A 57,671-nucleotide genomic window follows, 5' to 3' on the forward strand; every position below is an offset into this window, starting at 1 on the left:
GTGCGATCGCCACTGCGCAGGGCCTTGTAGAATTCGACGGCAAGGCCAGGCACGAAATTGAAGACGGCGGAGGAATAGGTGGTGAAACCGGCGCCGAGATAGGCTTCGGCGAACAGTTCCGCCGTCGGCATGCCGCCGAGATAGGTCAGCCGGTCGCCCATGGTCGCGGTGATCTGACGGATCAGGCCGATATCGCCGGTGCCATCCTTGAAGCCGACGAGATTGGGGCACTCGTCGCAAAGGCGCTGGAGCGTCTCGCAGCTCAGGATCGAATTGTCTCTGTTATAGACCATGACGCCGATGCCGACCGACTGGCAAACGCGTTTGACATGGACGTACAAGCCTTCTTGCGGTGCATCGATCAGGTAATGCGGCAGAAGCAGAATGCCATCGGCGCCGGCTTTTTCAATCGAGCGGGCGAGCTCGACGGCCATGTCGGTGCCATAGCCGCACCCGGACACGATCGCCGTCTTGCCGGATGCTTCCTTCGCCGCCCGGACGATTTCGGGAACTTCATTGGGCGAAAGCGAGAAGAACTCGCCTGTGCCGCCAGCGGCAAACAGGACCGGGGCATCGAAGCCGGACAGCCATTCGACATGGCGGCGGTAGCTCTCGGGCTGAAATTTTCCCTCCGCATCGAAATGCGTGACAGGAAAGGACAACAGGCCCGCGCCCAGCGCGGCCTTGATCTCTTGCGGCGTCATACTTGAATTCCTCTTGATGCCTCCTCCGGCATGCTTGTCCTACATTGTCAGCAGACAGGTGTCAAGAAGTCATCATACAGGTTGGCGCTGTTCGCGCAAAAGCGCGCGGTAGCGGGCCTGGCTGCCGCGCAGATGGCGACGCATGGCCTCGCGTGCCGCCTCCTCGTCGCCGTTCGATATGGCCACGACGATGGCGTTGTGCTCGTTATCGATGAGGCGGATGTAGGCCGTCTGGTCGTGTTCCGAATCATCGTTGCGCAGGGCCGCGCGCGGAATGACGCCTTTGCCGATCATGGCAAGGAACTCGCGGAAGCGCGGATTGTTGGTGGCCTCGGCGATGGCGAGGTGCAGGGCAAAGTCCGCCTCGCTGGTCGAAGCGCCGGCATCCAGGCACGCGCGCACGGCATAGTGGCGGTCGAGAATAGCCTCCTCCTGGGCTGGCGAGCGGCGAAGCGCTGCAAGGCCTGCGGCCTCCACTTCGACCGCCGTGCGTAGTTCCAGAAGTTCAATCATCGAGGAAACGCGAGCAGGATCAAGGTTTTGAACCGAAAGCAGGGGAAGTGATGCGGTGGCGGTTGCCTCCAGCACGAAGACGCCTGCACCCTGCCGGGTTTCCACGAGCCTGTCGGAGCGCAGGGTGGCGATGGCCTCCCGCACGACGGTGCGGCTGACACCATGGGTTTCGCTCAACTGCGATTCGCTCGGCAGCTTGCTGCCGGGTGGAAACTGGCCGGATGTAATCGCCCGGCGCAGGTTTTCGCCCAGCCGCGCTGTCAGCGTGCCTGTTTCGTTTTTCGGCTTTTCGGTCTTGGCCTGAAGTCCCATGCGTGCATTTCCTCCCCGCCGACGCCGTGGAGCCCAAGTGAGGCTGCCTGTGGTCGTCTGTCAAGTTTTTGAGCCTGACTCGACCCTGTATATCCGACTTGTTGACGCAAATCCAGCAACCTGTATGATGGCTTTCATGTTTACGGCGTCGAAGGCGCTTGATGCTTCGGGAGGAATTGCGTGAAAAGACTTCTGGTAACCGGCGCCGCCGGCGGGTTGGGGCGTGCCATGCGGGCGCGCATGGGCAGGTTTGCCGAAACGGTGCGCTTGTCCGATATCGCTGATCTCGACGAGGCTGCGGCGAACGAGGAGCTTGTCACTTGCGATCTCGGTGATGCCGCTGCGGTGATGAAACTGGTCGAAGGCTGCGATGGCATCGTCCATCTGGGCGGTATCTCGGTCGAGGATAAGTTTTCGAAGATCCTCAATGCCAATCTGCTCGGCCTCTATAATCTCTATGAGGCCGCGCGCGCCCACGGCATGCCGCGCATTCTGTTTGCCAGCTCCAATCATACGGTCGGGTTTTACCGGCAAGACGAACATATCGACGTTACGGCGCCGATGCGGCCGGATGGTCTCTACGGCGTCTCCAAATGTTTCGGCGAAGCCTTGGCGCGCATGTATTTCGAGAAGTTCGGGCAGGAGACGGCGCTGGTGCGGATCGGCAGTTGCATGGAGCGGCCAAGCAATCACCGCATGCTCTCCACCTGGATGTCCTATGGCGATTTCGAGGCGATGATCGATTGCATCTTCCGCGCCCCCATGCTCGGCTGCCCTCTTATCTGGGGCATCTCCGACAATGACAGCCGCTGGTGGGACAATTCGCACGCCGCCTATCTCGGCTGGAAGCCCCGCGACAATGCCGAGAAGTTTCGTGCGGAGCTCGAAGCCACCGTCGGGCGCCCGCCGGCATCCTCGCCTCTGTCACTCTATCAGGGCGGCATGTTCACGAAAGACCCGATCTTTTCCGAGAAGGCGTGAGGCTGCCGATCAGGCAGGGATTTCGACGGTGAACGAGAACCGCGCCATGCCGCCGGGCGCGAGCATCTGGCTGGAGGGCCGCTCCATGATGTCGTTCGAGCGACCGATTTCGGCGGCCGTTCCGTGCCATGGTTCGACGCAGAGGAAGGGTGCGCCCGGCTTCGTCCAGAGCGCCAGGTTGGGCAGGTTTTCGAAAGTGAAGTGCAGCGCGGGTCCGCCGTCTGGTCCATAACGAAGGCCTGTTCCTGCTCCTTCTGAAAAGATCAGGGCGTCGTTTTCGAACATCTCAGGCCACAGAACCAACTGTCCGGCCTCGAAAGGCGAGGGCAGGTGGCCCGGTTTGATCAATCCGCCTTCCAGCTGCGCCAGCGGCGGCTCGCCGCCATTGTCGAGCGTGACCAGATGCTCTTTGCCTTCTGCGCCGGGAAGCGGCCAGACGAAGGCCGGGTGAAAGCCGATCCCGAAGGGCAGGCCGCGGCTGTCCGCGTTCGTTACCTCGGCTGCAACCGTCAACCGGTTGCCCTCAAGGGAATGCTCCACGACGAGGCGAAAATCGAAGGGGTAGATCGCCCGGGTCGCTTCCGAAGCGACGAGTTCGTGACGGCAGGCGGTTGCCGTTGAGGACGTCAGGACAAATTCGTTGCGCCGGGCAAAACCGTGCTGGCCCATGGGATAGTCCTGTCCGTCAATGCCGAGTTTGTCTCCGGGGGCCTTGCCGACGATCGGAAACAGCACGGGCGAGCGTCCGCCCCAGAAGGTGGCATCGCCACTCCACAACCAAGAGCGACCGTCCTTGCTGGTCAGCGCCTGCATTTCCGCGCCGAGCGAGCAGACATCGACGACAAGAGACTGGTTTTCTATCCGGACCGATGTCGGCATGGCGTATCTCCTTTGGTTCGGGCGGTATCAAATCACACCTTCGAGCCGGATGAAACAAGTCGTCCCGGTCGATGCGTTAGAAGGTCGGGGGCGTGCAGGCGCTGATGACTTCGCAGGGGACGGGCCCGACGCAGCGAAAACGGTGCGGCCTTCGGCTCTCGAAATAATAGGCGTCTCCGGCCCCGAGAATGCGACGCTCGTCATCCACGGTCACTTCCAAACGGCCGGAAAGCACCACGCCGCCTTCCTCGCCCTCATGCACGAGCGGAACCTTGCCGGTATCGGCGCCGGGCTGGTAACATTCTTTCAGAATCTGCAGGCTGCGGCCGAAGAGATTGTCGCCGACCTGGCGATAGGAAATCGGCCCCTTGCCGATTTCGGTCAGTTCCTCCGACGCATAGAATGCCTTGCGCGGTTTTTCCGGCTCGAAGGCGAAGAATTCAGCAAGCCCGATCGGGATACCGTCGAGGATACGTTTCAGCGCGCCGACCGAAGGATTGGAGGCGTTCGATTCGATCAGCGAGATCGTCGAATTGGTGACGCCCGTGCGCTTGGCAAGCTGGCGCTGCGAGAGGTTGTGCAGCATGCGCAGATGCCGAAGGCGGTTTCCGATATCGACCGACATGTCCGATCCGTTTCAGTTGTTCGAAATATCGCAAACATACACATATGGTAACATATTTTTCAATGACTTGAACCTGGATAGAAAAGGACTTGTTCGATCTTCGAAATCATGGCGGCTATGGCGCATCAAAAGGAGATGCCGATGAACGCCCATTCCAAACCGAACGCGCCGAGCCTTGACAGCTACTGGATGCCCTTTACCGCCAATCGCCAGTTCAAGGCGGCGCCGCGCATGATGGCAAGCGCCGATGGCATGCACTACACCACGACCGACGGCCGCAAGGTGCTGGACGGAACCGCCGGCCTCTGGTGCGTCAATGCCGGGCATGGCCGCCGGCAGATCGCCTCCGCCGTCGAGCGCCAGTTGATGCAACTGGATTATGCGCCATCCTTCCAGATGGGCCATCCGATCGCCTTTGATTTTGCCGAGCGCTTGGCCGAGATCGCGCCCGGTGGTCCGGATGCGAAACTTGATCGCATCTTCTTCACCGGATCCGGTTCGGAATCGGTCGATACCGCCTTGAAGATCGCCATTGCCTATCAGCGTTCGATCGGGCAGGGCACGCGCACCCGGCTGATCGGCCGCGAGCGCGGCTATCATGGCGTCGGTTTTGGCGGCATCTCGGTGGGCGGTCTCGTCAACAACCGTCGCGTTTTCCCGCAGATTCCGGCCGATCATCTGCGCCATACCCATGATCTGTCCCGCAATGCCTATGTCAAAGGCCAGCCGGAGCATGGTGCGGAACTCGCCGATGATCTCGAGCGCATGGTGGCCTTGCACGGCGCCGAGACCATCGCCGCCTGCATCGTCGAGCCGGTCGCCGGCTCCACCGGCGTGCTGGTTCCGCCGAAAGGCTATCTGGAGCGCTTGCGGACCATTTGCAGCAGGCATGGCATTCTTCTGATCTTCGACGAAGTCATCACCGGCTTCGGTCGTCTCGGCTCGCCGTTTGCCACCGATCATTTCGGCGTGACGCCGGATATCGTCACGACCGCCAAGGGCCTGACCAATGGCGTGATCCCGATGGGCGCCGTCTTTGCCAGCCGCACGGTCCACGATGCGCTGATGCACGGGCCGGAGGGACAGATCGAACTGTTCCACGGCTACACCTATTCCGGCCACCCGGCTGCCTGCGCTGCCGGCATCGCGACACTGGATATATATCGCAACGAGGGCCTGCTGACCCGGGCCGCCGAGCTTGAGGCCGACTGGGCGGATGCGATGCACGCGCTGAAGGGCTTGCCGAATGTCATCGATATCCGCACGATCGGCCTGATTGCCGGAATCGAGCTATCCTCGCGCGAAGGCGCGATCGGTGCGCGGGCCTATGACGTCTTTGTCGATTGTTTCGAAAAAGGCCTGCTGATCCGTGTCACCGGCGATATCATCGCCTTTTCACCGCCGCTGATCATCGAAAAGAGCCAGATAGGCGAGATTGTCTCGATGCTGGGCGATGCCCTGAAGTGCGCCGCCTGAGCGATCGTCCGAGAAAGTCCTGACGGCCGCTGCAGATTTGCGGCGGCCGTTCTTGTCTTGGGTGTGGCGGGCGGCGCGGCCTGTTCTCTGAGGTGTTTGAAAAAGTGCTCGGCCAACCTTTTAATGACTGAGACGCTCGACAGCCAGATTTCCGGCCGTGGTCAGGACGAGCACGCTTTCGGTGCGCACACGGCCCTCATCGACGAGATCAAGCTTTTCAAGGTCGGAAACAATCTTCTGTGAAATCCGCTTGTCGCCCACCAGCCAGCGGCTACCGGTCTTTCTCTGGCGTCGAAAGAAGGCGATGGCTTTCAGGGCATCCTGCTGTGTCCGCGTGAGCGTGTTGCGCGGATCCTGGGCGATTGCATTGTCGCTGATCGATACCATTGAGGACCTTCCTTTCAGAACGCAAATGCACGGACTCCATGTGGGGTTCCGTGTTTTCACATTCAAGCTGAAGGTTATGTCACGATGGTGTCAGGTGTTCTTCGAACCGATCTGATCTGCCGATCAATCAATCAGCTATCAAGCCGTCAAACACTTCCAGCATGGCTTCGCTAATCGCCTTGCCCAGCGCTGCCGCGGTCTGTGCCAGGGCTTCCTCATTCATGTCGCGGGCCGCCATCGCAAAGGCAGCACCTTCCGCCGTGACAATTTCCTGGGCGCGCTGGATGGTCCAGAGTGCGAAATCGCTCCGGCTTTCGATTTCAACGGTTTCCATGCGCAATCCCCTGTCTGTTTCCGGTCCCGGCTTATACGCGTTTTTGTGGGGCGGCAAACCCGGGATGCTGCAGATTGCCATCCAGTTCAGTCTCTCCATCGGCGTACAAACTTCCGAACCTGTGCATTTCGCGCATGGGTGCCCTGAGGTCTTGGCGCTGTTCGGGGCCGAGGCATGCGCCTATATTCGCATCATCAAACGACGACAGGGCCAAGTGCGGTTGCTGGCGTCAACAGACCTCACGAAAGGGGATCAACATGAACGTAGCACGCTCTTTCAACAACTGGCGCAAGTTCCGTCAGACTGTCAACGAACTCGACCGCATGTCGACCCGCGAACTGCGCGACCTCGGCATCGATCGCGCCGACATCCGCTCGGTTGCCCGCGCATCCATTGCACGTTGATTTTTCCGGCCCTTGAGCCGACCATTGAATGTCTTGAACGCCCGCTTTCCTCCAGCGGGCGTTTTGCTTTTTCGATGTTTTTCGTGTCGAGGGAAATGGGATTTTCCGTCATGCGAAAATTGCATATCTGCCCTGCAAATATCTGCCTATGAAATGAGCAGGAATCAGATATAGTCATACTTATCGAAGGGATGCACCTCCTCCCGCTGAACTTCGATTTGGCTTGCAGCTCACTCCTCCTCCCAGAGCTGCTTGCACAAGCAGCGGCGCTCCTCCTCCCAGTCGCTGCTTCGATATTGAAAGCCTGCCGCACCTCCTCCCGCGGCAGGCTTTTTTCGTTCTTGGCGTTCAGCAGATTTTCTGGAAGTTGCATGGCGGTTCCCCGCATGAAATAGTTTGCTGGATCGGCTTGCACGTTTATCGGCAGCGCGAACGGAGGATAGAATTTGTATAGCACGATCGTTTCACAGCCTTGCGCGCAGCGCTTTGCCCCAGTCGCTGATGTTTCCTGACAATAGTCAAGATGCCGCCGATGAAGAGGCCCCCAGCGATCTGCCGACCAAACGGATGTTGTCCTGGGCGCGCAATTCGACGATCTACCGTCTTGGTCGGCGTATGATGAGCGAGCGAGAACTTTCCGATGCCATCGCCCGGAAGGCTCGCACGAAGTTCGTTGATATCAGCGGCGCCCAGGTGCAGGCGGTTGCCGCTGCCTCCGTGGCTTTTGCCTATGAAATCGGTGGATTGAACGACACGACCTATGCCGAGGTTCGAACGCGGTCCGGCGTGCGCACTGGCAAGTCGAAAAAGGCGATTGCGCAAAAATTGTCGGTCAAAGGCATTTCGCGGGAAACTGCACAGGCGGCACTGGAGGAAAGCAACGATCTCGTTGCCGCTGTCGTCTTTGCCCGCAAGCGTGGCTTTGGCCCATTTCGTCGTATCGAACTCGACGAGAAGCGGAAAATCAAGGAACTGTCGGCCTTCGCCCGCAACGGCTTCGCCTTCGAGATCGGCAAGAAGGTTTTCGGCATGAACAGGGATGAGGCTGAAGAGATTGTCCATTCCGGAGCGATGCTATGAGACGACAACCGACCGTTGGACTTGCGCTTGCCTGAAAAACTTTGCGTCAACAAGCGCTGGCGCAGCCCGACCCGCTAGGGTTAGTGTGCTTGCCACGTAGATTCGACAGGACGGGCCGGGGAGCAGTGCCTGCCATGTCGCGTTGCGGATCAGACCAGTGGATAATCCAGAGAGGCTAAGGCAGGCGCATGGTTCAGAACGCGAAAATGTCTCAAATTCCGACGCTCAGCCTCCTGCAGCAGACCGATGCCCGGCATCATTTCCATCCCTTTTCCGACAATCACGAACTCGCCCAGATCGGCTCGCGCATCATCGACAGGGCAGAGGGTGTCTACATCTACGACATCGATGGCAATAAGATCCTCGATGGCATGTCGGGTCTGTGGAACGTGGCCGTCGGCTATGATCGCAAGGAAATCATCGACGCGATCACCAGGCAGTTGCACCAGCTGCCCTACTACAACACCTTCTTCAAGACTTCGCACATGCCGGCGATCGAGCTGTCGGAACTGCTGGCCGAGGTTTCGCCGCCGCAGTTCAATCGCGTCTTCTACACAAGCTCCGGCTCCGAAGCGAACGACACGATCATCCGCATGGTCCGTACCTATTGGGCGACGAAAGGCGCGCCCGAGCGGCAGGTGATCATCGGGCGCTGGAACGGCTATCATGGCTCGACCATCGGTGGTGCCAGTCTCGGGGGCATGAAATACATGCATGCACAGGGCGGCCTGCCGATCGCCGGCATCCACCACATCGCCCAGCCCTATTGGTATGGCGAAGGCGGCGACGAGGATCCGGAAGCCTTCGGCATCCGCATTGCCCGAGAGCTTGAAACGGCCATCCTGGAAATCGGCGTCGATAAGGTTGCCGCCTTTATCGGCGAACCCTTGCAGGGGCCGGCGGCGTCATCATTCCGCCGAAGAGCTACTGGCCGGAGATCCAGAGGATCTGCAATCAGTACGGCATCCTGTTGATCTCCGACGAGGTCATCTGCGGCTTTGGCCGCACGGGCAACTGGTTCGGCTGCCAGACTTTCGGTTTCGAGCCTGATCTCATCGCCTTCGCCAAGGCGGTCTCCTCCGGCTACCAGCCGATCGGCGGCGTGCTGGTCTCCGACAAGGTTGCCGACGTGCTCGACAGCATTGGCGACGATTTCAACCATGGCTATACGAATTCGGCCCATCCGGCCGGCTGTGCTGCGGCCATCGCCAATATCCGGATCATCCAGAACGAGAAACTGATCGAACGCATCCGAGATGATATCGGCCCCTATCTGCAAAAGCGCTGGGCCGAACTTGGCGATCATCCGCTGGTTGGCGAGGCACGCATGGTCGGTCTGATCGGCGCCTTGGAGCTTTCGCCCGACAAGGCCCGCCGCGCGCCGTTCGCCAAGGTCGGTTCCGCCGGAACGGTCTGCCGCGATATATCGTTTGCAAGCGGCCTGATCATGCGGGCGACACGCGATACGATGCTGCTGGCACCGCCCTTCATCATCAGCCATGACGAGGTGGATTTCATCATTAAAACAGCCCGTGACGTGCTTGACCGTACCGCGGTGGAACTGAAAGAGCGGGGTCTGGCATGACAATCGGCAGTTCGAGCACGGGTTACATCGATGCCTTCGCCATCGGTATTTCCGGCCAGCTCTATGGCAAGCGGGAGCCTGCCCGTGACAGCGCGCGGCTATTGCGCGATGGCCTCAACATGTCGGCCTGCGCGCTTCTGTTCGATGCGCGTGGAGTCAATCCGACGCCGGAGGGCATTGGTGGCTATGACGGCGATCCCGATGCCAGCGCCCGGGTGATCGGCGATCTCGTGCCGGTGCCGTGGGCGAAAGTGCCGACGCAGCAATGCCTGCTTGATCTGCGCCATGCCATGACCGGCGAGCGCTTCTGGTACGATCCGCGCAAGATCCTGCAGGATGTGGTCGATCGCCTGAATGCCGACGGGCTTTTCCCGGTCGTTGCCTGCGAGCTTGAATTCTACCTGACGGTTGCAAAACGCATGCCGGACGGTGGCGTTTCTCCAGCCAATCTGGCGCGCACCGGTGCGCCACCGCGCACGGAAGAAAACTTCAGCTTGTCGCTGGTCGAGGACTATGCCGATTTCATCGCCGATATAGCGGCTGCCTCGCAGGCGCAAGGCGTTCCCGTTGGCACGGCCATTTCGGAATACGGCATTGCCCAGTTCGAGATCAATCTCGAGCATGGGCCTGATCCGGTGCTGGCGGCCGATCAGGCTGTGCTGTTGCGACGTATCGTTCGCGGCGTTGCACGAGCGCGCGGTGATGATGCAACCTTCATGGCAAAGCCGTTTGTCGATCAGCCCGGCAGCGGCATGCACGTCCATGTCAGCCTCGTTGACAAGGACGGCAATAACCGCATGTCCGGTGACGACGCGCTTCTGGAGCCGGCGGTTGCCGGGCTGCAGCAAACATTGGCCGAGACCATGGCCTTCTACGCGCCGAATTTTTCGAGCTTCCGCCGCCTGAAGCCGAAGATGTTCGTGCCGATGGATACGAGCTGGGGCTACAACAATCGTTCGGTTGCCTTTCGCGTGCCGACCGGCTCCGACAAGTCGCGCCGCATCGAGCACCGCGTCGCCGGCGCCGATGCGAGCCCGCATCTGGTCGTCGCTGCGATCCTCGCCGGCATGCATGCTGGCATCAAGGGCAAATGGCAGCCGACGCCGCCGACAGAAGGTGTTTCAGAAGGCGACGGCAGCGACCTGCCGCGCAACCTGATTTCGGCCCTCGACCGCATGACCGGCGGGGCGGTGCTCAAGGAATATATCCCGCAACGCTTCCTCGATCTTTTCCGAGATAACCGGATGGGTGAATTCGAGGCCTTGTTCCATGCGCCGAGTGCCGTCGAGTACGATTTCTATCTCTGATTTGTCGTTCTGTTGACACCTAACGGCGTGGCCCCCTAAAACGGCGCTTCCATGAAGATCGCTTTCCATGCGCCGCTGAAATCACCCCATCATCCTGTTCCATCCGGCGACAGGCTGATGGCGCGTCTCGTGATCGCGGCCTTGCGCCAGTCAGGCCATGAGGTCGAAGTTGCTTCCGAGTTGCGGACCTTCTCGAAGGTGCCGTCCGCGGAGCAGGCTGCCGAGATGGAACAGGCTGCCGAGGCGGAACGGGAGCGTATTGCGCAACACTGGCAGATCGAGGGCAAGCCGGACGTCTGGTTCTGCTACCATCCCTACTATAAGGCGCCGGACCTGATCGGGCCGCACCTGGCGCGGCGGTTCGGCTTTGCCTATGTGACGGCCGAGGCCTCCTATTCTCCCCGGCGCAATATTGGCCCTTGGGCGAGGGCCCAGCAGAGCGTCGCGGACGCGGTCCGCGGGGCGGCGGTCAACATCTGTTTTACCCGGCGCGACCAGGATGGCTTGCTGGAGGCGCTGCCGGGGGCTCGCACGGCGATGCTGCCACCTTTCATCGAGGCGTCGGACTTCCTCGGTCGTGAGCCGAAACCGGAGCCCGGCCGTCTTGTGACGATCGCCATGATGCGTCCGGGCGACAAGATGGATAGCTACCGCATGCTGGCGGCTGCGCTGCATCTGTTGCCGGATCTTGACTGGCAGCTTTCGGTGATCGGTGACGGGCCGTGCCGTGCCGAGGTGGAGGCGCTGTTCGCCAACTTTCCAGATGACAGGATCGAGTGGCATGGCGAACAGGCACCAGCAGAGATCGGCGCATTGCTGTCGCGCGGTGCGCTCTATGTCTGGCCCGGCTGCGGCGAGGCTTACGGGCTTGCCTATCTCGAGGCGCAGGCGAGCGGTCTTCCGGTGATCGCCCAGCAGATTGCCGGCGTGCCGGAGGTCGTGATGCACGCACGAACCGGCCTTTTGACGCCGGCCGGTGATCTCGATGCCTATGCAGCTGCAATCCGGCGGTTGCTTCTTGAGGAAAAGGAGCGGCAGGGGATGGCGAAGGAAGCACGACGTTTCGTCGGCGCGGAGCGTGACCTCGCAACGGCGGCGGCCCGGTTGGATACCATCCTGCGCACCCATATCGAGGTTTGCCGATGACGAATGATGATCGCTGGGCGCCGCTTGTGGCAGAGCTTGATCGCTGGCAGGCCGCCGGGCGGGTGGTGACCTTCTGGCTGCGGGATGACGATGCCATCGAGCCGACGGCGGCGCTTGAGCAACTGCTCGAAAGCACACGACGCTATCAGGTTCCGGTGACGCTTGCCGTCATTCCGGCGGGGACGGGGCCTGCTTTGGCACGGCGTTTGATGGATGTGTCCCATGCTGCGGTGGCCGTTCATGGCTGGGCGCATGCCAATCATGCAACAGGCGATCGCAAGAAACAGGAGCTTGGTGGTCCAGACAGACAGCCGGAGGCGGTGATTGCCGAGCTTGCCACGGGTTATCGCCTGCTCGCCGATCTGTTCGGGCATCGCTTCATTCCCCTCCTAGTGCCGCCGTGGAACCGCATCGATGCCGGTTTGCTGCCGTCGCTCGGCGCGATCGGCTTTGCAGCCCTGTCCGTCTATGGAGTGGAAAAACCGGCGCCGATCAGGATGCTCAATACCCATGTCGACGTCATGGACTGGCATGGAACGCGGGGCGGCCGCGATCACGCCGTTCTTATCGCCGAGGTCCTGGGACGCTTACGGCACGTGTTCGATCATGGCGGAACGGTCGGCGTGCTCACCCATCACCTTGTCCACGATCGAACGGTCTGGAGTTTTCTGGATCAATTGTTTTGCGCGACCTACGGACACCCGGGATGTCGCTGGGCATCCGTCGAAGATATTCTTGCAGACGGCTGATTCCGTCTAAAGGTCGATGACTTGCCCATCGCGTGCAGGGAAGGCGCCGGGGAATTCGCGGGTCGCCATCTGTCCGATCGCATCGAGCTCCGGATCGGTGCGCAGCGGCGAGTGGTGGATAAAGGCGATGCGCTTGACGCCTGCCGCCTTGGCGAGCCGGATCGCATGCTGCCAGGAAGAATGCCCGTAGCCGACATGGCGGGCCATCTCGTCGTCGGTATAGGTGCAATCGTAGATGAACAGGTCAGCGTCCTGGATCAGCTCCAGCACGGCAGGGTCAAGAATGCCGGGCGTATGTTCGGTATCGGTAATCAGAGCTGCGGCCTGGCCGTTCCATTCGACCCTGTATCCGACCGCGCCGCCCGGATGGTTGAGTGCGCCGGTGCGAATCGTGACACCTGGATGGGGCGCGAGGGTGTCACCAGATCGGAAGTCGATGCAGCCGATGCTGGCGCGGCAGATATCCGGCTCGACCGGAAACCAGGGAGGACGCATGAATTCGCCGATTATCTGGCGCGTGCTCATCCGCCCCGCCATATGGCCGGACCAAAGCGCCACGGACGCATTCGGATCGAAAAGCGCGGGAAAATAGGGAAGGCCGATAATATGGTCGTAGTGACAGTGGGTGAAGAAGATATTGTATTCGGAGACGCCCTCGGTCTTCAAAACCTGACCGGCCGGCATTAGGCCGGATCCCGCATCGAAAAGCAGCCGGTGATCACCGCAGCGCATTTCGATACAGATCGTGTTGCCTCCATATTGCTGGAAGGCGGCGCCCGATACCGGCAGGCTGCCACGCACTCCCCAAAACCGTACCCGAAACACGTTTTTGTTCACTCTCTCACTTGCCTCTGACCAGCCCGCTTCAGGCGGCTTTTCGGATTTTTTCGGATGGTCAAAATTATCCCTGTTCTTTCAGGGCTTTAAGTTGCGTGTCTTGGTTCGTTTAGGCACGTCTGCCGCCTCATTTTTGCCATGTTAGCCAAACTGCCTTGGTTAGGCGAGGGTCGAATTCGCTTTTTCTTCCGTTCTGTGGTTCAGAAGGAAACAACACCGGAAATCATTGTCAAATCGCTTACGGAAACGCAAAAAGAATGCCGCCTTCGAATAGTCCCCGGATCGCCGTCGTTGCCGATGCCCATTTCCACGATCTTCGCGGAGATTACGGTCTTCCAGAGTGTGGGGAAAACGGCAGTTGCATGGCGGCGCGCATGCTGGCGGATACGGCGCGCTCGACGCGTGTCTTCAACGAAAGCGACGGCGCACTGCGTTTCACGCTGGATGACATCGCTGCACGCGGAATCCGGCATGTCGTGCTGCTCGGCGACTATTCCGATGATGGCCAGGTCGCAACCGTGGCTGGTGTCAGGCAGCTACTCGACGACTATGCCAGCCGTTTCGGCATGCGCTTTTATGCAACTGTCGGAAACCACGATATTTTTGGCGAGCATGGCCGCCATCGATCGAAGCGATTTCTGACCGCGACCGGCGGCTACAGAGTTGCTACCAGTGACTCCAATGTCACGGACACCCATGCACAAACGATCAATCTCACACCCAGCATGTATTGCGGGGGCTATCCTGAGGGGTTGCGGGCGCTGCCCAATGTCGGCTTTTTCGCCGTGCTGATGATCTACATTGGGAAACGCCTTTTGGGGAAGATGATGATCTTGAGGCAAGGCGCTACGAGGTGCGATCCCCGGACGGCAGGGTCGTGCGCCACCTTGTGGATGCCTCCTATCTGATCGAGCCTTTTCCGGGTGTCTGGCTGCTGATGATCGACGCCAATGTCTTCGAGCCGGTCTCAGGCATACCCGTTGGCACCAGCGGTGATCTTGCCGACAGTACCGGGGCGGGCTGGAACGCAATGCTTCGTCACAAGTCCTTCATGTTCGACTGGATGCGCAATGTCGCCGATCGGGCGAGCCGCTTTGGAAAATGCCTGCTCGCTTTTTCCCACTACCCTGCCGCCGATCCTCTTGATGATACGCTAGAAGACGAACTTGACTTGCTGGGGCCAACCAGTTTTTCGGATCGCATTCCCGTCTCGGCTGTAGCTGAAGCGCTGATGGATGCCGGCATCACCATTCACTTCAGCGGCCACCTGCATGTCAACGATACCGCTCGGGTGCGGCGGGGCGGCGCCTATCTGATCAATGTTGGAATGCCCTCGCTTGTCGCTTTTCCGTGCGCCTACAAGATCATCACTTCGGAGGACGGACATTTGCATGTCGAGACCATTGGCATCGGTAACATGCCGCTCGATCCGGCGATCCTTACGCTCTACCAGACCGAGGTGTCGCGCACGGGCCTCAAGACCGGAAATATGCTGAACGCGAGCGACTACGGGACATTTCTTTATGAGCACCTCGGCCATCTGGTCGGCCGCCGGTTCCTGAAGCGGGAATGGCCAAGAGACCTTGTCTCGCTTATTCAGGCGCTCAGTCTTTTGGACGTGGCGTATCTTGCGGGGGAGCCACAAGCTGTTGCGACCCGTGGGGCAATTTCGGCAGTAGAGCGGCTTCGGGCAACGCCTCAGGCACGGACCCGTCTGCAGGAGCGTTTTCAAGACGGCGCATCGCTGGGCGCCATGGAATCCGTATCGATGTTATCTTTTCTCGCCGACTGGTATCGCCTGCGTATGGCGAGCGAACTGGCGCTGGACTGGATTGATGAGGAGCGATTGGCTCTTTACGCGGCTGTATCCGAACTTTATCAGCAGAGCTCCTCGAAACAAGAGGGTGGCGTCCAGGCGCGGCTTGCCCTGTTGTTTCGCATGTATGGCAAGTTCGTATCCGGCCTGCCGTCCCGCAATTTCAGTGTCGATCTTTCCACTGGTTCCATTGTGTCAGCACAGCCGGAACGCCGATGACCGGTTACTCGGACTGACGCGCCCGGCTGCGGGCTGCCGTCAGTTCACTTGTGGTGTGGCTGAGCCGGTCGGCGAGCACGCGCATGACTTCGATTGTGATTTCAGGAAAATCCGTCAGCAGCTTTATGAAATGCTCCTTGCGGATGCGCAAAGCTTCAACTGAGGTCACTGCCCGGACCGTTGCGGTTCGTGCGACATCGCAGAGGATGGCGATTTCACCGACGATGGCGTTGTTCTCGACTTCCGCAATCTTGAACTGGCCGCTTGGGAATCGACGAGGATCTCGGCCCTGCCGGTCAGCACCACATAGGCCGCATCGCCGGAATCGCCCTGATGAAACAGGACTTCGCCGGCGCGATATCCCACGCGATCGGAGGTAAAGGCGAGCAGTTTCAGTTTTGTCGGCTCGACCCCGGCAAACAGCGGCACCCGCCGCAACATTTGAACTTCATCCTTGAGCAACATGACGTGCCTGTACCCCTAAATTCCCCGTGAGCGCTGATGCGCAAATCAGATATCCGGACAGCGTGTTTCTTGTTTCGGCGGCACGCTTAGCCCAGACATTCCCAGTTTATGATGACACCATGTCCTTAAATATACCGTTATTTTCGACAAGTGTCGCGTGTGTTCCATCTTCGACCAGCATGCCCCTGTCGAAGACCATGACTCGATCGAAAATGTGCGCCAGCCCAGCGTTGGACAGCACCCAGACGACCGCCGGATTGTGCCCGTTGCGTTTCACCAGGTTCAGCACCTCCCGCACGATTTCGTCCTGAAGACGGTGATCGAGACCCGGCAGCGGCCGGTTGAAGATATAATATTCCGAGCGGCGGACCAGGGCACGGGCCAGATTGAGTTTCTGCCGCTGAAAGGATGTCAGCCGCTTGCCGCCCGCGCCGACATTGAAGTCGAGGCCGATGGCCAGAACCTGTTCATGCAGGCCGAGCGTGTTCAGCAGGGTGCTGACGATGGCGCGGATGCGTTTGGAGCCATCGGCGTGTTTGTGACTGATGCGACCGAAAAGGACATTGTCCATCAGGCTGGCGGACGCCGTGTAGTGCTCAGGGTCATAGCGCTCGATCGCACCCTGCAGATCCTCCGGCAGGCCATCGTGGAATTCACGGCGCACATCGACAATCTTTGCCATCAGCTCATCGGTCAAAAGGCCGAAACGATGGCGAGGTTCGATATAGAGGAAGCTCAGGCGGATGATGCTGGACCGGTCTTCTTCCGAGGCCTGGTCCAGGCCCTTTCCTTTCAGCTTCTGCACCAATTGCTGGTAGAGCGGGATGTCGTCCGCAGTCATGAAGGTCAGTTGCTGGAAGAACGGATGATCCGGCGGCAAGTCTGAGAACAGTTCGACAGCGTTTTCCGCGATGCTGTAACCCATATCGAACAGCGCGCTGTCGAGGCCTGTGCGACCGACGACCGAGCGGAAATAGGCATTCTTCGAGATCGCCCGGCCGCGTAAGGTTGGCCCCGTCGCCGTACCGAACAGCAGGTTTTCGCCAACCGTGGCTTCGGTATTGTACGCCCCCGGCTCGAATGAGACGACGAGACTGGAAAGGTCCTCTTCCTCCAGTTCCTTTCTCAATGCATGACGCATCTCGACGATGCTTGCGGCAAGGTCTACGTGCTCGGCAGGATCAACCGTCGAGCGGAGCGCGAGATCGAGTATATCCGTCGAAAGCTGAACCGTATCGAGGACCGGCAGGATGGCCGCGAACAGATCTTCCTGATGGGTGGCGCTGGCGGCCTCGTAGTCGATCCAGTCGCTGTTGGTATCGAAATCCGGATTGCCGGCCATTTTGGCCTCGAGGACTTCCCACTTGCGCTGCGTAGCACCGGGACCTTCGTAGACAGCCGCTTTATAGGGCGCATGCTTCAGGCCGTAGAGCAGGTTGTCCCGAAGGCTTCCGTAAAAGAAGTAACTGTCCGACGAGGCGTAGGAGATGTTGCGGCCGGTCACCGATTCCGGCAGTTCGAGAAGGTCGTCGCCGCCCGCGACAATCTTGCCGCTTTCGGGCCATATCAACCGAGCAAAGGCTTCGGCAAGCGCATCGCCGCCTCCGGCAGCACCGCCCACGATAGCGATCGTCTCGCCAGGGTGGATCTGCAGGGACACGCGTTCCAAAAGCCTTGCGCCGCTGTCGTCCGCCAACGACAGGTTCACTGCCGCCAGTGGCGCCTTAAGAGCGGCCGGCCTTGCGACCGCCATTGTCTGAACCGTCGGTTCCAGGATCTTTTCAACTGTGAACTGTTCAACCACCTGAACATATTTCACCTGCACGTCCTGACGCGTCTGGTCCCAGTCGATCAGGTCCTTCAACGGACCAGGCAGGTCCTTGTAGGCACTGATCACGGCAACGAGCTGGCCGATGTCGAGCCGGCCCTGCAGCGCCAGATAGCCGCCGACGCAATAGAAGAGAAAGGGCGTCAACTGGGCGAGGAAGTTGTTGATGAACTTGACCAGGAATTTCCACTGGTAGAGGTCGTAGCGAATCTTGAAGATGCGGCCGAGCCGGTGAGCAATGTCGGCGCGCTCGTAGTTTGACGTATCATAGGCGTGGATCGCACCAATGCCTTCGACTATTTCGCTGACACGACCGGCAAGCTCGCGTGCGGTGATCTGTCGTTCGCGACCAAGGACCAGCAAACGGCGACGCATGCGCGGAATGATGACGCCTTGAACCGCGACCATGCCGGCAGCGATCATGCCGAGCCAGAAATTCTGCATGAAGATGAAGAACAGGGCTGTCAGCGCCTGACCGCCGAGCAGCGCCGGCGAAACGAAGGCGTCGCCGGTAAAACCACCGAGCGGCTCGACCTCGTCCTTCACCATGCTGGAAATTTCCGCACCCTTGACCCGTTTGAACTGGTTTGGCGGAAAGCGCAGAATGCGGTCGACGAGTTCAAAGCGGATACGGCGCAGCAGCCGCTCGCCCAGCCGGCCCTTATAGGTGTTGATGTAGAATTTGAAGAGACCGTTGATGACCACCAACAGCAGGAACACCAGGCTGAGGGCATACAGCGTCTGCATGCGCGTCAGTTCGACGCCGGGAAACAGCACGATATTGCCGATCCATGGAAGATCGAAATTGAGATCCATGAACAATTGGGTTGCGCCGGGTGTATCGAAGCCCGCGCCCTGGATCGGCCCGTTGACGATCTGCTTTGGCAGGTCGAAGGACAGGAAATAGGGAATCATCGAGACGGCGACGACAAGCAGGATCCAGAGCTGCTGAGCGCGTGTGTGGGTCCAGATGTAACGGGTGAGGCGTTTTTCCATGGATGAATTCAAAGTACCGTAGGATGTGGGTCCAGAACGTAGAAGCGCCGGTCCGCATAGGGCGTACCGGCAATCTCTTCATCGTGCAGGCGAAGATCGAACATGCAGCGTAAAGAAAGCGTCGGGCGATTGACGATATGCGGAACCTGAGACGCCGCCCGCTCCAACTCCGGCGCATAGTCTATGATCACCGTTTTGGCATTGTCGATGAGTGAGAACAAGAGTTTTCCAAGCGGGTCCCGGTTTCCGAAAGGCTTGAGCGAGTAACCAAGCAACACGAGGCCATAGCTTCCGGCGGTATAGGTGTATTCGATTTCCTGGAATTTTTTCGGCACATGCCGCACGGAGCAGGGGCGTCCGTTCAGCGCCTCTGCCTCAAAGGCCTGGGTCTTGGGATCGACGGAAAGGACGGAGAGAGGATTGTGCGTCAGGTATCCCGTGATCGGCTGTGCGTGCCCGCCGATTTCCAGAACGTGCGGGCAATCCCGGAGGAAATGCGCGGCGACGACCTGACGCATGGACGACCCGACACCGGCGAGATGCGGCAGGTTGCCGGCCGCTCCATCCTGCGGTGTCGCGGAACTTTCCGCCGGTTTGACCTGCATTCCTTGCGCTCCCGAAAACGGCAGACTACAACACGGCCATGATGAAAACCACCCGCCCGCAGGACGCAACCACAACAGATTGGCAGGATAGCGCATTTGATGTCGTGCGGGGGCTCTCTGCCTATACGGGCAGTTTCCTGATCGCCGGACTGGTGGGCGTGATGGCCCGGCATCCGGACGCCGACGTCGGCAATGCCTTCAATCATAAGCAGGTCGCCTGCAAGACCTGGGCACGCGATATGCTGTTCGAAAGTCTCGGCGGGGAATACGGACGCATCGTCGTGCTGGGCGGCTGGTACGGCGTGCTGGCCGGCATGCTGTTCGACGACAGCCGTTTTTCGATCGAGCGGATCGACAGCGTCGATATCGACGACAGCGTCGCCGCCGTGGCCAAAACGCTGAACGCTAGGGCCGGCGATCGATTCCAGGCACTAACGCAGGATATGTATGCGCTGGACTATGCGGGTCTCGATGCAGATCTCGTGATCAATACGAGCTGCGAGCATATTGCCAACCTGCGGGCCTGGCTTTCGCTGCTGCCTCCCGGAACCCGTGTCCTGCTCCAGTCCAACGATTATTTCAGTGAGCCGACGCATATCAACTGCGTGCCGTCGCTGGAGGCGTTTGTCGCCCAGGCCGGATTGAGCCAGCTGGATTATTCGGGATCGCTGCCGATGAAGAAATACACGCGTTTCATGCTGATCGGCACAGTTTAGAACAGTTCCCGCAGGATGGTTGCAGTGCGCTGTGCGCCGTTCAAATCGAGCGAATGCGTCCTTGTTTCCCTGTTTGAAAGCGCCCGCTCGATCGCCATGTGCATGCTCTCTGCCGTCAGATTGTCCTCTGTCAAAACCTGCGCCAGACCGAGCTTTTCCAACCGCAGGGCGCGCGTCGTCTGCTCCGTCTCGCCGCCTGCAGTAAATGGGATCAGCAGCGACTGGCAACCGGCGCGCAGAACGTCGCACACCGTGTTGTAGCCCGCCTGCGAGACCGAAAGCCGGGCGCCCGAAAGCAGGCTTGCAAAATCCCTGCGAAAGCGGAAGACGCTGACATGCGCCGGTGCCTGCGCCGTGACCGCATCGAAATCTGCCTGTGGGAGGTTCGGGCCTGATATCAGGCACCAGCGGCCACCGGTAATCGTGTTCGCCGCTCCAAGCGCCGCCCTGATCAAGTCGATCCCGACGGCGCCGCCCCCGGCAGAGACGACAACGTCGAACTGCTCGGCAGCAGGCGCGGGCGGCGGCGCGGCGACAAGACCTGTGTAGGAAACCTTATCGGCGATTTCGGATGCCAGCGGAAACGTGTCCTCCAACCGGGCAAAGGTGGGGTCGCCATGCACCAGAACACGATCGAAATGCTGCTTGATCAGGCCAACCGTCTCTTCGTCACGCCCCGGCTTGGCGCGTTCCTGCAGGATATCCCGCAGCGATGTTATCACGAGCGGCCTTGGGCTGGTCGTGGCGATGGCGTCAAGCAGCGGGACGAGTTCGAAGCGAACCTGCCGGCGGCCGAATGGGAAGGCTTCCAGCAGCACGATATCCGGCCGGCAGGCACGGAAGGCCGCCAGCAACAGATCGCGGCGCCTGTCCTTGAAAGCATCGTCCACTGGCTGGCCGTGTTCATCGACAAGGCCTGAGAAACCGGCGTCGCCCGAGAGAATGGCCGGCAGGGCGACATGGTGAACGCCCGGGCCGGGAAAACCGGCCACAGGTGATCCGCCCGTAACCACCGTCACCTCGAAGCCGTCGTCGGCAAGGGCTGCCGCGATGCGGCTCGCCCGTGCCAGATGGCCGATGCCGAGCAGGTGCTGGACGTAGAAGAAGACCCGAGGTTCTGGAGGTGGCGTCATGGTGCAGCCTGCCATTCCCCTTCGAAGAGGTTTTTGAGCTGGCGAATGCTGGCGTGATGATCGAAATCGCTGCGAACGCGTCGTTCGGCTGCGTCGCCGAGTCGGTGCCGCAGTGCCGGATTGCGAATGGCGGCTTCAAGCGCCCAAGCAAAGGCCTGCGGATCTTCGGGCGGCACGACAAAGCCGTTTTCACCATCGACGAGCAATTCCGGAACACCGGAAATGTTCGTGGAAATACAGACAAGGCGCTGGCTCGATGCTTCCACGAGAACGTTGGGCAGGCCGTCGCGATCTCCGTCGGCGGTGATCCGGCAGGGCAGGGCGAAGATGTCGGCCTCACGGTATCGGGCAAGCACATCCGTCTGGTCGAGCGCCCCGCGCCACGTGATCCTGTCGGACAGTCCGAGCGTTTCCGCCAGGATGCGCAATGTCTTCAGTTCACCACCGTCGCCGATATGGTCGAAGCGCCAGTGGAGATCGGCCGGCAGCAGGCTGAGCGCTCGCAGAAGGATGTCGAAACCCTTCTTTTCGACGGCGCGCCCGACGCTGACGATCTGTACCGGATCCAGCGGAGACGAACCGTCGCGCAATGTCCTGTCATCCGTGAACGGTGCGAAGCGCGCGAGGTCGAGCCCGTGGTAGCTGAGATGCACCTTGCTTTTACCATCGGCCAGCGTTTGCAAGTGGTCAAATCCGGTATGCGTGCATGTGACGGTCCAGCGCGTGCTGGCGAGCTTGCCGGCCAGTTCCCAGTCCGGCGAGGTCCAGATGTCCTTGGCATGCGCCGAACAGGTCCAGGGGATGCCGCTGATCAGGCTGGCATAGGCGGCGACCGAGGCGGGTGTGTGGATGAAATGTGCATGCAGCCAACCAGCGCCTTCCGGCCATTCGGCAGCCAGCACGGTAGCCTGGCCGAAGCGCCGGATGCGATTGCGGGTGCGGTCGCGGCGAAAATCGCCCAGCAGGGTACCAAGGCCGGACCAGAAGCCCGGTTTGCGCAGGCACGAGACCATAGCCCGCATCACCCGAAGCGGTTCTTCATGCAGGTATTCCGGCAGATAATGGACCGGCGCGCGGATTTCGTCATGCACCGGATGGCGCTTCTTGTCCGTTGGTCGCCGCAGTGCGACAAGAACGAGTTCGAAGCCCGCTCTTTCGAGCCCCAGCAGTTCCTGTGCGATGAATGTTTCCGAAAGACGCGGATAGCCTTTCAGCACCACGACGATTTTGCGGGCCTGCACCACGTGACTACCCTTTTACGACCGAAAGATGCTCGGTGTCGCGACGGCCGAGCCACTCGCCGACGATCTGCGAGATGTTCGACAGGCCCTCAAGCGTCATGCCCGCCGCGCTTTTCGACGGCGGGTCGCGCATCGGCAGGGCCTTGAGCGCTGCCGCCAGCCGCATCGGGTCGTTTGCCTCTTCGGGCAACAGCATGTCGATAAGGCCGAGTTCGGACGCCCGGCTTGCGCGGATCAGTTGCTCTTCGCGCGGCATGACGCGTGGCACGATCAGGGCCGGCTTGTCGAAGGAGAGGATTTCGCAATAGGTGTTGTAGCCGCCCATCGCGACCACCGCCGTGGCGCCGGCAATCAATTCTTCCATCCGGTTGTCGAATTCGATGACCTCGATATAGGGCACCTTTGCCCCTTGCGCATCAGCTTTTGCCGTTGCTTTGCAGGCATGTAGGGCCCGAGAACGATCAGCGCCCGATGGGTGAGCGTCGGGTCTTCCTGATAGGCGTCGATCACGTCGTGGATCAGATCGGAGCCATCGCCGCCACCGCCGGTCGTAACGAGGATATAATCGCCCTTCGGCTTGTGGTCAGCCTCTCCGTCCGGCGATGTGCTGCGCTGGAGAAAGCCGACGAAGTCCATCTTTGACCGAACAGAGGCCGGCACGTCCAGTCCGACCAGGGGATCATAGAAATCCGGCGGCCCGTAGACCCAGACGCTGTCGTAGAACTGGCCGATCTTGCGCATTACATCGTTGCGCTTCCACTCAGCATCAAGCAGATGCGGTGCATCCATGACCTCGCGCAGGCCAAGCACCAGCGTCGTACCCTGCTTCTTGAGAAAGGCCAGCGTTTCCTCGACCTCGCCGCCAAGCCCCATCGGCTCCTTGTCGACGATGAAGATGTCGGGCTGAAAGGTTTCCGCCGTGTGACGGATGATCGACTGGCGCATTTTCAGCGTCTCGTGCAGGTCGATATGCCGATCCATTGACGTATACTCGCCGTTGCGCAGCTTGATGACGCTCGGGATCTTCACGAAATCGACGCGGGCACGGTAATCGAATGCGCCGGCGATGGTTGCTCCTGATATAATCAGGATATTCAGGCCGCGATAATCCTCGACCAGCGAATGCGCAATCGTGCGACACCGGCGCAGGTGCCCCAGGCCGAACGTGTCATGGCTGTACATCAGAATGCGGGCGTCTTCGATCCGTCGCATCACGAGCCCAGCCCCTGTTTTCCCCCGCGAAGTCCATCTCCCACCGGTAAATCTTGGACATGGTTTATTCCACTTCACTTATAGGGATCGGCAGCGTCGCGCAGGCCGTCACCGAGAAAATTGAAGGCCAGAATCACGAGAATGACCGGAATAGTCGGAAACAGCAGCCAGGGATAGAAGGCAATGACACTGACGCTGCGCGCTTCGGTGAGCAGGATGCCCCAGCTGGTGATCGGCGGACGCAGACCAAGCCCCAGAAAGCTCAGCGCGGTTTCGCCCAGGATCATGCCGGGGATCGCCAGCGTTGCGGTGGCGATGAGGTGCGACATGAAGCCCGGAACCAGATGGCGCCCGATGATGCGGCCGCTTTTGGCGCCCATCAGTTGGGCCGCAAGGACATAATCCTCCTCGCGCAAGGCAAGCAGTTTCGAGCGCACCGCACGCGCAAGGCCGGTCCAGTCGAGCAGGCCGAGAATGGCGGTGATGCCGAGATAGATGACGATTGGGCTCCAGGTGACAGGCATGATCGCCGCCAGTGCCATCCACAGTGGAATACTAGGGATCGACTGCAACACCTCGATGATACGCTGGACGATGAGATCGAACGTGCCGCCATGATAACCGGCCAGGCCGCCGATGACGATGCCGAGCACGAAGCTCATGGTGATGCCGAGAAGGCCGATGGTGAGCGAGATGCGGGCACCGTAGAGGATGCGCGACAGCACGTCACGGCCGAGCCGATCGCTGCCGAGCAGGAAGAACTGGCCACCTTCCGCCGGACAGACGAGGTGCGTGCTGGCCTTGAACAGGCCCCAGAATTTATAGGCGTCGCCGCTGCAGAAGAAGCGGAGCGGCTGGATATCGCTGCGATCTTCCGTGTAGACACGGCGCAGCGTATCGATGTCGAGGCGCATGTCCCGGCCGTAAACGAAGGGCCCGACGAAGGTTCCCTCGTTGAACAGATGCACGGCCTGCGGTGGCGCATGGATGAAGTCGACATTGCGCGTATGCAGATTGTAGGGGGCCAGAAACTCGACGATCGCAATCATCGCATAAAGGATGAGGAGAAAGACGCCCGAGATGAGCGCAAGCTTGTGGCGCTTGAATTTCCACCACATCAGCCGCGTCTGGGACGCCTTGTTAACATAGGCCTGCTCTTCCGACATCACCTCGACGGAAAGCGGATCGAAGGGTGCTGTGGAGACAAAGTGCGGCAGCGTATCGCCGGTGTGCTGGGTCGGTGACGTCACTTGGTGCTCCCGCCTTGCAGCCTGATGCGCGGATCGAGAAAGGCGAGGGCGATATCCGAGACCAGCACACCGATGACGGTGAGGAATGCAAGGAACATCAGGAAGGAACCTGCGAGATACATATCCTGGCTCTGCAATGCCTTGATCAACATCGGGCCGGTGGTTTCGAGCGAGAGCACGATGGCGGTGATTTCAGCACCGGAGATGATTGCGGGCAGGATCGAGCCGATGTCCGAGATGAAGAAATTGAGCGACATGCGCAGCGGGTATTTGATCAGCGTGCGGAAAGGGTGGAGCCCCTTGGCGCGCGCGGTGACGACGTATTGCTTCTGCAACTCGTCAAGCAGGTTGGCGCGCAACCTACGGATCATGCCGGCCGTTCCGGCTGTTCCGACGATTAGCACCGGGATCCAGAGATGCTCCAAGATCGATTTCGCCTTGTCCCAGCTCATTGGTTCGGCCAGATATTTCTGGTCCATAAGGTGGCCGATCGAGGTGCCGAACCAGATGTTGGCGAAGTACATCAGGATCAGGGCGAACATGAAGTTCGGAATGGCAATGCCGATCAAACCGACGAAGGTCAGTCCGTAATCGCCCCAGCTGTATTGATGGGTTGCCGAATAGATGCCGATCGGGAAAGCGACAAGCCAAGTGAAGATGATTGTGACCAATGAAACCAGAACGGTCAGCCAGAGCCGATCGCCCACGACCTCGTTGACCGGCAACTGATATTCGAAGGAATAGCCGAAATCGCCCTGCATCATGCCACCGACCCAATGGAAGTAGCGCAGCACAGGCGGCTTGTCGAAGCCATATTGTCGACGCAACTCCTCGATTTCGGCCACATCGACGTTTTCGCCCTGGGCGCGCAGTTCGGCGATGTAGCTTTCGAAATAATCGCCCGGCGGTAGTTCGATAATGGTGAAGACAAGGGCCGATATAATGAGGAGAGTCGGGATCATGGCGGCGATGCGCCAGAGAATGTATCGCAGCATGATCAGCTTTCTCCGCTGCCGCTGTACCAGAAGGTATCCGGCATATAGACGCCGAGATAGCTGGTCGGGTCGAAACCGTAAAGTCCCTCCGCAGGGATGTTGTTCAGGCGCGCCGATCGCAGCACCGGCTGATGCACGCCGTTGACGATGCCGATTGAAAACACCTGTTGGGTATAGATGTCGAGCATCTGCGCCCATATGTCGGCGCGCTGACTGCTTTCCGTTGTGCGCCGCCAGGCCTTCAGTAGATCAACCAGTTTGGCCGCTTCCGGCAGTTCCGGCGCATGACCGTACTGGCCGAGCGAGAGATAGTGCATGCCCCAGACAGGCCACTGCATCTGGTCGTCGGCACTTGGCGCCAATTGGCCCGGGTTCATGTCCGCCGTTGGCACGCCGTTTTCAAGGCCGGACCACATCGACATCATGATGTCGCCGCCCATTGCCCGCGAGCGGAAGACATCGCGCTGCGAGGTGCGGATGAACAGCGAGACGCCAATCTTGCGCCAATGATCGGTGACCAGTTCGAGAATGTCGGTCTCGAGCGTGCTTTCGCCGGCGGTTTCAACGACGATCTGCGCCGTGCGGCCATCGGGCAAAAGCCGCATGCCGTCGTCGTCGCGGTCCGTCAGCCCCACCTCGTCCAGCAGGGCATTGGCCTTGTCCGGATCGTGAGCGCTCCAGGCGGCGGCATATTCGGGCTTGAAGAGCGGGCTTTCAGGCAGCACGGAATCCGCGCCTTCCTTGCCCAGGCCGTAGAAAGAGACCATGTTGATCTCGTGGCGATCGATGGCGATCGATAGCGCCCGGCGGACGCGCACGTCCCAGAAAAGCTTGCGCCAGACCTCGTCCTTGCAGTTGAGGTTGGGCAGAAGCGTCACACGGGAGCCTTGCGTGCGCTTCCACAGGCTGACCTTCACTGGATAGCGTTTTTCCGAATCCTTGAGGAAGGCGTAGTCGGCAAAGTCGATACCGGTTGCCTGCAGGTCGCTTTCACCGGCGCCGGTCTTGGCGGATATGATTTCCGAGGAACTGATGTTGAGGATGAACTGGTCGATGTAAGGCAGTTGCAGGCCGTTCTCGTCCACCCGGTGGAAGAACGGATTGCGTTCGAAGACGAATTGTTCGGCCGGCGGCGCCGTGCGGTTGCGCCAGGGATCGAGCGTCGGCAGTTCCGGGTTTTCCGGTCGATACTGACGCGACATCTTGATGTGCAGATCGGCCCACTTCTTGACCCGGTATTCGCGCATCAGCGCCGAAAGACGGATGTCGTCCTGATATTTGCGGTGGAACTGCCGCATATAGGCGTGTGGCAGAAGCAAAGTGAGTGGCGAGGCCGCGGCGAGGCTCGGCAGGAAATCCGGGTTCGGGCCATCCCAGGTGTAACGCACGGTGTATGTGTCGATGACTTCGAAACGGGGCGGCTTGCCATCGACCAGAAGTTCGCGCTGGACGCCTCCCGGCCGCAAATCCTCGTTGAGGATGACGTCTTCCCAGGTATAGCGGAAATCTTCCGCCGTCAGGTAACTGCCATCGGACCAGCGATGTTTCTCGCGGATCTTGAACGTGAAAACGCTCTCATCGACATGCTCGAAGCTTTCCAGGATATCCGCCTGAAGCGCCAATTTTTCGTCATAACCGACCAGACGGGCATAGCCGTAGATCGTCATCATACGGATGTCTTTCTGGCTGCCGATCAGCGTGCGCACTACGCCGCCATATCGACCGGGTTCGCGGCCCATGGCTGCCAGATTGACGATGCGGGGCGTTTTCGGCAGGCGGTCGGCCAGGTCCGGCAGGGCCGCGGCGCGCAGGAGGGGTTTGAGAAAATCCGGTTCGACGAAACCTGCGCGAGCAACGCCCGGAAGGAAGGCCGTGGCGAGCAGGCCGAGTGTGGTACGGCGCTTGATCATGGGACGAGCTCCCTTGCATCTGCATTGCGACGGGCAAGAACGAGATGGCCATTGCCGAGGTCGGCGGGCAGCAGAATCTCACCATCGTCACCCGAGAACTGGCGGCCCCAGCTGCGCTTGTCGGAGGCGCCGCTCGGATTGAGGGCGGCAAAATCCAGCGGTCGATCGAGATCCGGGAAGGGCACGGCTGCCAGAAGAGATTTGGTATAGGGATGCACGGGTGCGCGCATCAGCGTCTCACGCGGTGCGATCTCGACGATGCGCCCGCCGCACATCACGGCGATCCGGTCGGCCATATAATCGACCACGGCCAGATTGTGCGAGATGAACAGATAGGTCAGGCCCAATTCCTTCTGCAAATCCTTGAGCAGATTGAGGATCTGCGCCTGCACCGAAACATCGAGTGCCGAGACGGGCTCGTCGCAGATCAGAAGGTCCGGTCCCAGTGCCAGGGCCCTGGCGATCCCGATGCGCTGGCGCTGGCCGCCGGAAAAGCTGTGCGGATAGCGGTTGAGGAAGCGCTGGTCGAGGCCGATCGCCTGGATCAGCGCCTTGACCTTTTCCTGCCGTGCCTGCGCATTGCCGCGATTGTGGATCTCGAGCGGTTCGGCGAGAATATTCTGGATCGTCATGCGCGGCGAAAGCGAGGAAACAGGATCCTGGAATACCATCTGGACGCGGGTGCGCAAGGCTTTCAAGGCGGAGCCTTCCGCAGCCAAAACGTCGAGGTCGCCGTCGCTGCCGTGCAGAGTGATGGTGCCTGTGTCGGGCTTGACCGCCCGCATGAGGATCTTGCTGAGCGTGGTCTTGCCGCAGCCGCTTTCGCCGACAAGGCCCAGGCATTCGCCGCGGCGGATATCGAAGCTAACGTCATCGACGGCGAGCGTTTGCGCGGTGTCGCCCTTTTTGAACCAGCTGGATTTGCGGGTGGTAAACGTCTTGCCGACATTGCGGACGGATAGCAGAACCTCCGGCCCGGTTGCCACGGCTGCCTTTTTGCCCAGCAGATTTCCGGCGTTGACCGGTATCTCGCGCAGCGCCTTCAGCCGTTCGCCCGGTTTCATGTCGAAATGCGGAACCGCCGCCATCAAGCCCTTGAGGTATGGGTGGGACGGATTGCGGAAGATCGTTTCCACCGGCCCGGCCTCCATGATCTCGCCATGGTAGATGACGACCACTTCGTCGGCGACATTGGCGACGACGCCGAGGTCATGGGTGATCAGCAGCATCGCCATGTTCAGCTTGCCCTGCAGGTCGCGCAGCAATTGCAGGATCTGGGCCTGGATCGTCACGTCGAGCGCCGTCGTCGGCTCGTCGGCAATGAGAAGCGCCGGCCGACAGATGAGCGCCATGGCGATCATGGCGCGCTGGCGCATGCCGCCGGACAGTTCGAACGGGTACATGTCGAAGGCGCGGGACGGCTTGGCAAAACCGACCAGCCCCAGCATTTCTTCGCTGCGTTCGCGCCGCTCGCTTTTCGACGCATCGGTATGGATGCGTAGGACTTCGCTGATCTGGTTGCCGATCGTATGGAGCGGCGACAGCGAGGTCATCGGCTCCTGGAAGATCTTGCCCATGCGGTTGCCGCGGATTGCGCGGATCTGCGCGCCGTCACGCGGCATCTGCAGGAGATCGGCTGGTGTGTCGGAAATGGCCGGATCGCAAAACAGGATGCGGCCGCTGGCCGATGCGGTCTGGGGAAGAATACCCATGACAGCCTGGCTGATGACGGACTTGCCCGACCCGGATTCACCGACCAGAGCAGTAACCTTGCCGGGGCGCACACGCAGGCTGACATTGCGAACGGCGTCTAACTGCCCGCCGAGCATTGCGAACGAGATGTTCAGGTTCTCGATCCGCAGCAGGTCCGCGCCTGAGGTCATGCCAGCAGTTTTCCTTGTCTTCTTCGGTCGCCGCATTGAACATGCCGCGCTCGACGGAACGCTCGGCTTCAGGCTGACGAGACTATCCCAGCGAAATTCCCCTGTCCATGACCCGAAACGGGGAAACTTCAGGCACAAGACAACAGTCGGATCGAATTGCCAAGGCAGTTTCGGAGCCGTCATTTTACTCAAAGGCAGTCCAACCCTGCCGACGTGACTACTGCAGCAGCTTGTTCCAGGCCTCCGATCCTGTCGTCTTGCGGCTGTTGCGGTAAAGCAGCATGACCTGTTCGGCTTCCGAGCGCTTATCGTGGGACTGGTTCTGCGCCACCTCGGCATAGTCCAGTTTCATATTGCTTTCGCCCGGCAGAAGCACGGTGAACTTCTGACGGACACCGCGCAACTTTTCCTCGCCGAGCGTCGTCCAGTCGCCGCCGCAATAGGTGGCAAAGGCCTGGCTGGCAACGATCGGCTGAGTGTACTTCTTGGTCAGGCCCTGCAGCCGTTCCACCTCGTTGACGGCCGCGCCGAAGGCGGAGAAGGTCAGCCTGTCCTTCAGGCCGACATTGCCGAACATGACATTGCCGACATGCAGGCCGATGCCATAGCGGATTTCCCCAGTCCCTGTCGCTTCCGGTCGATGTTCAACTCCGTCATGCGGGCGGTTGCCTGGCGCACGGCGCCCATGGCGGCCAGCGCGGCCACCTGCGAAGGCTCGCGATGGCGGCCGCACGGGTAGACGGCGAGAAAGCCATCGCCGACGAAGCTCAGGATTTCGCCGCCCTGCCTGTTGAATGGCGTGGCGATGGCGTCGAAGAACTGGTTCAGCGTGTCGATGTAGACCTGCCGGCCTTCCTTCTCGGCAAGCATCGTCGATTGGCGCATGTCGGCCATGACCAGCGCGGCCCGGATGGTATCGCCGTCACCGCGGCGGATCTGGCCGGACAGCACGCGCTTGCCGGCATTGCCGCCGAGATAGGTGGTCAGCATGTTGTCGGCAAGCTTGCCGAGTACGGCCATCTTCGCGGCGACGGCAAGGCTATTCTGAATGCGCAGCAGCGCTTCGATGACATTGTCGCTGAAGCCGTCGGGTGCATCGGTGGCCCAGGAGCCCATCATGCCCTGGCCGGCCGATTCGCCGAAGGACTGCACGAAGGCGATGTAGTCGGTCACACCCAGGGCCTTGAAATCATCGAAGACCGGAAATTCCGACGGTGTCGCAGGATCGATCTGCCGGCGCATATGATCGAGATTATTGGTCAGCAGATAATAATAGGGGCTGTGCAGAAAGCGGTTCGTGTTTTCTGGGCTTGTGTCGGCACGGTAGCCCTCGACGGTCACGCCCTTGCCGCGCATCCAGGTAAAGCCCAGCGCGTCATAGAGCGGATGCAGCATGGAAAAGCTCAGATGCACGCGGTTCAGCGGCAGGCCCGACGCGGCCAGCCGCTCGCAAAAGCCCTGGACAAGGTTTTCAAGCGTTTCACCACTCAACGCCGCCTGCTGCAGCCAATGGGATACGCGATCGAGAAGGGTGGTCGAGACATGCGCCCGGTGTGTGTTCATCGCTGGTACTTGATCTTTCCTGCGCAATCCGGCGCCCCGCCGGCACGGCATATCCAGTCTCTTCTTGCGGTGGATTGGATGATATCACCGAGGGCCAATATAATGAGGCAGTGATTGCAAAACCAGATTTAAGACAAACAAAAGTGCGCGTGTATTTTTGGTCAAGGCGATCGTGTTCCGCCGGTGCTTGACACCCGGATGATTTACGCCCAACTCCGGTGCTGCCCATCCGAGCCCGCAGACAAGATGAGAAGACGAACGTGACCGCTCTTACCTCCCCGCATCAAACCCTCCTTGCCGGCATCGACGCCCGAACCGCGCGCGCCGGCGTGATCGGCCTTGGTTATGTCGGCCTGCCGCTTGCCATGACGATTGCGCGCAGCGGTTTTCCGGTGATCGGCTTCGATATCGATACGTCGAAGATGGTGGCGATCGAGGCTGGCCGGTCGTATATCGAGGCGGTCTCTGACGCGGTGCTTCGCGAACACACGGGCTCCGGTCGCTTTCAGGCAACGGCCGATTTTTCACGGCTGGCGGAATGCGACGTGATCATCATCTGTGTGCCAACGCCGCTGACGAAACACCGCGATCCTGACCTCTCCTTCATCGTCAAGACCTGCGGAAAGATTGCTGAAACGCTGCGGCCCGGCCAGTTGATCGTGCTCGAATCGACGACCTATCCGGGCACGACCGACGAGGTTGTGAAGCCGATCCTCGAAAAGGACGGACTGAAATCCGGGCAGGATTTCTTCCTCGGCTTTTCGCCTGAACGGGAAGACCCGGGCAACCGCGACTTCGAGACGTCGAGCATCCCGAAGGTGGTCGCCGGCGACGGGCCGGCCGCCGCCGACCTCATGGTGCGCTTCTATTCCGCGGCGGTGAAGACCGTGGTGCCGGTCTCTTCGAATGCCACCGCCGAAGCGGTAAAACTGACCGAGAACATTTTCCGTGCCGTCAACATCGCCCTGGTCAACGAGTTGAAGGTCGTCTACGACGCGATGGGTATCGATATCTGGGAGGTCATCGATGCGGCAAAGACCAAGCCTTTCGGCTACATGCCCTTCTATCCGGGGCCTGGTCTTGGCGGACACTGCATCCCGATCGATCCCTTCTACCTGACCTGGAAATCGCGTGAATTCGAGCTGCCGACCCGCTTCATCGAACTGGCCGGCGAGATCAATTCGGCCATGCCGCGCCATGTGGTCGGGCGGCTCGCCGAAGCGCTCGACCGCCACAGCGGCAAGGCGCTCAGCCGGTCGCGCGTGCTCGTCATCGGTCTTGCCTACAAAAAGAACGTCCCTGATACTCGGGAAAGCCCGTCGCTGAAGCTGATCGAACTAATCGAGGAGCGGGGTGGCACGACCGCCTATCACGATCCGCATATTGCGCAGATCCCGCCGACGCGGGAGTACATGATGCTCAAGGGGCGGTCTTCGGTTTCGCTGGATGAAGAGACGATCAAGGGCTTCGATGCCGTGCTGATCGCCACGGACCACGATGCTGTCGATTACGAAGCACTCGCCCGCTGGGCGCCGCTAATCATCGATACGCGCAACGCGTTTGCCCGCCGAAACCTGGAAAGCGACCGGATCGTCAAAGCCTGACCGTCAGGGTGTGACGGAGGACGCTTTCGGCAGGCCCGAAAGACTGCCTTTCAAGCGGCTGGCCGCAACGGCATATCCGCCGGCGGCGCCATCGATGAAGTGCATGTGCGTGCGGCTGAGCGGCGTCGGCACGATGCATGTCATCAGCGCGGAATCCTGCCGGTGAAGCCCGTAGCGACAGATCCCTGCTTGTGCTGCCTCCTCAAGCCGGGCCTCGATTCGCTGCAATTGCGCCTTGCTGACATCGATCGTCATTTTCAGGCCGTCGTCGAACTTCCGGAAATCCGTGTTCTGCGCCACGTCGCTGCGATAGACCTTCGGATCGAAGCGGCCGAGCGTTGCGCCGAAGCGGAACAGCATCACGGTGAGTAGGTATTGGGCGATGATGAAAAGCTTCTGCCGCAGCCGCTTTTCCTTCGGCGCTGCGGCCTTTGCTTCGGCTTCGAGACCGGGGCGTGACAGACCAAGTTGCGGGCCCTCCTGGGCGACCGGGTGGCCCCCGCGCTCCTGCGTTGCCGCAAGGGCCACGACATCGGTGATCAGGGTCTGAAAGGCGAGGCCGCTGCCGGCCGTGCTGGGCACAGCGATGATCGAGACGATCTCCCCATGGCGCGACCTGATCGGATTCCAGCGGCAGGAAAGGCCGCTGAGATCGGGCCTCGTGCCCGGCGCGGCGGGTGGCACCGCGTAGAGGCCTTCCTTCATCCGGGTTTCCGCCCAGCTTGCCCCGCCACCGGCAAACATGGCGTAGGACACGCCTTCGCTCACCTGAAATCGCGCCACGCGCACGTCCACCCCGGCGGCCCGGATATCGGAGACCGGCACCAGGGCGGCGCGCATCGTCATCTGCAACTCTTCCTTCACCCAGCTTTGCACGGCAGCCAGCGCTTCCTCTGCCTTGCCGCGCGCCGACGGCGGAATGGCGACGAGGGCGCCGTCGCCGCCGAAGACGAAGGGGAGGTCGTGCTGGCCAAGTGCATTGAGAATGGCGGAGATGACGCTTGCGCCGGCCATGTTGACGGACTTGTAGTTTCCGGCTTCGATCGCGCCGGTCGAATCGACGATATCCGCCGTTGCCAGCGCCCAGTCTTCCGGTAGCGGCTGATAGTTGTCACGGTCGGCCACGCCCTCGAATTCCACGAAGACGGGAAGCGTGCTGAAAAATGTATCGCTGGAAAATTCTGCCATGGCCAAGCCTAGCACAGTCGAAAGCGCGATGCGATTGAGGCGTCGGCATCGGCATTGACAAAATCTTGATGTCGGATGCGCGGTCAACGCCATCGACCGCACGAAGGATGCCGTGTTAAGCCGAACCCCTCGAATGCAACAGAAAACGGATTAACACCGATATGAGCCGCCTCGACAGCTTCATCCGCCGCCTGACCGCCCAGCGCGACATCCTCAATCATATCAGTGCAACGATGATGGATGGATTGGGAGACGGGCCGGTTCTCGAAATCGGCCTCGGCAACGGGCGCACCTACAGCCATCTGCGAAAGCATTTTCCCGGTCGACGCATCGTCGCCTTCGATCGGGCCATCGGGTCCCATGCGAGTTCGACGCCGGAGCCTGATGATCTGGTCATCGGTGAAATCCGCGAGACGGCGCAAGCCTTTGTCGGCGCAGAGGCGGCTCTGGTGCATGCCGATATCGGTACGGGTTATCCAGATAAAGATGCCGTGACGCTGACCTGGCTGCCGCAACTGGCGGCGGGCAGCTTGCGCAGCGGCGGCATTGCCGTCAGCGGCCTGCCGCTGGAGCATCCCGATCTAGAGCCGCAACCGCTGCCGGCCACGGTGCGCGAGGATCGCTATTTTCTCTACCGCAAACGCTGATCGTCAGGATGGCAGCAACAGCACGTCGTATTGCACGCGGTCGATCGGCATCTTGGCGACCTTAAGGGCGACCGGGTCGTCGTCTTCGGCAAAGACGAGGCAATCCGTGTAGAAGCCGGCGAGATAGCGGACGAATTCCGCCGATCCCTCTGGGCCGTAGAAGGCCGGTGAGAACTCCATGTAGAGCGGCACCTTGAGCGTCATCAGCGCTTCCATGGAACGGCAGGCGACCGGCTCGTACCCCTCGATGTCCATCCAGACAAGGCCGACGGAACTGGCCTCGATCCCTGCATCCGCCAGGATCGCGCTGACCGGGCGGACGGGCACGGAAATCTCCTTGTCGGATGGGCTTTGTCGCAGGGCGCTGCTTTTCCCGTGATTGTCCTGATGCTGGAAGAAGGCGATTTTGCCCTCGCTTTCGCCGGCTGCACAATGGACGAGGGTCACCATGCCATCGAGCCCGTTCTGCCGGATGTTGGTCTCCAGCAGTTCGAAGTTGCGCGGGTCCGGTTCGATGCTGACGATCCGGCTGTAAGCCTTGCTCAGGCCGAAATAGACCGTCTGGGTGCCGATATTGCCGCCGAGTTCCAGGAGCACGGTATCCGCGCGCCAGAGGCCTCGGGCTTTCAGGACGGCCAGCAACCGATCGACATGCTCCCGCTCGAAGTGGCCCTTCCGGAAGATTTTCCGGCCGATATAGTCATGCGGGGAAAAGGTCATGACGTGATCGCCGCAGTCTATGGTCATGGTCAAAAGCCGTGCCGGCAGGACGTTGACGAGCAATTCGCGGCCGTATCGCGTGTCGAAGAATCGTCGCGCAAGCCTGTTCCTGATCTTTCGGATCTGGCGTTTTACCCTTTTGACAGTCAGCATTCCGGATCCAGTCGTTTTCGACGTTTCTTCGTCTGCGCTACAGCATGGGTGCGCAAATTGGAATGATTTTTGGCTTTTCAAAGCCGATTTCCCGATTTTAAGCCCGTAAATTGATTTTTTCCGGCGGTTTCGCTGTTCTTTTCGCACTGCAAGAACAGACTGAATTCCTTGTCTTTATCGTTCATGTCACGGGAGACGGACCTGTTTCGTCAGCCGTCGTAAGGCCGTTCCCACGCTGGGGTACAGCCGCGGGGTGCTTGACAAAATTTTCAGCAGATGAAAATATTTTCACAGTCAGAAAAAATATCAAACTCTGAGGGTGGAGAACATGGCGATCACGGGTGGGGGCTCCCTAAGAGATGATGAGTCGAGCATGGCGACCCGTGCGGCGTGGCTGCACTACGCCGGCGGCCTGACGCAGGCGGAGGTTGCCAAGCGCCTCGGGCTGTCGTCGCTCAAGGCCCACAGGCTGATCATGAAGGCCAACCAGGACGGTCTGGTGAAGGTCTATATTGACGGCGAAGTCTCCGAATGCGTCGAACTCGAGCAGAAGCTTTCGACCCGCTACGGCCTCGATTACTGCGAGGTCGTGCCCGATTTCGATCCGGAGGACCTGCCGCTGAAGGCGCTCGGCATTTCCGGCGCGCAGTTCCTCAAGCGCGAGATCGAGCGGGAAGGGCATGTGCTGATCGGCATGGGCCATGGCCGCACGCTTGCTGCTTGCGTCGAATATCTGCCGCGCACGACAAACAACGATGTCCGCTTCGTCTCGCTGCTCGGCGGGCTCACGCGCAAGTTCTCCGCCAACCCGCACGACGTTATCCATCGGCTGGCGGAGCGTACCGGCGCGGAAGCCTATGTCATGCCGGTTCCGTTCTTTGCAAATACGATCGAGGACCGGGATGTGCTGTTCAGCCAGCGCGGCGTTCGCGAGGTGTTTGATCTCGCCAACAGCGCCGATCTGCTGCTCGTCGGCATCGGTACGGTTGAGCGCGAGGCGTCGCTGGTCGCCACCGGCATGATCGAGAAAAGTGAGATCGAGGAAATCAAGACCGGCGGCGGCGTCGGTGAATTGCTGGGTCATTTCTTCGACAGGAATGGCCAGCCGATCGAAACGGCGCTGTCGGATCGCACGTTTACTATGAAGCGCGAGGATTTGAAGAACCGCCGCATCGTGGCTGTCGCCGGAGGCAAGGTGAAGGCGCGGGCGATACGCTCGGTGCTGGAGAGCCGCTTCCTGAGCGGCCTGATCACCGATGAGCGCACGGCGCAGACCTTGATGAACGACGCCGATTGAAAGCGGCGCTGGGAATGGAGACCGGGGCGAACGACAGGACCGGGGAGGTCTCTGTCGCGTCCTTTTGGAGGAAATACCGGTCGGGTAGCCGGTAAGGCTCAACCGAGCTTGTTTTGCCCGCGAAGGAGGAGAAGACCAATGTACGAAAAGGAAAAGGATCTCATCGGTGCGTTTCTGCGCGGAGAGGTGGACCGCCGTGGAATGCTGAAGGGCCTTGGCGCCATGGGAATAACCGCCGGCACTGCCGGCACGCTGTTCAACATGATGTCGACCAATGCACATGCCGCTGACTTCGACTGGAAGGCCCATTCCGGCAAGTCGCTGAAGCTGCTTTTGAACAAGCACCCTTACGCCGATGCGATGATCGCCAACCTGCAGACGTTCAAGGATCTGACCGGCATCGAGGTCACCTACGACGTGTTCCCGGAAGATGTCTATTTCGACAAGGTGACGGCGGCGCTGTCGTCGGGGTCCACGGAATATGATGCGTTCATGACCGGCGCCTACATGACCTGGACCTATGGTCCGGCAGGCTGGATCACCGATCTTAACGAGTGGATCAAGGATCCGGCCAAGACCAATCCGAACTATGCCTGGGACGACTTCCTGCCGGGCGTGAAAAACTCCTGCGCGTGGAACGGCACACCGGGCGGCGTGCTCGGTTCGGAGGATGCCAAACAGTGGTGCATTCCTTGGGGCTACGAGCAGAACGACCTCACCTACAACAGGACAATGCTGGACAAGATCGGCGGCAAGGTTCCCGGAAATCTCGATGAACTGATCGAGACGGCCGGCAAGGCGTCCAAGGATCTGGGCGGACCGTACGGCATCGGCGTTCGTGGATCGCGTTCCTGGGCAACGATTCATCCGGGCTTTCTTTCCGGCTACGCCAACTATGGCCAGAAGGATCTGAACGTTTCGGCCGACGGCAAGCTTTCGGCGGCGATGAACACCGCGGAATCCAGGGCTTTCCATGCCAAATGGGTGCAGATGATCCAGGAAAGCGGCCCGAAGGACTGGTCGACTTATACTTGGTATCAGGTCGGAACGGACCTCGGGGCCGGCGCATCCGCGATGATGTTCGACGCCGACATCCTCGGCTACTTCATGAATGGCGGCACCAACAAGGAAGCCGGCAATCTTGCCTTCGCCTCCTTTGCTGCCAATCCGGCCGCAACCTCGGCAACGCCGAACATCTGGATCTGGTCGCTCGCCATGTCCAACTTCTCCAAGGACAAGGACGCGACCTGGTACTTCATGCAGTGGGCATCCGGTGCCGAGCACGCCATCTTCGGCGCCACCAAGATGGACTTCGTCAATCCGGTCCGCCAGTCGGTCTGGAAGGACGAGATCTTCCGCGAACGTCTCAACAAGAGCTACGCGGGCTATGTCGACATGTTCGACAAGTCGGCACCGGGTGCGTCGATCAAGTTCACGCCGCAGCCGCTGTTCTTCGACGTGACCACCGAATGGGCCTCGACGCTCCAGAAGATGGTTGCCAAGGAAGTGCCTGTTGATGAAGGCCTCGATATGCTCGTCCAGAGCATCGACACCCAGCTCAAGGAAGCCGGTCTCGGCTAACCGAAACTGACGACGATACCCGGCGCTTGAGGTGCCGGGTATCGCCCGCACGGCCTTCGGAGCAGAGCGTTCCCGGCTTGAAAACAACCTGAAAGCCGTCGGACGAGCGCGGGCAAACCGCGCTATGCTCTTGCGTGGTTTCTTCAATGACAAACGGATCGGAGCTGAACATGGCTTCAACAGCAAACCAACGCAAAGCCGCCTCCGGTTTCAGGATCAGCAGAAAGGCCTTGCCGTATGTGCTGAGCCTTCCGGCCTTGCTTGTCTGCATCGGCATTCTCGTCCCGTTCCTGACGGCGGTCGTCTATTCCTTCCAGCGTTATCGCCTGAGCCAGCCCTGGGCGCGTCAGTTCAACTGGGGTGACAACTACATCAACTTCATGAGCGATCCGGGCTTCTGGAACACGCTGAAGATCTCGCTGATCTATGCCGGCACGACGGTGACGCTCGAGCTCCTGCTCGGCCTTGGCATCGCCCTGCTTCTCCAGCGGCGTTCAACCCTCAACAATTTCGTTTCGATCATGCTTCTGATGCCGTTGATGACGGCGCCGGCGCTGGCTGCGCTGATGTGGAAGCTGATGACCAATCCGGGCTTCGGCATTCTGAGCTACTTCGCTGGTCTGATCGGTCTGCAGGATTTCCGCTGGGCCTCGTCGCCGGATACAGCACTTTTGACCGTCGTTCTCGTCGATATCTGGGTCTACACGCCCTTCATCATGATCCTGCTCCTGGCCGGTCTGCGCTCCCTGCCGACGCAGCCCTTCGAGGCGGCGGCGCTGGATGGCGTGCCGCGTACCTTCGTCTTCTTCCGCATCACCCTGCCGATGCTGACACCCTATATTCTGACGGCGACGTTGTTTCGTCTGCTCGACAGCATCCAGCAGTTCGACATCATCTATGCGATGACGCAAGGCGGGCCGGGCGATACGCTGACGGTCTTCCAGGTGGAGGCCTATCTGAACTTCTTCCAGTCGACCAATGTCGGGCGGTCCGCAGCACTGATGGTCATCCTCTGGGCGATCACCTACTTCCTGTCGAATGTCTTCATCAAACACTGGTTGCGGCTGCGCGAACGCGCCCGTGGCGAATCCTGAGAGCGGAGGCAGCACCCATGGAAACCACATCCACCTTCGAGAAAATCTTCCGCGGCACGGCCCTGACGCTGGTCGTCCTGTTCTTCATGTTCCCGATCTTCTGGATCTTTCTCATGTCCTTCCAAACGAACGAGACGATCCTGCGCATTCCGCCCTCGGTCGTGTTCACGCCGACCTTTGAGAACTATCAGGCGCTGATCACCGGCAAGCTGACCTCGGCGGCCGGCACGCTCGATATCGCCTTCATGCGAAACCTTGGAAACTCGGTTTTCCTGTCGGTCGCCTCCGTTGCGGTCGCGCTCGTGCTCGGCGTTCCCGCCGCCTATGCTTTTGCCCGCCACAAGTTCCGCGGTTCGGAGGATATCGCGTTTACGCTTCTGTCGTTCCGCTTTGCCCCACCCTTGCTGGTGCTCCTGCCACTGACCCAGTATTTTCAGTGGCTTGGCCTGTCCGACACCTATTTCGGCCTGATCTGGGTCTATCAGCTGATCTGCCTGCCGCTCATCCTGTGGATCGTACGCGGCTATTTCGAGGATATCTCGGCCGATGTGGAATACGCTTATCGCATCGCCGGCCATTCCTGGTTTGCGACGTTTCGCAAGATCGCGCTGCCGCTGGCCGGTCCGGGGTCGCCGCTGCCGGTCTGCTTGCCTTCATCTTTGCCTGGAACAACTTTGTCTTCGCGCTGGTGCTTGCATCGGCCGACAAGCAGCCGGTGACGGTGGGAGCCCTTGCTTTCGTAACGGCATCAGGCATCCAGTATGGACAGATCGCCGCCGCCATCGTGCTGTCGATCACGCCGACGCTGGTCATCGCACTCTACGCGCAACGCTACCTGGTCGAAGGCCTGTCGCTTGGCGCGGTGAAGGGATAGTTTGGAATGACAACGCTTCAACTGAAAAACATCGTCAAGCGCTACAAGAGCCAGACGGTTCTGGATGATCTTTCGCTCAGCGTGGCCGATGGTGAAACGCTGGTTCTGTTCGGACCGTCCGGCGCCGGCAAGACCGTCCTCCTGCGCATGGTTGCCGGTGTCATTGAGCCGGATGAGGGGCGGATCCTGATCGGTGGAGAAGACATGGCCGAGGTGGACGCCGAACATCGCGGGATAGGCATGGCCTTCCAGAACTTCGCGCTGTTCCCGCACATGAGCGCCTTCGACAATATCGCCAGCCCGCTGACGGCGACCCGCTCGTCGAAGGAGGTGATTTCAGCCGGCGTGCATAAGGTGGCGAAGCTGCTCAAGATCGACCATGTGCTGACCCATCACCCGAAAGCCCTGTCGAACGGCCAGAAGCAGCGCACGGCGCTTGCCCGGGCGCTGGCCGGCTCGCCGCCGCTGCTCCTGCTCGATGATCCCTTGCGCAATGTCGATGCCAAGCTGCGGTTCGAGATGCGGCTGGAACTGCCGCGGCTTCTGGCTGCGCAAGGCGCGACGGTGGTCTACGTGACGCAGGACTACAAGGAAGCCATGGCGCTTGGCGATCGTATCGCCGTCATGTCGCAGGGCCGTATCCGCCAGATCGGCACGCCGGAAGAAATCTACAACGCACCCGCCGATATCGAAATTGCCCGCCTGTTCGGCGATCCGACGATCAATCTCCTGGATGTCGTGCCCAAGGAAGGGCCTGATGGCGTTTATGTCGAACTTTCGAATGTGAAGATCGCGCTATCAGGCATGCCGCGCACGGTGGTCGGGAAAACCTGTGTCATCGGTCTGCGACCCGAAACCATCGTCTTCGCTGACGCAGGTTCGCCGGGCGCCATTCCGGTGACCGTCGAGGCCGAAACACCGCTCAATGAAAAGACCGTGACGCTGGTGATGACCGTGCGTCGGCGCGAAGTCCTGGTTTCGCGGCCGGCGGGCATGCCCGGCCCGGTCTCGGGACCGGCGCACATCACCGTCGATGGCCGGACAGCCTTCCTGTTCGACAAGGAAAGCGGCGCCCTGATCGCCTCGGTCGGGGCGTCTGCGACATGCAATGGAGAAGCCGCATGAGCGACACCGCACTTCTGATCAACGGCGTCGACAAGTTCTACGGTCCGATCGACCATGGGGTCCATGCCGTCAAGGACCTCAACATGGATGTGAAAAAGGGCGAGATCATCGCGCTTCTCGGTTCGTCCGGTTGCGGCAAGACTTCGACGCTGCGCATGGTCGCCGGTTTCGAGGCGGTCTCGCGCGGGACGATCCAACTGAAGGGGCGCGAGGTTCAGACTTTTCCGCCTGTCAAACGCAATGTCGCCATGGCCTTCGAGGGCTATTCGCTCTATCCGCCGCTGACGGTGAAGGAAAACATCGCCTTTGCGCTCAAGTCTTCGAAATTTTCGCAGGCGGTGGTCGAGGAGAAGGTTGCCTATATCGCCAAGCTTCTCGAAATCGAGGACATCATGGGCCGCTATCCAAGCTCGATCTCGGGCGGGCAGCAGCAGCGCGCTTCGCTTGGCCGGGCGCTGATCCGGGACGCGGACCTGCATCTCCTGGATGAGCCGATGGGCCAATTGGAGCCGCAACTGCGCGCCGTGCTGCGCGGCCGCATCAAGCATTTTATCAAGGAGCGCGGCTTGACCGCCATTCTCGTCACCCACGACCAGACGGAGGCAAACGCGCTTGCCGACCGGATCGCCGTGATGGAAGGCGGCGTTCTGCAGCAATTCGATACGCCACAGGTGATCAAGGAGCGTCCGGCCAATCTCTTTACCGGGACCTTTGTCGGCGAGCCGCCGATGAACGTGTTCACGGCCGGCATCTCGGGCAATGAGGAGAAGGTCGCCTTCGGTCTCAATGAGGGTGTGAAGCTCGAATACCGTGCGTCCGATTTCTCGCCCGCGGTGCGCGATGCGCTGATGAAGCGCAGCAAGGTCGTGCTCGGCATCCGGCCCTATGCCGTTCGCCGTGCGCAGGACGGCGTGGGGGCTCGGGTCGCGGTCAACCAGTGGCTCGGCGACCAGACTCATATCGCCACCGACTTTGCCGGCGGAACCATGGTTCTGGTCGAGCACGACCGCTCAAACCTGTCGATCGGCGAAAATGTCGGTATCCGGCTGGATCCCGGCAGCCTCCATGTCTTCGACAGCGAGAGCGGCAAGGCGATCAGCCATGGGCAGGAGCTGGCCTGATGCGCGACATCCTGATCGGGATCGATGCCGGAACCTCTGTCATCAAGTCTGTCGCTTTCGATCTTAGCGGCCGGCAGATCGTGTTTTCGGCGATCCCGAACAGTTATGAAAGTGTCGGCCGCACCGGCGTCGTCCAGGATCTCAACAAGACCTGGGCGGATGCGGCAAAGACGCTCGCCGATCTCGCCGACAAGATCGACAATCTGGCGAGCCGCGTCGCTGCGATTTCGGTCACGGCGCAGGGCGATGGCACATGGCTGATCGACAAGCATGGCGAGCCCGTCGGCAAGGGCTGGCTCTGGCTCGACGCCCGCGCCGGTGAAACCGTCGACCGCCTGCGCGGCGACAGCGGCGATGTGGCCCGGTTTGCGCATACCGGTTCCGGCCTTGCCGCCTGTCAGATGGGGTCGCAGCTGCGCTGGATACTCGATAACGAGCCGGCCATGCTCAACGGTGCGACGACGGGATTCCACTGCAAGGACTGGCTCTATTTCAAGCTCACCGGCCAGCGGGCGACGGATCCCTCCGAGGCCAATTTCACCTTCGGCAATTTCCGCACCCGGCAATATTCCGACGAGGTGATCGGCTTTCTCGGGCTTGAAAAGCAGCGTTATCTTTTGCCCGAGATCGTCGATGGCGCCGTGACGCGCCATCCGCTCAGCGAGAGTGCGGCAGCCTTGACGGGGCTGCTTGCGGGGACGCCGGTTGTTCTCGGTTATGTCGATGTGGTCTGCACGTCGCTGGGCGCCGGACTTTACGAGCCGGGCACCGACACCGGATGCTCGATCATCGGCTCGACCGGCATGCACATGCGTCTCGCCAGGGATGCCGATGATGTGATCCTCAATCCCGGGCTCACAGGTTATACGATGTGCCTGCCGATCCCCGGCGCCTATGCGCAGATGCAGTCCAACATGGCGGCGACGCTGAACATCGACTGGATTCTCTCGGTCGCCGGCAGCGTGCTGAAAAGCGTCGGCGTCGAGAAAAACAAGGCCGAGCTTCTCGGCCATGTCGAAAGCTGGCTTGCCCAATCCCACGATACATCGCTTTTGTTTCACCCGTATATTTCAGAGGCAGGTGAGCGTGGTCCCTTCGTCGATGCGGCGGCACGGGCATCTTTCGTCGGTCTCGAAACCGGGCATGGTTTCGCAGATATGGTGCGGGCCGTCTTCAACGGCCTGGCAATGGCGTCGCGCGATTGTTACGTGGAGATGGGGCCGCTGCCGTCGCGTGTCCGCTTGACAGGGGCGCCGCGCGCAGCGCGTCGCTTCGGCGCATCCTCGGCGGTGCGCTCGGCTGCGCCATCCAGACCAGTGAGCGGGAAGAAGCGGGTGCCGCTGGAACGGCAATGATTGCCGCCGTCTCGCTCGGCATCTATGGCTCGATGGCGGATTGCGTCAAGGACTGGGTAACGCCCTATCAGCGGCCGCCGGAGCCGGCAGATCAAGCCATGGCAGCGCATTTCGATGCCGTGTTTCCAACCTACAGGCAATCGCGCCTGGCCCTTCGCCCGGTCTGGCACGCCCTTTCCCACGGCGCCAGCCCGGCTTCTGAACAGGAAAGACCGCAATGAAGAAGATCGCCATTATCGGGGACAGGTTCATGCTGCCGACCATCTTCCGCGACAAGGTCGTGGAAGCCTGCGGCGAGGCGCATGATATCCGTCTTCTGGAGCAGCCCTGGCCGGATGTGCCGATGGAGCATGGCTATGCCGTCGAGGGCATGGACGGGCTGAAGGAATATGTCGGCACGACCGACGAGATCGTCGATTTCGTCGGCGACGCGGAACTGGTGATCACCCAGCTCGCACCCTTCTCGCGGGGCATTTTCGAGCGCCTGCCCAATCTGAAATTCGTCGCCGTGTCGCGCGGCGGGCCTGTCAATATCGACATGAAGGCGGCGAAGGAAGCAGGTGTCCTCATCGTCAATACACCCGGCCGCAATGCAAGCGCCGTTGCCGAATTCACGCTCGGCGCCATTCTCGCCGAGACCCGGCTGATCCGCACCGGCCACGAATCCCTGCGCAAGGGCGAGTGGCGCGGCGAGCTTTACCGGGCCGACAAGACCGGCCGAGAGCTTTCGGAAATGACGGTCGGCGTCGTCGGTTACGGCAATATCGGTACCAAGGTCGTGCGTCTTCTCCGGGCCTTCGGCACCAAGGTCATCGTGCATGATCCCTATGTCCAGCTTTCGGCGGATGATCACAATTCCGGGGTTGAGCATGTCAGCCTTGATGATCTGCTGTCGCGCTCCGATGTCGTGACGCTGCATCCGCGCGTCACCGAGGAAACGCGGGGCATGATGAATGCCGAGCGATTTGCCATGATGAAGCCTGGCGCGGTCTTCGTGAACACGGCGCGCGGCCCGCTGGTCGATTACGACGCGCTTTATGAGGCGCTGGTCGACGGTCCGCTTGGATCAGCCATGCTGGAAACCTTTGCCGTCGAGCCTGTTCCTGTCGATTGGCCGCTGCTGCAATTGCCGAACGTGACGCTGACGCCGCATATTGCCGGGGCCTCGGTTCGCACCGTGACCTATGCCGCTGAAATGGCCGCCGAAGAGGTGCGCCGCTATATTGCCGGCCTGCCACCGGTCAATCCATGCTGAGGTGATCGCCATGACCGAGCTTGAGTTGCGCATCGCGATCATCGAACACTGCCGCACCATGAATGCCAGCGGGTTGAACCAGGGCACGTCAGGCAATATCAGCGTTCGCCATGGTGCCCGCATGCTGGTGACGCCGTCGGCCGTTGCCTATGCCGAAATGACGCCTGACATGATTGTCTCAATGCCGATCGATGGTGATCCGAGTGCCTGGGAGGGACCGAAGAAACCCTCCGTCGAATGGCCGTTCCATCGGGATATCCTGCGGGGGCGTCCGGAGATCGGGGCGGTGGTGCATACCCATGCAATGTTTTCGACCATTCTTGCCATGGCCCGCAAGCCCATCCCCGCCTGCCATTACATGATCGCCGCTTTTGGTGGCAATGATGTGCGGGTGTGTGACTACGCCCGTTACGGCACGCAGGAACTATCTGAAAACGTGCTGAAGGCGCTGGAAGGGCGGTCCGCGTGCCTGATGGCCAATCACGGCATGATCGCCACCGGTCCGACGCTTGAAAAGGCGATGTGGGCGGCGGTAGAGCTCGAGACCATCGCAAGGCAGTATTATCATGCGCTTCTGATCGGCGGTCCTGTCATCCTTCCCAATGAGGAGATTGCCGGCGTACTGAAGGGGTTCGCGAGTTATGGATTGCAGGAGGAACGGTCGTGAGCGCTGAAGACGGCATCGTCGACCTGTTCATCATCGGCGGCGGCGTCAACGGCGCCGGCATCGCGCGCGATGCTGCAGGGCGCGGTATGTCCGTGGTTTTGTGCGAGAAGGACGATCTGGCCCAAGGCACCAGTTCCCGCTCTGGCAAGCTCGTCCATGGGGGCTTGCGCTACCTCGAATATTACGAATTCCGGCTGGTACGTGAGGCGCTGATCGAGCGCGAGGTGCTCTTAGAATCAGCACCGCACATCATCTGGCCGATGCGCTTCGTCCTGCCGCACAGTTCGTCCGATCGCCCGGCATGGCTCGTACGTCTCGGCCTGTTTCTCTACGACCATCTCGGCGGCCGCAAGCGCCTGCCGGGCACGCGCACGCTCAATCTGGCGACGGCGCCGGAGGGCGCGCCGATCAAGCGGGACTACCGCAAGGGTTTCGAATATTCCGACTGCTGGGTGGACGATGCCCGGCTCGTGCTTTTGAATGCGCTCGATGCCAGCGAACGGGGCGCCGACATTCATACCCGCACCGCCTGCACATCCATCAGGCGAAACGGCGATCTCTGGGATATCGAGATGACCGAGGCCTATTCCGGCCGCAAGATTCCCGTCAAGGCGCGCTGCGTCGTCAATACGGCAGGCCCATGGGTCAATGACGTCATCGGGCGGGTCGCGGGATTGAACTCGGCGCGCAATGTCCGGTTGGTCAAGGGCAGCCACATCATCGTGCCGAAATTCTGGGAAGGGCGTCAGGCCTATCTCGTCCAGAACCCGGACAAGCGGGTGATTTTCATCAACCCTTACGAAAACGATCTGGCCCTGATCGGCACCACGGATATTCCCTATGAGGGACGGCCGGAGGATGTTACGCCGGATGACAGCGAGATCGACTACCTGATCACGTCGGTCAACCGCTATTTCAAGCAGCAGCTGGCCAAAAGCGATATCGTGCACTGCTTCTCCGGCGTGCGGCCGCTTTACGACGACAATGCGGAAAATCCGTCCGCCGTGACGCGCGACTATATTTTCGAGGTCGATGGCGCAGACGGCAAGGCGCCGCTGCTCTCCGTCTTCGGCGGCAAGATCACGACGTTTCGCAAGCTGTCCGAACATGCGCTGGAAAAGATTCGGCCGTTCTTTCCGGCCATGAAGCCGGGCTGGACCGCAAAGGGTACGTTACCGGGCGGCGACATGCCGGAGGCGGATTTCGACCAGTTCCTCGGCGATCTCAGGGCCCGCTATCGCTGGCTGCCGGTGGACCTCGCCAAGCATTATGCGCGGCTCTACGGCACGCGCGCCCATGAACTGATCGGCAATGCCGCCGCGCTCGAGGATCTCGGGCAGGCTTTCGGAAAGCTTTTGCGCGCACGCGAGGTGCAGTTCCTGATGGAGACCGAATGGGCGCGGACGCCGCAGGACATTCTGGAGCGGCGCACGAAACACGGATTGCACATGACATCAGGCGAGCGCGAGACGTTCACAGCCTGGTTCGAGCAGCAATCGCAGGCGGCCTGAAACAGGATATCGGAGACTGGCGTGAGAAGTTCTGAATTTGAAGCCCTGCTGGATGTGTCGGCCCGTGTCGGTGCCGATCCGGATCTCGTGCAGGGAGCAGGGGCAATACCTCGATCAAGGAGGGCGGCACGCTCTGGATCAAGGCGTCCGGTCTCTGGCTGATGCAGGCGCGGCAAAGGGATGTCATGGTGCCGGTAGCACTCGATCCCCTGCTCGATGCCTTGGAGCGGGACGATCCCTCGACGGAAAAGGCGCAGGATTTCGTCATCGCGGATCGCAATCCGCAGGGACTGCGACCATCGATCGAAACGACCGTGCATGCACTGATGCCGCAGAAGGTGGTCATCCACGTCCATTGCGTTGAGACCATTGCGACGGCGGTGCAGGCAAACGGGGAAGCCATCGCGGCGTCGAAACTGGCCGGAATCCCGCATGTCTTCGTGCCCTATGCTCGACCGGGCCTGCCGTTGGCAAAGGCGATTGCGGCACGCATCCGCGCGGATACCAGCGTGCTGATCCTCGGCAACCACGGGCTGGCCGTTGCCGGTGAAACCGTGGCCGAAGCGGAGGCTCTGCTGGTAGAGGTTTCAAAGCGCCTGGCCCTGCCTGCGCGCGCGCAGGCGGAACCTGATATTGCTGCCTTGTCGAGATTGGCCGTTGATAGCAGCTATATGCTTCCGGAAGATTTGCGCATCCATGATGCGGCGACCGATCTTGCCAGTTGCAAGATTGCAGCCGGCGGCAGTCTCTATCCCGACCATGTCATCTTTCTGGGCAAGGGTTCAGTTCTTGCGGCACCCCATGAAACCGCCGCCGCGATCGAACAGCGATTTGCAGCCGGTGGCGTGGCGCTGCCGCCGCTCCTCCTGTTTCCCGGCAAGGGTGCGCTCGTCAGCAGGGAGATCACGGCGGGCGCGCTGGCCATGGCGCGCTGCCTCCCCGATGTGCTGTCGCGTATTCCAGATGGCGCCCGGCTGCGCTATCTGACAGACGCGGAAAATACCGAGCTTCTCGGCTGGGACGCGGAGAAATACCGGCAGGCCCTGAACCGGGCCGGGCAGGCGCTGCAATGACGGTGGCATCGGGAACGCCGCTCGTTATCGGCATCGATATCGGAACCTCCGGCGCCCGCGCCGTGGCCATGGACCTATCCTTCCGGATCGTTGCCTCTGGATCGGCGAAGATGGCCGATTTTTCCAGTGATCATCGTGATCCCGGCGTCTGGTGGAAGGCATTGCAAACCGCGCTCGGCGTCGTGCTTGCAGCGATCGATGCCACCCGCGTCCGGGCGATCAGCATCGACGGGACCTCCGGCACACTGCTCCCGGTGGGTGCTTCCGGCGAGCCCTTGGCGGTTCCGATGATGTACAACGATCCGGTCTCCGATGTGGATATTCTCGGGCGCATTTCGCAGTCCGCACCAAAAGAGAGCGCCGCCCATGGCGCAACCTCCGGGCTTGCGAAAGTCCTGACCTTCCAGGCGCTGCCAGATATCTTCCGTGTCCTGCATCAGGCCGATTGGCTGGCCGGGCACTTCACCGGTCTCTACGACGTATCGGATGAAAACAATGCGCTGAAGACGGGGTTTGACCCCGTTGCGCGTTGCTGGCCCGAGTGGATTTCGCAAACCGGCGCACGCATGGACCTGCTGCCGGATGTCCTGCCCGCAGGTGCGCCGATCGCCGGCATCTCCGCGGTAGCGGCCGATGCCTTTGGGCTCCCGAGCGATGTGATCATCGTCGCCGGCACCACGGATGGCTGCGCGTCTTTCCTGGCCACCGGTGCCGACCAGCCCGGGGATGGTGTTTCCTCGCTCGGGACGACGCTGACAGTGAAGATGCTGTCCGAGAGGCCATTATTCGCGCCGGAATACGGGCTCTACAGCCACCGCATCGGCGATATGTGGCTGGCCGGCGGGGCGTCCAATACCGGCGGCGTGGTGCTTGCCGCGCATTTCAGCGGCGAGCGGATTACTGAACTGTCGCGGGACATGGATCCATCGACAGAAACGGGGCTCGACTATTATCCGCTGGCGCGCGCCGGAGAACGTTTTCCGATCAACGATCCGCAGATGCAGCCGCGGATGTTGCCGAGGCCGGTGCAGGATATCGATTTCCTGAAGGCGATTTTCGAAGGCATCGCCGGTGTCGAGCGGCTGGCCTATCAAAGGTTGGAGGGCCTCGGAAGCCCGGCCTTGCGCTCGATCCGCTCCGTCGGCGGCGGGGCGCAAAATCCGGCCTGGACTGCGATCCGCAGCCGTAGGCTTGCCGTCCCGTTCCTGCCGGTGCTTTCGGAGGAAGCGGCAGCCGGTGCTGCACGATTGGCGCTATCAGGCGCTGCACAGGCAGGTGTCCTATGAGCACTCCGGCACCGATTGCCGTGTCCGGCATCGGCGATCTTGCCGATCGTTTCGACGCGTTTCTGATCGACCAGTTCGGCGTGCTGCGCGACGGCAAGGGGCCATATCCCGGCGCCGCGGAAACCCTCAACCGATTGAAACAGGCGGGCAAGACGATCGTCATCCTGTCGAATTCCGGCAAGCGCTCGGCGGAGAACGACAGGCGCCTGGTAGCGCTCGGTTTCGATCTCGCACAGCTGGGACTGGTTCCTGACCTCAGGCGAGGTTGCCTGGCGCATCCTCGCCTTCGAAAGCCGGGGCGAGGGCAAGGGCGTGGCCCGCCGGTGCCTGCTGATCAGCCGCGATGGCGACACTTCACCGCTTGATGGCATCGACATCCAGCGCACGGAGCGGGGCGAGGACGCCGATTTTGTGCTTCTGGCGGCCAGCGAAGGCGATATCCTTCCGCTGTCCCACTATGAAGCGCTGCTTGTGCCGGCGGCGCGCCGCAATGTGCCGTGCCTGTGCACCAACCCCGACAAGATCATGCTGACCAAAGACAGCACGGCCTTCGGTGCCGGGCGTATTGCCGAGCTTTACGAGCAGCTTGGAGGTCACGTCCGGTGGATCGGCAAGCCGTTTCCGGACATTTACGCCGCCGCCCGTGACTTTCTCGGACCGATCGATCCGCAGCGCATCTGCTGCATTGGCGACAGTATCGAGCATGACATTGTCGGGGCGGCGGGTGCGGGTTTTGCCTCAGTGCTCGTGACGACAGGCATTCTCGAAACGGCGACCGATGCGCAGCGGCAGGCGCTGTTTGTCGAGCATGATGTCATCCCGGATTTCATCATGCCGAAATTTTTCTGGTAAAGGACGAAGCTCATGGCGTTCACGCTGTCGCTCAACACCAATCCGCTGGTCAACCGCTTCGCCGAAGCCGACGACCTTGTTGACACGATCGCCGACAAGATCCGCATCGGTCATGTGCAGCTGACGCATGAATTCATCAACCCGTCCTGGCCGGCTGCGACGATTACCAGGCATCTGCGGCAGTTTCGCAAGGCGCTCGCCCGGACCGGCGTCAAGGTGACGTCAGGCATGACCGGTCCCTATGGGCGGCTCAATCATTTCGGCCATCCGGATGCCGATGTCCGGCGCTACTATATCGACTGGTTCAAGACCTTCGCCGATATTTCCGCCGAACTGGGCGCCTCCGGAATGGGCACGCAGTTCGCGATCTTTACGCATAAGGACTATGACGATCCGGCCCGTCGCGAGGCCCTGATGCGGATCGCGATCGATTGCTGGGCGGAGGTGGCGGCCCATGCCAAGGCCGCGGGTTTGAGCTATCTGTTCTGGGAGCCGATGTCCGTCGGCCGCGAGTTCGGCCATACGATTGCGGAATGCCGCACGCTCGACACGCGGCTTTCGGAGGCGGGGCTGCCGATCCCTTTGAAGATGATGGTCGATATCGATCATGGCGATGTGACCTCCAGCAATCCAGCCGATATCGACCCTTACGCCTGGGCCGAGGCCTTCCCGAAGGAATCGCCGATCATCCACGTCAAGCAATCATCGATGAACAAGGGCGGCCACTGGCCCTTCATCGCCGCCCACAACAGGGATGGCCGCATCACGCCGGAAAAGCTGCTGGAAACCGTGCGTCGCGGTGGCGGAACCGACAACGAAATCTGTCTTGAACTGTCCTTCCGCGAGCGCGAACCAACCGATCACCTGGTGGTCGATATGATCCGCGAGTCGGTCGAATTCTGGGAGCCGCATATCGATACCGGCTTCAATCGATCGAACGGTGCGCCTCCAATCTGAAGCACGGCATGGTTTGACATGCGCGCCTGTTTCCTCCCATGCACAGGCGCGACGAAACGCCCGGCAGCGATGCCGGGCGTTTTCGCGTCACCTCAGCCAGCGGCCGCGATGCGCACAGGGGCGCTGGCGTTCAGCGGGATAATGTGGTCGTGGATGGAGCGTTCCTGCGCCGTCGTATAGAGCGCGAAGATCTGCCCGCTGATGCTGTTCAGGGCGTCGCCGAGATCCGAAACATCCGGCAAATCCGGTCCTGCGAGGTCGAAGAGATCGTTCGTGCAGGTTGCAAGCACGTCTCCGAGATCATGTTGGAAATCGAGCTTGCTCATCGAAAGTGCGATCGTCCTTGCCAGTTCCTGGGCGTGTTCGGACAGGTTGGCGAGTTCGCCGTCGATCAGGTTGCCTGCGGAACGGATGGCGCCGATCTCTGATGTCAGTTGCTGGTCGAGACCGGGAGCGCCCCGCGCATTGCCATCGGCGATGAGTCCGGCTGCATCTTCAAAACTCGACAGACCACTGACGATCGCGTCAGCGGATTCGTCAAGCTTGGCGGCGAAGAAACGCAATTCGGCGGTCACGACATTGATGGAGCGGCCTTCCTCGCCCATGCGGCTGCAGCGAAGATTGGTGTTCAGCGCCATGTAGTGGATGTCGGTCTTGACCGAGCGGATGTTCGTAATGCCCTGGAGCATCTTGGCCGCGGTCTCGGTCGTCGACTGGCCGACCTGATTGGCCTTCAGGCTTGCATCTTCCCCTGCTTGAAAATCGCCTGTGCTGCCTTGGCGCTGCCCTCAAGCGCGCGGATGAAGCCGGAAGCCTTGTTGTCCTCCGGGCCCTGCATCCCACCGCGCAGGCTGAGGATTTCCTTGTGTCCGCGTTGAAGCTCGTAATGGTCTCGACGATGGTGCGCGATTCCCGCTGGAAATTCTCGACCATATCGGCCATGTGCGCGGCGGCGAGGTGCTGGATGATGTTCTCCAGTCGCTGCTGCGCGCTCCGGTCAAGGGCGCGGCCTTCGGCGCTGGCGAGAAATGTCTCAAGCGTGCCCAGCATCGACTGGACACGCTCGATGCGCTGGCGCGTCACATCGCCGACCTGCAGCGATGAGAGGGTCGCCGTGATCTTGTTTTCGATACCGCGGGCAAGAGCGCTGATCTCCGTCGCGATCCGTCCGAGCGCCTTTCGCTGGTCGCTGATCGCGCGGGCATCGTCCTCCAGTGCTTTTGCCGCTTTTGCAACGGTCTGGGCACGATCACTGGACACGCCGCCGCCGAACGCCTGGGCGATCTTCACATCCTTATCCAGTGCGTTGAGTTGTCCGGCGAAATTGTTGACCTCGGCGGTTCCGGAGCGGATCTCGCTCCAGAATTTCTTCGGCGAAACCGGCGAATTCGGGAATGCCGGCACCGGTGATCTTCACGGTAATGGCAAAGGTCTGAAGGTAGCGCATCGTCTCCTGCATATCGGAGACATGCGTGCGCAGTTTTGAGCCGGCGCCGGAAAGGACGCCAAGGGCGGATTGGCGGTTGGTTTCACTGGCGGGCAGGTCGGACAGCTTGCGGATCGTCTCGACCAGATCGGCGCTGGTGCCGCCGCTGCCGCTGCCGCTATCCGTGAGCGCCGGGGCCAGCTGCTCCAAGGCACTTGTCAGTCTGGTGACGACATCCCTTGCCGACAGAAGCACTGCGCCGCCGTCGAGAAATCGCTTCTCGACCTCAGTGCGGGCAGCGTCGAGTGTGCGTCCGATCGTCGTCGCACGGTTGTAGTCCGTGCGCTGCGCCAAGGCTGTCTGGTGTGTCACGTTAATTCCTTTGCTTGAAGCCCTATTCGGCCTGAAGCAGTCCTAGCTCAAGGAAGACAACGTCTCATGAATCGCTATCGCCAGCGTTGTATGACGTGCTTGGGCGATGGTTTTTTCGGGAATATGCGACTTGGCCAGTTAACTGGCAATCTCGACCAAGTTTCCGCGTAATTTATTGTTTCTAATGTATTATTTTATTATCTGTGGATTTTCCCTAATGAATTTTCATGGTAAATTTACGCGCAATGATTGCAATTGTCGTAAGGCAATTCACGACCTGTTCATTCTATGCCCAGGTTTCTGAGGAATTTTACCCGCATCACAAAATGAAATTTTATAGAATCTTTTATATGAACGGTTCCTGAAAATATTATAATCTAGTTTTTAAATTAAAATTTCCAATTTTCTAATATAATTTTAGATTGTTAGATAAAATTATTATGTAGTAATAATGTTTCCGTCGTTTTTTACTGTTATGTATTTTATATATTACTGTTTCAGTTTTGTAATTTCTAATTTTTTATTATGTGTTTCGTTGTTGCAATCCCTGTGTCAGCATCAATGCTTTCATCCGTTCCGCCGCAAGCTCCGGCCTGTCGAGCACGTTGGCCTGGTCCGCGAGCCGGAAGACATCCGCATAGTGCAGGATTCCGCGGGCGGACTGCATGCCGGCTGGCATGGTGAAATGCTTCTGATGGCCGTTCAGCCAGGCGAGGAAGACGACGCCGGCCTTGTAATATTGCGTTGGCGCCTCGAAGATCTTGCGGGACAGGGGGACGGTCGGCTCGATCACGCCGCGGAAGGTTTCGACGTCGCCGCTGGCCAGCGATGCCAGCGCCTTTGACGCGGACGGTGCCACGGCGTCGAAGATGCCGAGCAGGGCATGACTGTATCTTTTGCCGTCGCCCTCGATCAGTTCGGCATAGTTGAAGTCGTCGCCGGTGAAGCAGAGAACGCCGTCGGACAGGCGGTCGCGCAGCGCCACCTCGCAGGCATTGTCGAGCAACGAAATCTTGATGCCTTCGACCTTCGACGTGTTGTCCTCGATGATCGACAGGACGGTAGCCAGCGCGGTCTCGAAATCGTCTGATCCCCAGTAGCCTCTCAGTTGAGGATCAAACATGTCGCCCAGCCAGTGCAGCACCACCTTGTCCCTGGTCTGGCGCAGGATATGGCCGTAGACATGGCGATAGTCATCCGGCGATGTGGCGATTTTTGCGAGCGCCCGGCTCGCCATCATGATCGACCGGCCGCCGCATTGTTCGACGTAGCCGATCTGGGTCTCGTAGGCCTTGATGACGTCATCCAGCGATTTCGCATCTGTCGGCGCAAGATGGTCCGTGCCGGCGCCGCAGGCGAGATCGGCGCCTGGGACGGTGCGGGCTTCAGTCAGCGAACGGCGGATCAATTCCTGTGCGCCCGCCCAATCGACCCCCATGCCACGCTGGGCCGTATCCATCGCCTCGGCGATCTTGAAGCCAAGGCTCCAGAGATGATGGCGAAAGGCGAGTGTCGTGTCCCAGTCGATCGCCGGCTGGCCCCAAGGCGTCACGTCGCGCAAGGGATCCGACACGACATGGGCCGCCGCATAGGCGATACGGCTGAAGCGGGGAGGGGCTGACGGGCGCACGATCGGCGCTCCTATCAGGCGATAGGGCTCAAGACTTCCATCGGTCCGGGGAAGCGGCAGGGTGATCGTCATGGGGTCCTCCTCGCAATGACCGATGTCGGATAATTTAGATCGTTCCAAATTTCAAGTGAAAATTTCCGGATTTCTGTGTGGTTCATGAATCATGAGGAGCATTCGAGATATTCGCAGCTTAAGCTGTATTTCAGGTCGTGACATTCGATAAACGCCTGATATTTGGTCATTTAGCAGCAATCTCAGAAATCACAAGTCGGCTAGTCCCGGGGTTGGACTTCTGTGAGATAGATTTTTTAAGGACGTCGCTTGACAAATTTGGAACGATCCAATTATTTAAAAAGCAGCAACGGAGCCGCAAAGGCTTTGCAGGGAGGATTAAATGAGCGGAGAACGGGTGACCGTCATCGATATTGCGCGCGCCGCCGGCGTGTCGAAGTCGACCGTGTCGCTCGTGCTTCAGGGCAGTCCGCTCGTTCATGAGGAGACGCGGGCCAAGGTCAATGCGGTGATCCGCGATCTCGGCTATGTCTACAATCGCGGTGCGGCCAATCTGCGCCAGTCGAATTCCAAGTCCAAGATCATCGGTATCGTCGTCAACGACCTGACCAACAGCTTCTTCGCAGAGCTTGCCGTCGGGGTTGACGTGGTGGTGCAGTCCGCCGGCTACGTGCAGTTCCTGTCGAATACCGGCGAGAGCGTCGATCGCCAGAGCGAAGTGATCGCCTCGATGCGCGAGCATGGGATTTCTGGCCTGATCCTGTCGCCGGCGCGCGGCACGGAGGCCGTCGATCTGAAGGCGCTGGTGGCGAGTGGGATTCCTGTCGTCAATGTCGTTCGCCAAATCGCCGGCGCCAAGGTCTCCTCGCTGATCTCTGACAATCGCGCCGGCATGCACGAGGCAGTCCGGCATCTGGCCGGGCTCGGTCATCGTCGCATCGCCTTTCTCGGCGGTTTTGCCGATACTGCGGTCTTTGCCGACAGGCTCACCGGCTATCGTGAGGCGCTCGTTGCCCTCGGGCTTACGCCACAGGACGAACTCGTGATCAGCTCTGCCCCTCGCGGGCGGGTGGCGTGGCGGCCGTCGAGCGGGCTTTGCTGCTGCGCGAGCGGCCGACGGCGGCGGTCTGCCTCAATGATGCGGTCGCCTTCGGTGTCTGCGACGGGCTGAGGGCGCATCGGCTGGAGCCGGGTCCGGATTTCGCCGTCATCGGCTTCGACGATGTCATCGAGGCGCAGACCGCGGTTCCGGCGCTGACGACCATTTCTGTCGATCCGCAGGGCATGGGCCGGCGGGCAGCGCAATTGCTCCTGAAGCAGATCAATACCGGGAAGGCCGATGCGGAAGCGATCGTCAGTTCCGTGCGGCTTGTCGTGCGCCAAAGCTGTGGTGCGGCATCCGACAAGAGAGAAAGGCTGGCCTTGTTATGACACGCTGGGGATTGATCGGCGCGAGCACGATCGCGCATGAATGGGTAATCGACGCGATCCGCGCCACCGGCGGCGAGATCGTCTCTGTCATGAGCACGAATGCCGAGCGGGGCGCGGCTTATGCCAGAGATCACGGAATCGCCAAATCGGTGACGAACATTGCCGACCTGGTCGATGATCCGGATGTCCAGGCGGTCTATATCTCGACCACCAACGAGTTGCATCGCGATCAGGTGCTTGCGGCTGCCAGTGCCGGCAAACATGTGCTTTGCGAAAAACCGCTGGCGATGTCGCTTGATGATGCGCACACCATGGTCAAGGCGGCCAAAGACGCCGGCGTTGTCATGGCGACCAACCACCATCTGCGCGGGGCTGCCACCCATCGTGCCATGCGAGAGGCCATCGCTGCGGGCAGGATCGGCAAGCCGCTTGCGGCCCGCGTCTGCCATGCCGGATACCTGCCGGCGCATCTGCAGGGCTGGCGGCTGGACAGGCCGGAGGCGGGCGGCGGCGTCATTCTCGATATCACGGTGCACGATACCGATGCGCTGCGCTTCGTGCTCGGCGATGATCCGGTCGAGGCGGTGGCGCTCGGACAGTATGGCGGCATGGCAAAGGCCGGGCTGGAGGATGCGGCCATGGGTGTCATCCGCTTCAAGTCGGGTTTGATCGCGCAGTTCCATGATGGCTTCACCACCCGATATGCCCTCACCAGTTTCGAAGTGCATGGCTCCGACGGTTCGCTGTTTGCCCGTAACTGCATGACCCAGAAGGCGATCGGCACGGTGACGCTGCGCAATGCCGATGGCGAGACCGAGCTGCCGCTTGATCATCGCAATCTCTACGAAAACACGCTGCTTGCCTTCAATGACGCAATTGCCGGCAGGGGCAAGCCGCTGTGCAGCGGCGAGGACGGCATCTGGTCGCTGGCGACCGGCCTTGCCGTGATGCAGGCCGCAGCCAGCGGTACCACCGTTTCCATCGAACCCGGACTTTGAGACGACGCGCATGAGCAAGCATATCACCCCGGCTGAAGCAGCCTCTTTGATCCCCGATGGAGCGGTTGTTTCCGTCTCCTCGTCGAGCGGTCTCGGCTGCCCGGACCTGATGCTGAAAGCGATCGGCGCGCGTTTCGAAGCGACGGGCCATCCGCGGGATCTGACGACCCTGCACCCGATCGCAGCTGGCGACATGAGCGGCATCAAGGGCATCGATCACATCGCCAGGAAGGGTCTGTTGAAGACGATCATCGGCGGCTCCTATCCGTCCGGCCCATCGACATCCGAGCC

46 protein-coding genes and 9 pseudogenes (2 of these 55 only partly in view) are annotated in these 57,671 nt (G+C 60.6%); 31 read left to right on the top strand and 24 right to left on the bottom strand.

The window, feature by feature from the left end:
• Both kdgD and P6U16_RS16935 read right to left on the bottom strand, forming a co-directional pair.
• A protein-coding gene (gene kdgD, locus P6U16_RS16930; RefSeq protein WP_277701494.1) for a 5-dehydro-4-deoxyglucarate dehydratase crosses the window boundary here: on the bottom strand, positions 1-704 show its 5' portion. The gene continues 202 nt to the left of window position 1, outside the view; 704 of the gene's 906 nt are visible here — the first part of the coding sequence; its start codon is at positions 702-704; its stop codon lies beyond the left edge, outside the window.
• Between the two features lie 72 nt (positions 705-776).
• Positions 777-1,529: a FadR/GntR family transcriptional regulator gene (locus P6U16_RS16935; RefSeq protein ID WP_277701495.1), complete on the bottom strand. Its 753-nt coding sequence runs from the start codon at positions 1,527-1,529 to the stop codon at positions 777-779.
• Between the two features lie 180 nt (positions 1,530-1,709).
• On the opposite strand from P6U16_RS16935, the gene P6U16_RS16940 reads away from it, so the two are divergent.
• The gene (locus tag P6U16_RS16940; RefSeq protein WP_277701496.1) at positions 1,710-2,510 is read left to right on the top strand and encodes an NAD(P)-dependent oxidoreductase; all 801 of its coding nucleotides are present in this window, start codon (positions 1,710-1,712) and stop codon (positions 2,508-2,510) included.
• Between the two features lie 9 nt (positions 2,511-2,519).
• Here the strand turns inward: P6U16_RS16940 and P6U16_RS16945 are convergent, their stop codons facing one another.
• Positions 2,520-3,389, bottom strand: coding sequence for an aldose 1-epimerase family protein (locus P6U16_RS16945; RefSeq protein ID WP_277701497.1), 870 nt, complete (start codon positions 3,387-3,389; stop codon positions 2,520-2,522).
• A gap of 76 nt (positions 3,390-3,465) precedes the next feature.
• Positions 3,466-4,014: a cupin domain-containing protein gene (locus tag P6U16_RS16950; RefSeq protein WP_277701498.1), complete on the bottom strand. Its 549-nt coding sequence runs from the start codon at positions 4,012-4,014 to the stop codon at positions 3,466-3,468.
• A 141-nt stretch (positions 4,015-4,155) separates the two neighbouring features.
• Here P6U16_RS16950 and P6U16_RS16955 point away from each other — a divergent pair, with 141 nt between their 5' ends.
• Positions 4,156-5,490 carry an aspartate aminotransferase family protein gene (locus P6U16_RS16955; RefSeq protein WP_277701499.1) on the top strand — a complete coding sequence of 445 codons (1,335 nt, stop codon included), beginning with the start codon at positions 4,156-4,158 and terminating at the stop codon, positions 5,488-5,490.
• A 120-nt stretch (positions 5,491-5,610) separates the two neighbouring features.
• Here the strand turns inward: P6U16_RS16955 and P6U16_RS16960 are convergent, their stop codons facing one another.
• On the bottom strand, positions 5,611-5,877 hold the full coding sequence (locus P6U16_RS16960; RefSeq protein WP_277701500.1) for a hypothetical protein: 267 nt from the start codon (positions 5,875-5,877) through the stop codon (positions 5,611-5,613).
• A gap of 127 nt (positions 5,878-6,004) precedes the next feature.
• Positions 6,005-6,211 (bottom strand): hypothetical protein, encoded by a 207-nt coding sequence (locus tag P6U16_RS16965; protein WP_277701501.1) that lies wholly within the window; start codon positions 6,209-6,211, stop codon positions 6,005-6,007.
• 257 nt (positions 6,212-6,468) lie between these two features.
• On the opposite strand from P6U16_RS16965, the gene P6U16_RS16970 reads away from it, so the two are divergent.
• From P6U16_RS16970 to P6U16_RS16995, 6 genes and pseudogenes are all read left to right on the top strand, one after another.
• Entirely contained in the window at positions 6,469-6,615 is a 147-nt protein-coding gene (locus tag P6U16_RS16970) for a DUF1127 domain-containing protein (protein WP_158475533.1), read from the top strand.
• A 501-nt stretch (positions 6,616-7,116) separates the two neighbouring features.
• On the top strand, positions 7,117-7,695 hold the full coding sequence (gene recX / locus P6U16_RS16975; protein ID WP_277701502.1) for a recombination regulator RecX: 579 nt from the start codon (positions 7,117-7,119) through the stop codon (positions 7,693-7,695).
• Positions 7,696-7,901: 206 nt separating this feature from the next.
• Positions 7,902-9,280: pseudogene (locus tag P6U16_RS16980) on the top strand (aspartate aminotransferase family protein).
• Positions 9,277-10,587, top strand: a complete 1,311-nt coding sequence (locus P6U16_RS16985; RefSeq protein ID WP_277701503.1) for a glutamine synthetase family protein — start codon at positions 9,277-9,279, stop codon at positions 10,585-10,587. The pseudogene P6U16_RS16980 and the gene P6U16_RS16985 overlap by 4 nt, the downstream one beginning before the upstream one ends.
• A 51-nt stretch (positions 10,588-10,638) precedes the next feature.
• A complete protein-coding gene (locus P6U16_RS16990) occupies positions 10,639-11,733 on the top strand; it encodes a glycosyltransferase family 4 protein (protein WP_277701504.1) in 1,095 nt (364 codons plus the stop codon).
• Positions 11,730-12,482: a polysaccharide deacetylase family protein gene (locus tag P6U16_RS16995; RefSeq protein WP_277701505.1), complete on the top strand. Its 753-nt coding sequence runs from the start codon at positions 11,730-11,732 to the stop codon at positions 12,480-12,482. The genes P6U16_RS16990 and P6U16_RS16995 overlap by 4 nt, the downstream gene beginning before the upstream one ends.
• A gap of 6 nt (positions 12,483-12,488) precedes the next feature.
• Here the strand turns inward: P6U16_RS16995 and P6U16_RS17000 are convergent, their stop codons facing one another.
• Positions 12,489-13,319 carry an MBL fold metallo-hydrolase gene (locus P6U16_RS17000; protein ID WP_277701506.1) on the bottom strand — a complete coding sequence of 277 codons (831 nt, stop codon included), beginning with the start codon at positions 13,317-13,319 and terminating at the stop codon, positions 12,489-12,491.
• Between the two features lie 257 nt (positions 13,320-13,576).
• Here P6U16_RS17000 and P6U16_RS17005 point away from each other — a divergent pair, with 257 nt between their 5' ends.
• Positions 13,577-14,227 (top strand): metallophosphoesterase, encoded by a 651-nt coding sequence (locus P6U16_RS17005; RefSeq protein ID WP_277701507.1) that lies wholly within the window; start codon positions 13,577-13,579, stop codon positions 14,225-14,227.
• Positions 14,197-15,354 (top strand): metallophosphoesterase family protein, encoded by a 1,158-nt coding sequence (locus P6U16_RS17010; protein WP_277701508.1) that lies wholly within the window; start codon positions 14,197-14,199, stop codon positions 15,352-15,354. The genes P6U16_RS17005 and P6U16_RS17010 overlap by 31 nt, the downstream gene beginning before the upstream one ends.
• 4 nt (positions 15,355-15,358) lie before the next feature.
• On the opposite strand, the pseudogene P6U16_RS17015 reads toward P6U16_RS17010, so the two are convergent.
• The 3 genes and pseudogenes from P6U16_RS17015 to P6U16_RS17025 all read right to left on the bottom strand — a co-directional run bounded on the left by P6U16_RS17015 (position 15,359) and on the right by P6U16_RS17025 (position 19,248).
• Positions 15,359-15,819, bottom strand: a pseudogene (locus P6U16_RS17015) (Crp/Fnr family transcriptional regulator).
• Positions 15,820-15,925: 106 nt separating this feature from the next.
• A complete protein-coding gene (locus tag P6U16_RS17020; RefSeq protein ID WP_277701509.1) occupies positions 15,926-18,643 on the bottom strand; it encodes an ABC transporter ATP-binding protein in 2,718 nt (905 codons plus the stop codon).
• A gap of 8 nt (positions 18,644-18,651) precedes the next feature.
• Positions 18,652-19,248, bottom strand: a complete 597-nt coding sequence (locus P6U16_RS17025; RefSeq protein ID WP_277701510.1) for a hypothetical protein — start codon at positions 19,246-19,248, stop codon at positions 18,652-18,654.
• 38 nt (positions 19,249-19,286) lie between these two features.
• Here P6U16_RS17025 and P6U16_RS17030 point away from each other — a divergent pair, with 38 nt between their 5' ends.
• Positions 19,287-19,964: a class I SAM-dependent methyltransferase gene (locus tag P6U16_RS17030; RefSeq protein ID WP_277701511.1), complete on the top strand. Its 678-nt coding sequence runs from the start codon at positions 19,287-19,289 to the stop codon at positions 19,962-19,964.
• Here the strand turns inward: P6U16_RS17030 and P6U16_RS17035 are convergent.
• The 8 genes and pseudogenes from P6U16_RS17035 to P6U16_RS17070 form a co-directional block, all read right to left on the bottom strand.
• Positions 19,961-21,097, bottom strand: coding sequence for a glycosyltransferase (locus P6U16_RS17035; protein ID WP_277701512.1), 1,137 nt, complete (start codon positions 21,095-21,097; stop codon positions 19,961-19,963). The genes P6U16_RS17030 and P6U16_RS17035 overlap by 4 nt on opposite strands.
• The gene (locus tag P6U16_RS17040; RefSeq protein WP_277701513.1) at positions 21,094-22,341 is read right to left on the bottom strand and encodes a glycosyltransferase family 4 protein; all 1,248 of its coding nucleotides are present in this window, start codon (positions 22,339-22,341) and stop codon (positions 21,094-21,096) included. The genes P6U16_RS17035 and P6U16_RS17040 overlap by 4 nt, the downstream gene beginning before the upstream one ends.
• A gap of 4 nt (positions 22,342-22,345) precedes the next feature.
• Positions 22,346-23,553, bottom strand: a pseudogene (locus tag P6U16_RS17045) (glycosyltransferase family protein).
• Between the two features lie 71 nt (positions 23,554-23,624).
• Positions 23,625-24,800 (bottom strand): ABC transporter permease, encoded by a 1,176-nt coding sequence (locus tag P6U16_RS17050; RefSeq protein WP_277701514.1) that lies wholly within the window; start codon positions 24,798-24,800, stop codon positions 23,625-23,627.
• Positions 24,797-25,795, bottom strand: coding sequence for an ABC transporter permease (locus P6U16_RS17055; protein WP_277701515.1), 999 nt, complete (start codon positions 25,793-25,795; stop codon positions 24,797-24,799). The genes P6U16_RS17050 and P6U16_RS17055 overlap by 4 nt, the downstream gene beginning before the upstream one ends.
• Positions 25,796-25,797: 2 nt before the next feature.
• Positions 25,798-27,705, bottom strand: a complete 1,908-nt coding sequence (locus P6U16_RS17060; RefSeq protein ID WP_277701516.1) for an ABC transporter substrate-binding protein — start codon at positions 27,703-27,705, stop codon at positions 25,798-25,800.
• On the bottom strand, positions 27,702-29,588 hold the full coding sequence (locus P6U16_RS17065) for an ABC transporter ATP-binding protein (RefSeq protein ID WP_277701517.1): 1,887 nt from the start codon (positions 29,586-29,588) through the stop codon (positions 27,702-27,704). The genes P6U16_RS17060 and P6U16_RS17065 overlap by 4 nt, the downstream gene beginning before the upstream one ends.
• Positions 29,589-29,805: 217 nt before the next feature.
• Positions 29,806-31,151: pseudogene (locus P6U16_RS17070) on the bottom strand (adenylate/guanylate cyclase domain-containing protein).
• Between the two features lie 260 nt (positions 31,152-31,411).
• On the opposite strand from P6U16_RS17070, the gene P6U16_RS17075 reads away from it, so the two are divergent.
• Positions 31,412-32,755, top strand: coding sequence for a nucleotide sugar dehydrogenase (locus tag P6U16_RS17075; RefSeq protein WP_277701518.1), 1,344 nt, complete (start codon positions 31,412-31,414; stop codon positions 32,753-32,755).
• Positions 32,756-32,758: 3 nt separating this feature from the next.
• On the opposite strand, the gene P6U16_RS17080 is transcribed toward P6U16_RS17075, so the two are convergent.
• The gene (locus P6U16_RS17080; RefSeq protein WP_277701519.1) at positions 32,759-33,943 is read right to left on the bottom strand and encodes a DUF3095 domain-containing protein; all 1,185 of its coding nucleotides are present in this window, start codon (positions 33,941-33,943) and stop codon (positions 32,759-32,761) included.
• A 161-nt stretch (positions 33,944-34,104) separates the two neighbouring features.
• Here P6U16_RS17080 and P6U16_RS17085 point away from each other — a divergent pair, with 161 nt between their 5' ends.
• Entirely contained in the window at positions 34,105-34,590 is a 486-nt protein-coding gene (locus P6U16_RS17085) for a class I SAM-dependent methyltransferase (protein ID WP_277701520.1), read from the top strand.
• A 3-nt stretch (positions 34,591-34,593) separates the two neighbouring features.
• On the opposite strand, the gene P6U16_RS17090 is transcribed toward P6U16_RS17085, so the two are convergent.
• On the bottom strand, positions 34,594-35,463 hold the full coding sequence (locus P6U16_RS17090) for an FkbM family methyltransferase (RefSeq protein ID WP_277701521.1): 870 nt from the start codon (positions 35,461-35,463) through the stop codon (positions 34,594-34,596).
• Between the two features lie 328 nt (positions 35,464-35,791).
• On the opposite strand from P6U16_RS17090, the gene P6U16_RS17095 reads away from it, so the two are divergent.
• Positions 35,792-36,760 carry a sugar-binding transcriptional regulator gene (locus P6U16_RS17095; protein ID WP_277701522.1) on the top strand — a complete coding sequence of 323 codons (969 nt, stop codon included), beginning with the start codon at positions 35,792-35,794 and terminating at the stop codon, positions 36,758-36,760.
• 138 nt (positions 36,761-36,898) lie between these two features.
• Positions 36,899-38,341: an extracellular solute-binding protein gene (locus tag P6U16_RS17100; protein ID WP_277701523.1), complete on the top strand. Its 1,443-nt coding sequence runs from the start codon at positions 36,899-36,901 to the stop codon at positions 38,339-38,341.
• On the opposite strand, the gene P6U16_RS17105 is transcribed toward P6U16_RS17100, so the two are convergent.
• The gene (locus P6U16_RS17105) at positions 38,319-38,612 is read right to left on the bottom strand and encodes a hypothetical protein (RefSeq protein WP_277704026.1); all 294 of its coding nucleotides are present in this window, start codon (positions 38,610-38,612) and stop codon (positions 38,319-38,321) included. The two genes, P6U16_RS17100 and P6U16_RS17105, sit on opposite strands and share 23 nt — an antisense overlap.
• On the opposite strand from P6U16_RS17105, the gene P6U16_RS17110 reads away from it, so the two are divergent.
• The 12 genes and pseudogenes from P6U16_RS17110 to P6U16_RS17165 all read left to right on the top strand — a co-directional run bounded on the left by P6U16_RS17110 (position 38,512) and on the right by P6U16_RS17165 (position 51,511).
• Positions 38,512-39,435 (top strand): sugar ABC transporter permease, encoded by a 924-nt coding sequence (locus tag P6U16_RS17110; RefSeq protein ID WP_277701524.1) that lies wholly within the window; start codon positions 38,512-38,514, stop codon positions 39,433-39,435. The genes P6U16_RS17105 and P6U16_RS17110 overlap by 101 nt on opposite strands.
• 17 nt (positions 39,436-39,452) lie before the next feature.
• Positions 39,453-40,309 (top strand): annotated as a pseudogene (locus tag P6U16_RS17115) (carbohydrate ABC transporter permease).
• A gap of 6 nt (positions 40,310-40,315) precedes the next feature.
• On the top strand, positions 40,316-41,434 hold the full coding sequence (locus tag P6U16_RS17120) for an ABC transporter ATP-binding protein (RefSeq protein ID WP_277701525.1): 1,119 nt from the start codon (positions 40,316-40,318) through the stop codon (positions 41,432-41,434).
• The gene (locus P6U16_RS17125; RefSeq protein WP_277701526.1) at positions 41,431-42,555 is read left to right on the top strand and encodes an ABC transporter ATP-binding protein; all 1,125 of its coding nucleotides are present in this window, start codon (positions 41,431-41,433) and stop codon (positions 42,553-42,555) included. Before P6U16_RS17120 ends, P6U16_RS17125 begins: the two co-directional genes overlap by 4 nt.
• Positions 42,555-44,131: pseudogene (locus tag P6U16_RS17130) on the top strand (FGGY-family carbohydrate kinase). Before P6U16_RS17125 ends, P6U16_RS17130 begins: the two are co-directional and overlap by 1 nt.
• A complete protein-coding gene (locus P6U16_RS17135) occupies positions 44,128-45,165 on the top strand; it encodes a 2-hydroxyacid dehydrogenase (RefSeq protein ID WP_277701527.1) in 1,038 nt (345 codons plus the stop codon). The pseudogene P6U16_RS17130 and the gene P6U16_RS17135 overlap by 4 nt, the downstream one beginning before the upstream one ends.
• Before the next feature lie 10 nt (positions 45,166-45,175).
• Positions 45,176-45,832, top strand: a complete 657-nt coding sequence (locus tag P6U16_RS17140) for a class II aldolase/adducin family protein (RefSeq protein WP_277701528.1) — start codon at positions 45,176-45,178, stop codon at positions 45,830-45,832.
• The gene (locus P6U16_RS17145; protein ID WP_277701529.1) at positions 45,829-47,343 is read left to right on the top strand and encodes a glycerol-3-phosphate dehydrogenase; all 1,515 of its coding nucleotides are present in this window, start codon (positions 45,829-45,831) and stop codon (positions 47,341-47,343) included. The genes P6U16_RS17140 and P6U16_RS17145 overlap by 4 nt, the downstream gene beginning before the upstream one ends.
• 21 nt (positions 47,344-47,364) lie before the next feature.
• Positions 47,365-48,416: pseudogene (locus P6U16_RS17150) on the top strand (class II aldolase/adducin family protein).
• Positions 48,413-49,702 (top strand): FGGY-family carbohydrate kinase, encoded by a 1,290-nt coding sequence (locus P6U16_RS17155; RefSeq protein WP_277701530.1) that lies wholly within the window; start codon positions 48,413-48,415, stop codon positions 49,700-49,702. Before P6U16_RS17150 ends, P6U16_RS17155 begins: the two are co-directional and overlap by 4 nt.
• Positions 49,699-50,554, top strand: a pseudogene (locus P6U16_RS17160) (TIGR01459 family HAD-type hydrolase). The gene P6U16_RS17155 and the pseudogene P6U16_RS17160 overlap by 4 nt, the downstream one beginning before the upstream one ends.
• A 12-nt stretch (positions 50,555-50,566) precedes the next feature.
• Positions 50,567-51,511 (top strand): TIM barrel protein, encoded by a 945-nt coding sequence (locus tag P6U16_RS17165; protein WP_277701531.1) that lies wholly within the window; start codon positions 50,567-50,569, stop codon positions 51,509-51,511.
• Positions 51,512-51,603: 92 nt separating this feature from the next.
• Here the strand turns inward: P6U16_RS17165 and P6U16_RS17170 are convergent, their stop codons facing one another.
• A complete protein-coding gene (locus tag P6U16_RS17170; RefSeq protein ID WP_277701532.1) occupies positions 51,604-52,200 on the bottom strand; it encodes a hypothetical protein in 597 nt (198 codons plus the stop codon).
• Between the two features lie 268 nt (positions 52,201-52,468).
• On the opposite strand from P6U16_RS17170, the gene P6U16_RS17175 reads away from it, so the two are divergent.
• Positions 52,469-52,615: a hypothetical protein gene (locus tag P6U16_RS17175; protein WP_277701533.1), complete on the top strand. Its 147-nt coding sequence runs from the start codon at positions 52,469-52,471 to the stop codon at positions 52,613-52,615.
• Positions 52,616-52,805: 190 nt separating this feature from the next.
• On the opposite strand, the gene P6U16_RS17180 is transcribed toward P6U16_RS17175, so the two are convergent.
• Both P6U16_RS17180 and P6U16_RS17185 read right to left on the bottom strand, forming a co-directional pair.
• The gene (locus tag P6U16_RS17180) at positions 52,806-53,309 is read right to left on the bottom strand and encodes a hypothetical protein (RefSeq protein ID WP_277701534.1); all 504 of its coding nucleotides are present in this window, start codon (positions 53,307-53,309) and stop codon (positions 52,806-52,808) included.
• Between the two features lie 523 nt (positions 53,310-53,832).
• Positions 53,833-55,011, bottom strand: a complete 1,179-nt coding sequence (locus P6U16_RS17185) for a dihydrodipicolinate synthase family protein (protein ID WP_277701535.1) — start codon at positions 55,009-55,011, stop codon at positions 53,833-53,835.
• A 322-nt stretch (positions 55,012-55,333) separates the two neighbouring features.
• Here P6U16_RS17185 and P6U16_RS17190 point away from each other — a divergent pair.
• From P6U16_RS17190 to P6U16_RS17200, 3 genes and pseudogenes are all read left to right on the top strand, one after another.
• Positions 55,334-56,382: pseudogene (locus P6U16_RS17190) on the top strand (LacI family DNA-binding transcriptional regulator).
• The gene (locus P6U16_RS17195; protein ID WP_277701536.1) at positions 56,379-57,380 is read left to right on the top strand and encodes a Gfo/Idh/MocA family oxidoreductase; all 1,002 of its coding nucleotides are present in this window, start codon (positions 56,379-56,381) and stop codon (positions 57,378-57,380) included. Before P6U16_RS17190 ends, P6U16_RS17195 begins: the two are co-directional and overlap by 4 nt.
• Before the next feature lie 10 nt (positions 57,381-57,390).
• On the top strand, positions 57,391-57,671 hold the 5' portion of the coding sequence (locus P6U16_RS17200; protein WP_277701537.1) for an acyl CoA:acetate/3-ketoacid CoA transferase. 1,333 nt of this gene lie beyond the right edge of the window; 281 of the gene's 1,614 nt are visible here — the first part of the coding sequence; the start codon lies at positions 57,391-57,393; the stop codon falls past the right edge of the window.

Origin of the sequence: Rhizobium sp. 32-5/1, assembly GCF_029537235.1 — a bacterium.
Taxonomy (GTDB): domain Bacteria; phylum Pseudomonadota; class Alphaproteobacteria; order Rhizobiales; family Rhizobiaceae; genus Pararhizobium.

Excerpts from the sequence above, each read along its gene's own strand:
- P6U16_RS16955 (WP_277701499.1), top strand. The coding sequence starts at position 4,156 with ATGAACGCCCATTCCAAACCGAACGCGCCGAGCCTTGACAGCTACTGG.
- P6U16_RS17080 (WP_277701519.1), bottom strand. The coding sequence starts at position 33,943 with ATGGCAGAATTTTCCAGCGATACATTTTTCAGCACGCTTCCCGTCTTC.
- P6U16_RS17085 (WP_277701520.1), top strand. The coding sequence starts at position 34,105 with ATGAGCCGCCTCGACAGCTTCATCCGCCGCCTGACCGCCCAGCGCGAC.
- P6U16_RS16995 (WP_277701505.1), top strand. The coding sequence starts at position 11,730 with ATGACGAATGATGATCGCTGGGCGCCGCTTGTGGCAGAGCTTGATCGC.
- P6U16_RS17135 (WP_277701527.1), top strand. The coding sequence starts at position 44,128 with ATGAAGAAGATCGCCATTATCGGGGACAGGTTCATGCTGCCGACCATC.
- P6U16_RS17005 (WP_277701507.1), top strand. The coding sequence starts at position 13,577 with ATGCCGCCTTCGAATAGTCCCCGGATCGCCGTCGTTGCCGATGCCCAT.
- P6U16_RS16985 (WP_277701503.1), top strand. The coding sequence starts at position 9,277 with ATGACAATCGGCAGTTCGAGCACGGGTTACATCGATGCCTTCGCCATC.
- P6U16_RS17030 (WP_277701511.1), top strand. The coding sequence starts at position 19,287 with ATGATGAAAACCACCCGCCCGCAGGACGCAACCACAACAGATTGGCAG.
- P6U16_RS17110 (WP_277701524.1), top strand. The coding sequence starts at position 38,512 with ATGGCTTCAACAGCAAACCAACGCAAAGCCGCCTCCGGTTTCAGGATC.
- P6U16_RS17140 (WP_277701528.1), top strand. The coding sequence starts at position 45,176 with ATGACCGAGCTTGAGTTGCGCATCGCGATCATCGAACACTGCCGCACC.
- P6U16_RS16965 (WP_277701501.1), bottom strand. The coding sequence starts at position 6,211 with ATGGAAACCGTTGAAATCGAAAGCCGGAGCGATTTCGCACTCTGGACC.
- P6U16_RS17165 (WP_277701531.1), top strand. The coding sequence starts at position 50,567 with ATGGCGTTCACGCTGTCGCTCAACACCAATCCGCTGGTCAACCGCTTC.
- P6U16_RS16960 (WP_277701500.1), bottom strand. The coding sequence starts at position 5,877 with ATGGTATCGATCAGCGACAATGCAATCGCCCAGGATCCGCGCAACACG.
- P6U16_RS17090 (WP_277701521.1), bottom strand. The coding sequence starts at position 35,463 with ATGCTGACTGTCAAAAGGGTAAAACGCCAGATCCGAAAGATCAGGAAC.
- P6U16_RS17025 (WP_277701510.1), bottom strand. The coding sequence starts at position 19,248 with ATGCAGGTCAAACCGGCGGAAAGTTCCGCGACACCGCAGGATGGAGCG.
- P6U16_RS16950 (WP_277701498.1), bottom strand. The coding sequence starts at position 4,014 with ATGTCGGTCGATATCGGAAACCGCCTTCGGCATCTGCGCATGCTGCAC.
- P6U16_RS17195 (WP_277701536.1), top strand. The coding sequence starts at position 56,379 with ATGACACGCTGGGGATTGATCGGCGCGAGCACGATCGCGCATGAATGG.
- P6U16_RS17055 (WP_277701515.1), bottom strand. The coding sequence starts at position 25,795 with ATGCTGCGATACATTCTCTGGCGCATCGCCGCCATGATCCCGACTCTC.
- P6U16_RS17155 (WP_277701530.1), top strand. The coding sequence starts at position 48,413 with ATGACGGTGGCATCGGGAACGCCGCTCGTTATCGGCATCGATATCGGA.
- P6U16_RS16935 (WP_277701495.1), bottom strand. The coding sequence starts at position 1,529 with ATGGGACTTCAGGCCAAGACCGAAAAGCCGAAAAACGAAACAGGCACG.
- P6U16_RS17100 (WP_277701523.1), top strand. The coding sequence starts at position 36,899 with ATGTACGAAAAGGAAAAGGATCTCATCGGTGCGTTTCTGCGCGGAGAG.
- P6U16_RS16990 (WP_277701504.1), top strand. The coding sequence starts at position 10,639 with ATGAAGATCGCTTTCCATGCGCCGCTGAAATCACCCCATCATCCTGTT.
- P6U16_RS17020 (WP_277701509.1), bottom strand. The coding sequence starts at position 18,643 with ATGGAAAAACGCCTCACCCGTTACATCTGGACCCACACACGCGCTCAG.
- P6U16_RS17035 (WP_277701512.1), bottom strand. The coding sequence starts at position 21,097 with ATGACGCCACCTCCAGAACCTCGGGTCTTCTTCTACGTCCAGCACCTG.
- P6U16_RS17170 (WP_277701532.1), bottom strand. The coding sequence starts at position 52,200 with ATGCTCCAGGGCATTACGAACATCCGCTCGGTCAAGACCGACATCCAC.
- P6U16_RS17105 (WP_277704026.1), bottom strand. The coding sequence starts at position 38,612 with ATGCAGACAAGCAAGGCCGGAAGGCTCAGCACATACGGCAAGGCCTTT.
- recX (WP_277701502.1), top strand. The coding sequence starts at position 7,117 with ATGTTTCCTGACAATAGTCAAGATGCCGCCGATGAAGAGGCCCCCAGC.
- P6U16_RS17095 (WP_277701522.1), top strand. The coding sequence starts at position 35,792 with ATGGCGATCACGGGTGGGGGCTCCCTAAGAGATGATGAGTCGAGCATG.
- P6U16_RS17060 (WP_277701516.1), bottom strand. The coding sequence starts at position 27,705 with ATGATCAAGCGCCGTACCACACTCGGCCTGCTCGCCACGGCCTTCCTT.
- P6U16_RS17125 (WP_277701526.1), top strand. The coding sequence starts at position 41,431 with ATGAGCGACACCGCACTTCTGATCAACGGCGTCGACAAGTTCTACGGT.
- P6U16_RS17065 (WP_277701517.1), bottom strand. The coding sequence starts at position 29,588 with ATGACCTCAGGCGCGGACCTGCTGCGGATCGAGAACCTGAACATCTCG.
- P6U16_RS16970 (WP_158475533.1), top strand. The coding sequence starts at position 6,469 with ATGAACGTAGCACGCTCTTTCAACAACTGGCGCAAGTTCCGTCAGACT.
- P6U16_RS17185 (WP_277701535.1), bottom strand. The coding sequence starts at position 55,011 with ATGACGATCACCCTGCCGCTTCCCCGGACCGATGGAAGTCTTGAGCCC.
- P6U16_RS16945 (WP_277701497.1), bottom strand. The coding sequence starts at position 3,389 with ATGCCGACATCGGTCCGGATAGAAAACCAGTCTCTTGTCGTCGATGTC.
- P6U16_RS17120 (WP_277701525.1), top strand. The coding sequence starts at position 40,316 with ATGACAACGCTTCAACTGAAAAACATCGTCAAGCGCTACAAGAGCCAG.